56 protein-coding genes (2 of these 56 cut by a window edge) are annotated in these 57671 nt (G+C 43.2%); 36 read left to right on the forward strand and 20 right to left on the reverse strand.

Going from position 1 to position 57671, the window contains the following annotated elements; all coding sequences use genetic code 11:
- On the forward strand, positions 1-594 hold the 3' portion of the coding sequence (locus ACOTYB_RS11675) for a ParB family protein (RefSeq protein ID WP_001278838.1). The gene continues 411 nt to the left of window position 1, outside the view; the window shows 594 of its 1005 coding nt (coding positions 412-1005); its start codon lies beyond the left edge, outside the window; its stop codon occupies positions 592-594.
- A gap of 61 nt (positions 595-655) precedes the next feature.
- Here the strand turns inward: ACOTYB_RS11675 and ACOTYB_RS11680 are convergent, their stop codons facing one another.
- The 4 genes from ACOTYB_RS11680 to ACOTYB_RS11695 are packed head-to-tail and all read right to left on the reverse strand — an operon-like array spanning position 656 to position 3336.
- The gene (locus ACOTYB_RS11680; RefSeq protein WP_000815011.1) at positions 656-1045 is read right to left on the reverse strand and encodes a hypothetical protein; all 390 of its coding nucleotides are present in this window, start codon (positions 1043-1045) and stop codon (positions 656-658) included.
- On the reverse strand, positions 1042-1563 hold the full coding sequence (locus ACOTYB_RS11685) for a hypothetical protein (protein WP_000598517.1): 522 nt from the start codon (positions 1561-1563) through the stop codon (positions 1042-1044). Before ACOTYB_RS11685 ends, ACOTYB_RS11680 begins: the two co-directional genes overlap by 4 nt.
- Complete coding sequence (locus tag ACOTYB_RS11690; RefSeq protein ID WP_000700976.1) at positions 1556-2392, reverse strand: hypothetical protein; 837 nt, start codon at positions 2390-2392, stop codon at positions 1556-1558. Before ACOTYB_RS11690 ends, ACOTYB_RS11685 begins: the two co-directional genes overlap by 8 nt.
- Entirely contained in the window at positions 2389-3336 is a 948-nt protein-coding gene (locus tag ACOTYB_RS11695) for a metallophosphoesterase (RefSeq protein ID WP_000718595.1), read from the reverse strand. Before ACOTYB_RS11695 ends, ACOTYB_RS11690 begins: the two co-directional genes overlap by 4 nt.
- 363 nt (positions 3337-3699) lie before the next feature.
- On the opposite strand from ACOTYB_RS11695, the gene parM reads away from it, so the two are divergent.
- Together parM and ACOTYB_RS11705 are read left to right on the forward strand one after the other, a co-directional pair.
- Positions 3700-4737: a plasmid segregation protein ParM domain-containing protein gene (gene parM / locus ACOTYB_RS11700; protein WP_000818954.1), complete on the forward strand. Its 1038-nt coding sequence runs from the start codon at positions 3700-3702 to the stop codon at positions 4735-4737.
- 11 nt (positions 4738-4748) lie between these two features.
- A complete protein-coding gene (locus ACOTYB_RS11705) occupies positions 4749-5387 on the forward strand; it encodes a hypothetical protein (RefSeq protein ID WP_012695436.1) in 639 nt (212 codons plus the stop codon).
- Positions 5388-5443: 56 nt separating this feature from the next.
- Here the strand turns inward: ACOTYB_RS11705 and ACOTYB_RS11710 are convergent, their stop codons facing one another.
- Positions 5444-6412 carry an IS5-like element IS903B family transposase gene (locus ACOTYB_RS11710; RefSeq protein WP_421765817.1) on the reverse strand — a complete coding sequence of 323 codons (969 nt, stop codon included), beginning with the start codon at positions 6410-6412 and terminating at the stop codon, positions 5444-5446.
- Between the two features lie 443 nt (positions 6413-6855).
- Here ACOTYB_RS11710 and hdtA point away from each other — a divergent pair, with 443 nt between their 5' ends.
- The 8 genes from hdtA to trhN all read left to right on the forward strand — a co-directional run bounded on the left by hdtA (position 6856) and on the right by trhN (position 19405).
- Positions 6856-7308 (forward strand): H transfer determinant A, encoded by a 453-nt coding sequence (gene hdtA / locus ACOTYB_RS11715; protein WP_000952689.1) that lies wholly within the window; start codon positions 6856-6858, stop codon positions 7306-7308.
- A complete protein-coding gene (locus tag ACOTYB_RS11720) occupies positions 7298-7723 on the forward strand; it encodes a hypothetical protein (protein ID WP_000836981.1) in 426 nt (141 codons plus the stop codon). Before hdtA ends, ACOTYB_RS11720 begins: the two co-directional genes overlap by 11 nt.
- Before the next feature lie 8 nt (positions 7724-7731).
- Entirely contained in the window at positions 7732-8286 is a 555-nt protein-coding gene (locus ACOTYB_RS11725; protein WP_000235773.1) for a plasmid transfer protein, read from the forward strand.
- A gap of 119 nt (positions 8287-8405) precedes the next feature.
- Positions 8406-12710: an IncHI-type conjugal transfer protein RSP gene (gene rsp / locus ACOTYB_RS11730; RefSeq protein ID WP_001232109.1), complete on the forward strand. Its 4305-nt coding sequence runs from the start codon at positions 8406-8408 to the stop codon at positions 12708-12710.
- 277 nt (positions 12711-12987) lie between these two features.
- Entirely contained in the window at positions 12988-13500 is a 513-nt protein-coding gene (gene trhF / locus ACOTYB_RS11735; protein ID WP_001286760.1) for an IncHI-type conjugal transfer protein TrhF, read from the forward strand.
- Positions 13487-14998, forward strand: a complete 1512-nt coding sequence (locus ACOTYB_RS11740; protein WP_001256132.1) for a TrbC family F-type conjugative pilus assembly protein — start codon at positions 13487-13489, stop codon at positions 14996-14998. Before trhF ends, ACOTYB_RS11740 begins: the two co-directional genes overlap by 14 nt.
- 144 nt (positions 14999-15142) lie before the next feature.
- A complete protein-coding gene (trhU, locus tag ACOTYB_RS11745) occupies positions 15143-16198 on the forward strand; it encodes an IncHI-type conjugal transfer protein TrhU (protein ID WP_181231580.1) in 1056 nt (351 codons plus the stop codon).
- A gap of 18 nt (positions 16199-16216) precedes the next feature.
- Positions 16217-19405, forward strand: a complete 3189-nt coding sequence (trhN, locus tag ACOTYB_RS11750; protein WP_000776701.1) for an IncHI-type conjugal transfer protein TrhN — start codon at positions 16217-16219, stop codon at positions 19403-19405.
- Between the two features lie 28 nt (positions 19406-19433).
- Here trhN and ACOTYB_RS11755 read toward each other — a convergent pair whose 3' ends face one another.
- Positions 19434-20306, reverse strand: coding sequence for a hypothetical protein (locus ACOTYB_RS11755; RefSeq protein ID WP_000771834.1), 873 nt, complete (start codon positions 20304-20306; stop codon positions 19434-19436).
- A 179-nt stretch (positions 20307-20485) separates the two neighbouring features.
- Here ACOTYB_RS11755 and trhI point away from each other — a divergent pair, with 179 nt between their 5' ends.
- The 23 genes from trhI (at position 20486) to ACOTYB_RS11870 (ending at position 41700) form a co-directional block, all read left to right on the forward strand.
- Entirely contained in the window at positions 20486-22270 is a 1785-nt protein-coding gene (trhI, locus tag ACOTYB_RS11760) for an IncHI-type conjugal transfer helicase TrhI (protein WP_000517885.1), read from the forward strand.
- Between the two features lie 394 nt (positions 22271-22664).
- The gene (locus ACOTYB_RS11765; RefSeq protein WP_000041927.1) at positions 22665-23537 is read left to right on the forward strand and encodes a hypothetical protein; all 873 of its coding nucleotides are present in this window, start codon (positions 22665-22667) and stop codon (positions 23535-23537) included.
- A gap of 57 nt (positions 23538-23594) precedes the next feature.
- Entirely contained in the window at positions 23595-23972 is a 378-nt protein-coding gene (locus tag ACOTYB_RS11770; protein ID WP_000120822.1) for a hypothetical protein, read from the forward strand.
- A 60-nt stretch (positions 23973-24032) separates the two neighbouring features.
- Complete coding sequence (locus tag ACOTYB_RS11775) at positions 24033-25010, forward strand: hypothetical protein (RefSeq protein WP_000810361.1); 978 nt, start codon at positions 24033-24035, stop codon at positions 25008-25010.
- 57 nt (positions 25011-25067) lie between these two features.
- Entirely contained in the window at positions 25068-26126 is a 1059-nt protein-coding gene (locus ACOTYB_RS11780) for an ATP-binding protein (RefSeq protein WP_000063335.1), read from the forward strand.
- 131 nt (positions 26127-26257) lie between these two features.
- Complete coding sequence (locus ACOTYB_RS11785; RefSeq protein WP_001176645.1) at positions 26258-26431, forward strand: hypothetical protein; 174 nt, start codon at positions 26258-26260, stop codon at positions 26429-26431.
- Between the two features lie 63 nt (positions 26432-26494).
- Positions 26495-27622 carry a DUF3150 domain-containing protein gene (locus ACOTYB_RS11790; RefSeq protein ID WP_000174396.1) on the forward strand — a complete coding sequence of 376 codons (1128 nt, stop codon included), beginning with the start codon at positions 26495-26497 and terminating at the stop codon, positions 27620-27622.
- A 76-nt stretch (positions 27623-27698) separates the two neighbouring features.
- Positions 27699-29705, forward strand: coding sequence for a VWA domain-containing protein (locus ACOTYB_RS11795; protein ID WP_000762700.1), 2007 nt, complete (start codon positions 27699-27701; stop codon positions 29703-29705).
- A gap of 72 nt (positions 29706-29777) precedes the next feature.
- Complete coding sequence (locus ACOTYB_RS11800; RefSeq protein WP_000192120.1) at positions 29778-29999, forward strand: hypothetical protein; 222 nt, start codon at positions 29778-29780, stop codon at positions 29997-29999.
- Positions 30000-30112: 113 nt separating this feature from the next.
- Positions 30113-31345: a DUF7146 domain-containing protein gene (locus ACOTYB_RS11805; RefSeq protein WP_000220379.1), complete on the forward strand. Its 1233-nt coding sequence runs from the start codon at positions 30113-30115 to the stop codon at positions 31343-31345.
- Between the two features lie 269 nt (positions 31346-31614).
- On the forward strand, positions 31615-32136 hold the full coding sequence (locus ACOTYB_RS11810; RefSeq protein WP_001011130.1) for a hypothetical protein: 522 nt from the start codon (positions 31615-31617) through the stop codon (positions 32134-32136).
- 78 nt (positions 32137-32214) lie between these two features.
- Positions 32215-33093 carry a hypothetical protein gene (locus tag ACOTYB_RS11815; RefSeq protein ID WP_000762003.1) on the forward strand — a complete coding sequence of 293 codons (879 nt, stop codon included), beginning with the start codon at positions 32215-32217 and terminating at the stop codon, positions 33091-33093.
- 69 nt (positions 33094-33162) lie between these two features.
- Positions 33163-34098 carry a hypothetical protein gene (locus tag ACOTYB_RS11820; protein ID WP_000691119.1) on the forward strand — a complete coding sequence of 312 codons (936 nt, stop codon included), beginning with the start codon at positions 33163-33165 and terminating at the stop codon, positions 34096-34098.
- Positions 34099-34166: 68 nt separating this feature from the next.
- The gene (locus ACOTYB_RS11825) at positions 34167-35087 is read left to right on the forward strand and encodes a hypothetical protein (RefSeq protein WP_000991697.1); all 921 of its coding nucleotides are present in this window, start codon (positions 34167-34169) and stop codon (positions 35085-35087) included.
- Between the two features lie 66 nt (positions 35088-35153).
- Positions 35154-36092, forward strand: a complete 939-nt coding sequence (locus ACOTYB_RS11830; RefSeq protein ID WP_000472041.1) for a hypothetical protein — start codon at positions 35154-35156, stop codon at positions 36090-36092.
- A gap of 171 nt (positions 36093-36263) precedes the next feature.
- A complete protein-coding gene (locus ACOTYB_RS11835) occupies positions 36264-37220 on the forward strand; it encodes a hypothetical protein (RefSeq protein WP_000149830.1) in 957 nt (318 codons plus the stop codon).
- A 263-nt stretch (positions 37221-37483) separates the two neighbouring features.
- Positions 37484-37759, forward strand: a complete 276-nt coding sequence (locus tag ACOTYB_RS11840) for a hypothetical protein (RefSeq protein ID WP_001004200.1) — start codon at positions 37484-37486, stop codon at positions 37757-37759.
- 44 nt (positions 37760-37803) lie between these two features.
- Positions 37804-38394: a hypothetical protein gene (locus tag ACOTYB_RS11845; RefSeq protein ID WP_000578891.1), complete on the forward strand. Its 591-nt coding sequence runs from the start codon at positions 37804-37806 to the stop codon at positions 38392-38394.
- Between the two features lie 7 nt (positions 38395-38401).
- On the forward strand, positions 38402-38659 hold the full coding sequence (locus ACOTYB_RS11850) for a hypothetical protein (protein WP_001371933.1): 258 nt from the start codon (positions 38402-38404) through the stop codon (positions 38657-38659).
- Between the two features lie 73 nt (positions 38660-38732).
- Positions 38733-39269, forward strand: coding sequence for a hypothetical protein (locus tag ACOTYB_RS11855; protein ID WP_000107167.1), 537 nt, complete (start codon positions 38733-38735; stop codon positions 39267-39269).
- A 16-nt stretch (positions 39270-39285) separates the two neighbouring features.
- A complete protein-coding gene (locus ACOTYB_RS11860; RefSeq protein WP_000549069.1) occupies positions 39286-39732 on the forward strand; it encodes a hypothetical protein in 447 nt (148 codons plus the stop codon).
- A 90-nt stretch (positions 39733-39822) separates the two neighbouring features.
- Entirely contained in the window at positions 39823-40785 is a 963-nt protein-coding gene (locus ACOTYB_RS11865) for a DNA replication terminus site-binding protein (protein ID WP_000119428.1), read from the forward strand.
- A gap of 9 nt (positions 40786-40794) precedes the next feature.
- Entirely contained in the window at positions 40795-41700 is a 906-nt protein-coding gene (locus tag ACOTYB_RS11870) for a hypothetical protein (RefSeq protein ID WP_001198595.1), read from the forward strand.
- A gap of 301 nt (positions 41701-42001) precedes the next feature.
- Here ACOTYB_RS11870 and ACOTYB_RS11875 read toward each other — a convergent pair whose 3' ends face one another.
- The gene (locus ACOTYB_RS11875) at positions 42002-43177 is read right to left on the reverse strand and encodes a tyrosine-type recombinase/integrase (RefSeq protein ID WP_000795949.1); all 1176 of its coding nucleotides are present in this window, start codon (positions 43175-43177) and stop codon (positions 42002-42004) included.
- Positions 43178-43346: 169 nt separating this feature from the next.
- Here ACOTYB_RS11875 and ACOTYB_RS11880 point away from each other — a divergent pair, with 169 nt between their 5' ends.
- Both ACOTYB_RS11880 and ACOTYB_RS11885 read left to right on the forward strand, forming a co-directional pair.
- On the forward strand, positions 43347-43559 hold the full coding sequence (locus ACOTYB_RS11880; RefSeq protein WP_001285422.1) for an Hha/YmoA family nucleoid-associated regulatory protein: 213 nt from the start codon (positions 43347-43349) through the stop codon (positions 43557-43559).
- Positions 43560-43919: 360 nt separating this feature from the next.
- Entirely contained in the window at positions 43920-45002 is a 1083-nt protein-coding gene (locus ACOTYB_RS11885; RefSeq protein ID WP_001232447.1) for a hypothetical protein, read from the forward strand.
- Between the two features lie 165 nt (positions 45003-45167).
- On the opposite strand, the gene ACOTYB_RS11890 is transcribed toward ACOTYB_RS11885, so the two are convergent.
- The 13 genes from ACOTYB_RS11890 to ACOTYB_RS11950 form a co-directional block, all read right to left on the reverse strand.
- Positions 45168-46667, reverse strand: a complete 1500-nt coding sequence (locus ACOTYB_RS11890) for a helix-hairpin-helix domain-containing protein (RefSeq protein ID WP_001284318.1) — start codon at positions 46665-46667, stop codon at positions 45168-45170.
- A 25-nt stretch (positions 46668-46692) separates the two neighbouring features.
- Complete coding sequence (locus tag ACOTYB_RS11895; RefSeq protein ID WP_000081059.1) at positions 46693-48330, reverse strand: PP2C family serine/threonine-protein phosphatase; 1638 nt, start codon at positions 48328-48330, stop codon at positions 46693-46695.
- Positions 48330-49370 carry a TerY-C metal binding domain-containing protein gene (locus tag ACOTYB_RS11900; protein WP_001253656.1) on the reverse strand — a complete coding sequence of 347 codons (1041 nt, stop codon included), beginning with the start codon at positions 49368-49370 and terminating at the stop codon, positions 48330-48332. Before ACOTYB_RS11900 ends, ACOTYB_RS11895 begins: the two co-directional genes overlap by 1 nt.
- Positions 49371-49454: 84 nt before the next feature.
- On the reverse strand, positions 49455-50093 hold the full coding sequence (locus ACOTYB_RS11905) for a vWA domain-containing protein (RefSeq protein WP_001253658.1): 639 nt from the start codon (positions 50091-50093) through the stop codon (positions 49455-49457).
- On the reverse strand, positions 50093-50734 hold the full coding sequence (locus ACOTYB_RS11910) for a TerD family protein (protein WP_000116681.1): 642 nt from the start codon (positions 50732-50734) through the stop codon (positions 50093-50095). The genes ACOTYB_RS11905 and ACOTYB_RS11910 overlap by 1 nt, the downstream gene beginning before the upstream one ends.
- Positions 50735-50756: 22 nt before the next feature.
- Positions 50757-51395, reverse strand: coding sequence for a vWA domain-containing protein (locus tag ACOTYB_RS11915; RefSeq protein ID WP_001253657.1), 639 nt, complete (start codon positions 51393-51395; stop codon positions 50757-50759).
- Positions 51396-51857: 462 nt separating this feature from the next.
- Entirely contained in the window at positions 51858-52325 is a 468-nt protein-coding gene (gene terW / locus ACOTYB_RS11920) for a tellurium resistance protein TerW (protein WP_001176767.1), read from the reverse strand.
- Between the two features lie 17 nt (positions 52326-52342).
- Complete coding sequence (locus tag ACOTYB_RS11925; protein ID WP_011152964.1) at positions 52343-53551, reverse strand: DUF4236 domain-containing protein; 1209 nt, start codon at positions 53549-53551, stop codon at positions 52343-52345.
- A gap of 10 nt (positions 53552-53561) precedes the next feature.
- Positions 53562-54518 carry an HpcH/HpaI aldolase/citrate lyase family protein gene (locus ACOTYB_RS11930; RefSeq protein WP_011152965.1) on the reverse strand — a complete coding sequence of 319 codons (957 nt, stop codon included), beginning with the start codon at positions 54516-54518 and terminating at the stop codon, positions 53562-53564.
- The gene (locus ACOTYB_RS11935; protein ID WP_001585166.1) at positions 54518-55597 is read right to left on the reverse strand and encodes a cysteine protease StiP family protein; all 1080 of its coding nucleotides are present in this window, start codon (positions 55595-55597) and stop codon (positions 54518-54520) included. Before ACOTYB_RS11935 ends, ACOTYB_RS11930 begins: the two co-directional genes overlap by 1 nt.
- 1 nt (position 55598) lies before the next feature.
- Positions 55599-56372 carry a hypothetical protein gene (locus ACOTYB_RS11940; RefSeq protein ID WP_001040058.1) on the reverse strand — a complete coding sequence of 258 codons (774 nt, stop codon included), beginning with the start codon at positions 56370-56372 and terminating at the stop codon, positions 55599-55601.
- Complete coding sequence (locus ACOTYB_RS11945; RefSeq protein ID WP_001280115.1) at positions 56365-57507, reverse strand: phosphoribosyltransferase domain-containing protein; 1143 nt, start codon at positions 57505-57507, stop codon at positions 56365-56367. Before ACOTYB_RS11945 ends, ACOTYB_RS11940 begins: the two co-directional genes overlap by 8 nt.
- Positions 57508-57516: 9 nt before the next feature.
- A protein-coding gene (locus tag ACOTYB_RS11950) for an ATP-grasp domain-containing protein (RefSeq protein ID WP_012695441.1) crosses the window boundary here: on the reverse strand, positions 57517-57671 show its 3' portion. 904 nt of this gene lie beyond the right edge of the window; the window shows 155 of its 1059 coding nt (coding positions 905-1059); its start codon lies off the right edge, out of view; it ends in the stop codon at positions 57517-57519.

The raw sequence follows: 57671 nt of genomic DNA on the forward strand, positions 1-57671 counted from the left end.
ACCGAAGATGATATAAATTCAATTATATCCGCAGCACAAACATCTCGAAAATTTTCATATAGAGAAGTTGGGTTTCAATTTATCAAAAAAATGGAAGAAAAAGGATTTTCTACTAATGAAGAACTCGCAGCATATCTTGGGATTAGTCATGTATCGGTAGCCAAAAGAATCCAGGCGGCCCGTATTGACGAAACATTGATCTCTTTATTCCCGGATTATGAAGGAATCCCGAACTCCTATTATAGTCGCTTGTCTCGTTTACAGAAATATGTGCAAAAAAATCTATTTCCTTTAGATGAAGTAATAGATAATGTTAAAGAGGAAACAAAAGATTTAGACATTGGAGATCTCCAGGTTGCTCAAAAAGTTGTAATGGAAAAAATCACACAATCTGTGGAAAGTGTTTGTGAAAAAACTTATTCCACAAAATGGGAAACAAGTGATCTTATTACTTTTGATAACAAAGATAAGTATGCAAGAATCAGTAAAAACAATACTGGTAGAAAAATTCGCTTTGAATTCAATAGGATAAATGCGGGTTTTATTAAGGAACTAGAGGAGTTCATAAAAGAAAAATTAAAAGTATCAGAATAAATATTGAACTGCATCTTTATGATGCAGTTCATATGATTTATATTTTTAATTTCTTGTTATATTAATATGGGGTGTGCGCAGGTTCAGACATATAAGGTCTTAGTTCTATATGAACAGAAGCGCCATTCCCATCATTTACTACGTTTAAAGGTGCTTTTCCCGGCAATGACATAGTTGCAACGTCAGGTCCAGAAACAGCAAAATTATTTTCTGCTGAAGGCATTACTGTAAAAATCTTTATAGCAACATTTTCATGTCTAAATAATGAAATCCCAAAAGTAGAACCAGCTTCGGTATTGCTCACGTCCACAACCACAGGGGTTTTTCCTAGATATTCATTAGTTAGTATGTTTTTTACTAATGCCCCTTCCGGGACAGTATAGATACGGTATGGATATGCTAAAGCCGTGTGACAAAAACATATTAAAATAACAATTAATGTTTGTTTCATAGATTATCCTCATTCAAAAATAAAAGATATAACTCTTGAAAATCGTGGTTAGTAATTAGGTCCGCTTTTCCGGGAAAATCGTAACTAACAGAAAATAAAAGCGAAAGCGAATCTTTTCCTTTTGCTTTGGGAGAGATTCTGCTAAAAGCACGGTTAATAAACATAAGTTGATCTTCATTGTTGAAGCAAAGTCCAAGCATTCCAACCGTAGGAACTACGAATGTGCTTACGCTGCCTGGGGGCAAAAGTTGCTTACTACGGGCATTGTAAGCACAACGACTACCACCTAGCGTTAGGCCTGAAAGCTCAATAAAACTTCTGGTTCCATTCTTGGCGACAAGCCAAACATCAGTTCCTGAACTTTCGACACGTAAAGTAACTTTTCCGTCAGTAAAGGCCTCACTTTTATTGTATAGAATAGGGTCAAAACCAACTGTCGGGAGTTCTTCGATTTTACTTTCTACTGACTGACAACCAGTCAGTAATGCAAACAATAAAAGTGTGATAACTTTAATCATCCCGCTTCCTTAGATTGTTTTTGGCGCTCGTTATAAAAGATAATGATTCACCGGGGTAGAGAATTGTTTCTTTCGTCCAATAACCATAACCACCGAGGATATTTTTTCTTTTCTCAATATAAACGGGTTCAGAAAATACTAAATGTTGATATTTAGGAAGAGATAAGATTTCATATTTTCCTTGTCCAACTAAGAGGTAATTCTTCTCTTTAGGATTGATGGTTACTGGATTACCAACACTTTGAGGTATGTTAAGTTTTTTTATATTTAGGTCAGAATAGTCAGGAACGGACACTTGATCATTAGACGTATTTCCGGGAAGAGTAAACCCTTTACCCTGATCCGGTCCAAAGATGGCAATTATATCTTTGTTGTTTCTTGTGATCGAAACGATAGCCTGAAGGGGCGTATTAGCAAGGTCATTTATAAACGATATAGTTAGACTTGATTTTGGCTCGACCCAAACAATGCTTTTTCCGGATGTGCCTTCGCTTAATGCAATTTTTTCATTTAGTAAGATTTTATTTTTGGCAATGATATTATACTCAAGTTTTGGTATCACAATAAAAAGTGATTCTTTATTTGAAACATTCATGATTTCTAAGAAATTGGTTTTGGTCATGCTGGTCTTTAGAACAGGCCTATATTTACCATTTATAAACCACCTTCCGTTTATAAGCTCCGCTTTAGCAGATATAAGTGAATCACTTTTCTGTGCGGCAGAAGAAAAAGCATCTTTTCTATGCTCTTTCTCTTGATGTGGTGCAGCTGCTGCGTGAAGATGCAAAAGTAATGTTGAAATTGAGATAATCTTCCAATTTATCTTCATCTTGTTACCTCAATGTTGTTTTCAATCGAATCGAGTTCTAAAGGATAGGTTTTAAGTGAATAAAACTTGTTTGTTGTTTGTATTAGCTGATGACACAATAAAACTGGATTGTTCTTCATGATTATTTCTACTAATGTAAGTGCTGGTGAGTCAGTTTGCGGTATACCCGGAGCAACTATTACCTGGTCTTCTAATTTTGACATATAGAGTGATCCAGTATTTATATGCAAACAATTACCGATCAGTACTGGAAGATTGTTTTGAGTACGACCATGGGCTTTTCGAATGCTGTTTACAGGATTCCTACCTAGGACCATAAGGTTGACGTCATTTATCATCATTGGTATTACGGCATGGTCCATACCGAATAGAAACTGGCTCTGAAAAATATTCACATTGGCATAGTTGAATGCTTGAAGCGCATTATAAGTATCAGTGAATGATGTGCGGATAGGGGCGTAATCAGAAGGGCAAACCCCAATTTTTATATCGCCTTTTAGTAAAATCTGCATCATCGTACCAAGCTGGGTATTAAGAAGTTTTTTTACCTCTTCCTCTAAATAGTAACGATTCACAGCTTTATGCCACTTTCCGCCCATTACACACCATCTCTCATTGAGGTATGTGCTGGGGTAAAATGTTCTCCGGTCTTTGTTTAATGGTAACAATTTTTTTAACATTTCTTCTCCGGCTCCGGCAGCTGAGAAATGCCTCACAAAACGTCCATCGAAAAAGCCACTGTTTATCGCCTTCATCAATTCTATGGGTTCCGGCCCATAGTCAAACAAATTTCCAGTAGAGAAAATTACTATCTCTTCTTCTGGCTTTGTAACTGATTGGATCAAGTTGCACAGCGCAGAGTAATGTCCATGAGGATCTGCCAGAAAGAAAATCCTTCCGGAGAAGTTTGTAAGGTCTATAGTTTGGACGTGCTCAGCTGCCATAAATTCCTCTACGTATGTTTACATCGATGATACGGTATTTCGAACTATGATTTTTTTACAAAAAGGCGTCATTTTGGATTCTAAGCCTAAGGACCTTTGTTACTTACAGGTAAAGGCCCCAGTCCTGGCTCTCAAACAGTTCATACTTAGGATGCAAAGTAACTTTCTGATTATAATTGGCTCCTTTATAAACATGGTTAATACATGAATACAGGAAATTTAACGGTAAGGTATTTAAAATGGAAGGATGCTGAAATAACATAGACTTACGTATTTTTTTAATAGTGTTAATGTTGATAATAGGTCACCATTAATGTATAAAGTTAATATCTAATATGGTCCTATTAATAAAAGAGAGTTTTTATGGCTGAACTATTAAAATCTGAAAGTCCTGTTTCACCATCAGTGCAGGATATCACTGAAGCTTTAAAAATCGTTGTCGATGATGGAAGTAAAGCTGCAAAACTGGTTTGTCTTAATGAAAGAAACGAATTAGTTCCCTTGCTTACACAAAATAGTTTTGTTCCAGATTTCCGTGTTCGCCATGAGGGTCTCAATCCTTTTAACTATCTTATTGATGGGCTGGAAAGGTTTTCGCATCACAGCGAATCTAGTAACTCACTGGAATCGACTGATGTATCTCACCAATACGATGAAATTAGCCGGTTAAATGTTCACCATGCACTTCATGCTTCTGGTTTAGTTCCTCAGGATGTTCACCTCTTTGTTACTTTACCACTTAGCCAGTTCTATACTGCTTTAGGGGAAACGAATATTGAAAATATTCAGAGAAAAAAAGATAATCTGATGAAACCAGTAGAGCGTTATCTTGACGGTAAACGCTATTCTTTTAACGTTTTGTCTGTGACTGTTTTCCCTGAATCTTTACCAGCTGTGACCCGGGCAGATGAAATTGAGGATATTGCTTCATTTGAATCAAGTTTGGTAATTGATCTTGGTGGTACTACTCTTGATGTTGCAAGTATTACTGGGCAATTAGAACAGATTTCGAAAGTAAAAGGTTTTGACCGTATTGGTTGTTCTATTGTTTACGATGAGATCAGCAGGTATCTTGAATCTGAGAAACTGAATACGAGTAATGCTTACATTCATCATCTTGTTGATAATCGTCATGATAAATCAGCTTTGAAGGTTGCAGAGGACAAGCGTGACGGTGTTTTTGATGCGGTAAACTCTGCGGTACAGAAGTTGCAAAGTAAAGTAATCAGAGCGGTTACACAAGTCGAAGAGAGGCCTCATAATGTTTTCCTTGTTGGGGGAGGTTCATATCTCATCGAAACAGCTATTCGTAAACATTTTGAAACGGCTAAAGTTATCATGGTAGACAATCCGCAGTTCGCATTATCTTTGGCAATTGCTGATACTATTTATTCAGAATAATGAGCTAGAACATGGCTAAATACCCTATCTCAAATAAGGCAGATAACGACCGGATTCAGATCCGGTCTTTCTGGATATCCGAAAGAAAAGCACCCTATGTTTATAGTTTCTTGAAAAAAACAGAACTTTGTCATAGGGGTGACCAACTGGATTTAATTAGGTCGGCTATTAGTACCGGGTTGGTATTAAATAATTTATTTCCTGACTTGGCAAATTTTATAAATGGTTTAAACGAAAGATTAACACTTGCAGATCTTAATAGGTTTCTGAATGATGGAAATACTATAGATACTGAACCTAAGCCTCCTATTAATGTATTGCTAGAGAATGTCTTAGATCAAAAGTTTAAGGAGTATTTAACACCTCTACAATTAGATAATTCAAAGCAGGATTCTGTTTCTGTAAAAGAAACCTTCCTTGTACAAAAGGAACATGCCTGCTTTGGTGTGAAGATTGAAAATGAGGGAAGCGATACCTCTATACCATCTGAAAGCCCACTTTCTTCAGGTGCATCCAAAATTTCAAAAGAAAAGTCCATTTCCTCTGTGGTGCCAGTGCTAGAAAAAGTATCGGATGAAAATCAAACCGCCTCCATAAGCATAAAATCTAAAGCTAAGGCAAACAAGCGACTAGCGACTTTGGCAAGATAGGGCTTTGTTGAATAAATCAGATTTCGGGTAAGTCTCCCCCGTAGCGGGTTGTGTTTTCAGGCAATACGCACGCTTTCAGGCATACCTGCTTTCGTCATTTTGTTCAGCGCTCGTACCAGGGCCATAGCCTCCGCAACCTGACCATCGTATTCACGCAGCGTCAGTGAACCCCCGAACAGCTGTTTTACCCGGTACATCGCCGTTTCCGCTATCGAGCGACGATTGTAATCTGTTGTCCATTTCCACCGCGCATTACTCCCGGTCATTCGCTGATTAGCCACTGCACGGTTACGGTCTGCATATTCACCGGGCCAGTAACCCGCACCTTTTCGGGGAGGGATAAGCGCGCTGATTTTCTTACGCCGCAGTTCATCGTGACATAGCCGGGTATCGTAAGCGCCATCGGCGGCGGCTGACCTGATTTTCCGGTGGGTTTGCCGGATTAACCCGGGGAAGGCCTCTGAGTCCGTAACGTTGTTCAGCGACAGGTCTGCACAGATGATTTCATGTGTGTTGCTGTCAACTGCCAGATGCAACTTTCGCCATATACGACGGCGTTCCTGGCCATGCTTTTTGACTTTCCACTCGCCTTCACCGAAGACCTTCAGCCCGGTGGAATCAATTACCAGGTGTGCGATTTCACCCCGGGTGGGCGTTTTGAAACTGACATTAACCGACTTTGCCCGCCTGCTGACACAGATGTAATCCGGGCAGCGTAGCGGAACGTTCATCAGAGAAAAAATGGAATCAATAAAGCCCTGCGCAGCGCGCAGGGTCAGCCTGAATACGCGTTTAATGACCAGCACAGTCGTGATGGCAAGGTCAGAATAGCGCTGAGGTCTGCCTCGTGAAGAAGGTGTTGCTGACTCATACCAGGCCTGAATAGCTTCATCATCCAGCCAGAAAGTTATGGAGCCACGGTTGATGAGGGCTTTATTGTAGGTGGGCCAGTTGGTGATTTTGAACTTTTGCTTTGCCACGGAACGGTCTGCGTTGTCGGGAAGATGCGTGATCTGATCCTTCAACTCAGCAAAAGTTCGATTTATTCAACAAAGCCGCAAGATAGGTGAGAGACAGTACAATCGACTTCTGAGTTCAACTTGTCTTACCAGGAAAGCCAGCATACTTGCTGGCCTTTTTTTTGTTATAATAAACTCAGGCTTCAGCTGAATCTGTAAAATTACTGTTAATGAAACGGTATTTTAGGTTAATTTGGATGCTGTTACAGGAAGTGCGGATTTTTCCTAAATTTGTAAAAAACCTAAGAATTATCTTAATAAATCTGGTACTTAATTATTATTTTACGTAAAAAGTCTTTGTGGTTTAATGGTTATGTAAGGATTTTTTGATACCCTTATACCCGATGGACCTAAGGTCACTGACAACGATGTTCATGTAGAATCTTCGTTTCTGTAATCCCTTTTGTCCTTGTCCCAAATGATTGATTATTATAATAAAGGCTGATCGAATGCTATCTCGCAACTCACTAATACATGGTTTACGCCGAGACCAGTTAATCGGAGTTCTGACTATTTCAGAGTTTCCGGTAGTTATGGTAGAAAGCCACTTCATTCAGTCTGAGGTTATGGGAATAAAACCCGTAATTTTTAATATTGATGAGCTTCTTGTTTCTATATCCCCAATTTCCTCTCTTAAGTTCGATTGGGAGTGGGCCCCAGTTGATACAATACTCATTGAAGTTATCATTCCACCTGTAGAGTCAGACCTTGTAAGTGCAGAAAATGACTTCCTCCGTGATTCTGGTATTGGCCATATCCAGTGCGAGCCTGGCGGAGCATCAATACGACGTACAGTTACCTTCGTTGGTGGAATAACCGCTGATAACTTACTGTATCAGTTGAGGCTTATGTGCGTAAGCGCGTTAAAACTTTTAGGAGAGGAACTGGGGGATGAAGTCTAAGATTAGATATGTTTTATCTGGTTTTGTTGTGTTATGTGCATTTGCTGGAGTTTATAAAATCCTAAACAATGTTCCGGTTAAACCTGACCTTTTGGACTTCACTGGAAACACATTTAAAAAGACATCACTCTTCCTGCCATGTGATAAAAGCTCGCCTTCTTTAAACATTAAAATTGCTGATAACGAGAAAATCGTGATCAACGGCATCGCTTCAAAAGTAACTTTTGTTGAAAAGGCTGACCCCGTCAAAAGCCCTGGTTTTTGTGATGATCTTGATCTAAACAATTCTCGCCTTGTACATACGGCATCTTACAGCCTGGTGATTTCTGAAACCAAAACAGGATTTACACTATCAAATTTCAAGCATCTTGCCGATGATGAATCATTAGGCGGTATGTGGTTTTATCAAAAGTGACTTTTTATATGGCAACTTCAGACTTCGCTCTTAAAAACCATAATGTTAAAGCATTTGGTCAGGATGCAGCCCTTGTCATTGAGATGAACAATGAAGATGTTAGCTCATCAAAACCTTCACCTTTTTCAAATGAGATTGATAATTATTATCTTACATTGCACGTCGCTCCAAGGAACGCAAAAAAAGATTATGACTGGGGCTCAAACCGTTCTGTACTTCTAAAATTGTCGACGAATGAAGTTATGCAGATGGCATCTGTATTTCTTAGAATCATGCATACTTTAAAGATTGATAAGAGGAAAACCTCACATCATGGCCACGTCGTATACAAAAATATAAGCGTTACCCCAAACGAGAGGGGCGGTTTGTTGTTATCCGCAGGGATAGTTCCAGTCGATAAAGATGGCTTAAAACCCTTCATGCACATGGTCCCCGTCTCACAAATGGATTGCGTTAAAATTGGCCTCTACATACTTGGATATCTTGCTCAAAAAACGCCCTGGGTAAGCTCCGAGTCTATAATTACCGCGCTTCGCTTATCTGAAGCCAAGAATTCAAAATAGCGCATTAACATACGGAATATACGGAAAAATACAGGTTTTTTTAAATGTTATACGAACGGATATTTCTGTTTTTCATCGTAAAGTGAGTTTAATTTTGCTCAGAAAAACAGGTATTCGTCATGAGAAAATCAGGTTTAGGTTTAGCCCTGTTGTTTTCTTTAATTGCTCCGATTAAAGCGGTCTATGCTGAAGCGATTATGATTTCAGGAAAGCTACAGGCTGATTTGCCAGCCGTATCCTTTGACCCGGGGCCGGGCGACTTTGTTGCATACGTTAATTCTAACACTATCACTGCCTCAGGTGCAGGCACAGCCTGTAATGTAACGGTTGATGATCGAGCGACTTCCTCTGTTGATAACCTCGTTTGTTTTTTCGAGTGGTTACCCAATACCTTGGGATTAACTTCTAACGGCTTCACTCTTTCAGGCGTTCCCAACACCACCGGTGATTTAAAACTACCTTACAAGATTTCTTACTTCTCTGGTTCTGAACGGAAAAAAGTTGAAATAGTAAAAGGTGAATATTCAATCAAAAGTGTGGCACCGGTAAAACCAACTATCACCGGTCTTAAATCATCCCTGAACGGATTAGTCTATGACGGCTTTTCTTTCAAATCGTATTTAAAGGATGAAGCGATCAAAGATATCGCTGTTTCTGTTGAACCCCGCAATTATATTCAATACATCTCAATAGGTTCAGGCTCCGCCTGTGAAGTACCTATTGGCGGAACTTCCTGTACCATTGAAGTTGGAAGCATTAAGGCCAGTGATACAGATGAACTTTTGGGTTCACGTGATATCACAATTACAGCAAACTCTAAGAATAATTATTTCGCACCTCCTGAATCCAAAAAGCTTGTTGTTAACTGGGATTATCGGCCTCCTGTAGTAGACCATACACTTTGGAATTTTACCGATGAGGCTAAAACAATCAAAGTAGGTGGCCAGGACATCTATACCGGAGCCAAAACCGTTGCTGTGGCCGTTAAGGTACCCCAGCAAGAAACAGAAGGTGAATGGTGGCTCCCAACAGCTATGTCGCTCACTATGACTCCGGATGGCGTGTTTAAGCCGACGACTAAAGTGACTTTAGATGATGGCACTGAGATTGATTTCAAACAGTCCTGGGCAACCCCTTTACGTAGAACTTTACAGCCGGTAAGTGGACCTCAAAAAGTCGGTGATGAGTACCTCTATATCTTTGACTTAACGGATCTTATAAACGGGTCCTACGCAGCGACTTTTACAGTAGAAAATACGAGCAAAAACTCTTCTACGTACACTGAGCCTGAAAGCAAACTGATGCTGTCTGATAACCCAACGCTTATGGTTCTCAAAGATGGGCAGGTATTAACTAAACGAGCACCCGTATACTTCCTGAACGAGATTATCGTTGCAGCTTTCCAGGGGCAGGCTGGGGTTGCTGACATAAAATCAGTAACAATAGACAACAAAGTAGTTTCGTTAACACCTACAAATTATAAAGGTATTTACTACCTGCCGGTTGGAGACGATTTAGCAGTTAATTCGGATCACGAGATTACTGTGGTGGCTGAAAACCTTTATGGAAAAAACGTAAATTTCAGTACCGTGTTCACTTATCAACCTACTGGATTCACTCTTAAGAATCTGGAAAAAAACGTAACTCTTTACTCGCGCGTACGTCAGTATACGGACCTGCTTAGTCAAACAGCTGGTGATAAATGCACTCTGTTTACCACAGAGGAAAATGCGAATGCTTACCTCGCCTGGTATGGGGAAAAATCAGATGTTACAGCATGCTACCCTCAGTGGAACAATGTCCCTGATGGGTTGGAGTTCTATTTTAAAGGACGTACCCCGGGTCTAACTGGATTCTTTAATAAAACAGGTGAGAATCTGCTCGACTATCAAGTCTATATGATTAACGGGAAGGGCTCTAAAGCGGTTTCCGCAAGGAATCGCCGTACTCTGACCACACAATTACCATACAACCCGATCATCTCTTACAAAAAGAATAAAGTCATAGCAGGCATCAATCCGAACACTGCTCTGGCTTATACGACCGGGGGGGAGGCCGCTCGAATATTAGCGAAGGTGGTACCAGCTGACGTTACGATGATCGTCTCTCAAAACGGCTCTGAGGCTGTCAAAACGTCATTTAAAAATCGTTCCTCAAACAACGATGCAACGACCTTTGTACAAAGGGTCAAGGTTGCTGCTGCACCATTGTGGACAAAGAACGTCTTTGACATAGCTGTAGAATACTCAAAGGATCCAGAATTAAGAACTACAGACACCCTCAACGTATATACGGTGCCTGATTTCAATATTCGAGCATCGATGGAAGTGGATGACAAAAAAACAGCCACATCTCTTGAAGTGCCCTTAAAGGTAACAGTGGGGCGTTATAACAACTCCACACGTAAAAGTGCATTTGACCGTAAAACAATGGGAGAATGGGACGTCACGATATACTCTCAAAAAAGTGTATACGGCAAAGATCCAGAAACAGGCCGTTATAAAACTACATACGAAAGAACTGCGCTGACTGAAGCATTGCCGGTCAATGATGCGGGCATTGTCGAAACCAAGATTAAAATTGAAAATATGGATCTGGGTAATATGCGTCTGGTTGGTGTGGCTAAGGTCAGATCGCCATTCTCTGATTTTGAAATGAAACGTGAGACCAGTGCTGTAGGCATTCGAATCTATAAAGGTGAGGAACTGGAGGGTAACCTGTCGAAAAGCCTTATTATCGGAAGGATCCCACTTAGTACTCTGGTAAGCTTCAAATCTGCCAGTACGGCTAACTCTGATGCACTCGCCCCCACCGAATGGCAGCAGTCCTCTGATAATGGTCAAACCTGGACCATGCTTTCCGACATGACCGGAAAGAGAAGTGTAAGTATCAAAAAGACAGAAGTAGGAAAGTGGCTTTATAGGGCAAAAATGACTAATAAATTCACATCCAAGATTTCCTACACAGATGCCTTAACGGTAGTTACCTACAAGCAGCCTAAGCTCAGTATAGATGTTACAGACATTCTTCAGGGCTCAGATATACCTGTAACCCTGCTTGATAACGATGAACCTATACCAGCAGGCACCGCTGAGGTTCTCTGGTCAGAGGATAAAGTCAACTGGGTGCAGGGAGATACAACTTACACTGTGGCTTCAGCTGATACCCTACCGTCTACGATTTATGCCCGGATGCGTTACCTTGATTCCGATGAACTGGCAGAGGAGTCTTCATGGAAGGAAACGTCTGCTCGGTTGGCAGCCGCAAAACCCAAGCGCCTTTCTGTCTCGGTAACGGGGGTTTCAAAGGTAGAGGTTGGTCAAAAAGTTACTTTGGAAGGTAAGTTCACGAACCCTAACAGTAAGTACCAGAATGGTAATAACGTAGTTGAAGAATGGAAAACACCGGATGGCCAGACATTTAAGGGCTCTTCACTGTCTGTTACCCTTACTGAGCAAATGTTGGATAAACAGGGATATGCTGCTTTTGAATACAGTGCATGGTTAGCGGACAATAAGGAGAATACGGTTTCTACCCGTAGAGTTTCTGTCAAATCGTGGGTTTATAAATTTCCCGAGATGAAAATAAGCTCCAAACTTAAATACGACATGGCACCGACCACCCTACGCGTTGCGTTGAGCGGTATTAAGGATGGAGACTATCCTGGTGTTACTTATTCCCGTGAATGGATCTACGACAAAGAGAATCTGGTAATCACTAAAGATGAAGGTGACACCAAAGAATTTACAATTGAAAATCCTGGCAAATATACATTGATGGTTGTTTTCAAAGATAACCGAAACAATGAACAGCGTATCGAAAATACCTTTGTTGTCGATGAACAAACGCCAATGAACGTTGAGATGACACCCAAGTTCTCTAACAAATATATGAGAGCTCCACTCGATGTAACCTTAAGGTCAAACATCAAGCTATCTCATTCGGCGGACTCGATAGATACGGTCACATACAAGGTGAACGGTGAAGTAATACCCAGCGGCAAAAATTATTGGGCTCAACTGATCTCGGGTTTAAAAGAAAAGAAATACGAGATTACAATTGATGTTGTTAGTAAACTTGGACAGAGAGGTTCAGCATCTGTTGAGTTTGATGTCGTTAAAAACGCAGTGCCTAATTGTACATTGAGCTACACGGAAACCAACCTAAGCTGGAGCTTTACCAATAAATGTGATGATACTGATGGAAAAATGGTTAGATATGAATGGTTCATCAACGGCGAATTAAGGAACGTTTTCGGTAGTACGGCTACACTTTCTAAAAACCTTAACCGTGGTAAGCAGGACATAAAAGTAATTGCTTATGATGATAGTGGAGACTTTGCAACACAGCACGTGACAGTTTTCGGACCGGCTGAAGAGGCAAGTAAGTCTGAAAACACTGTATCAATACCAAGCAGTGAGTAGTTAATTTTTAAATATAAAGCCGGGACATTATGTCCCGGCTTTTTTATACCCAATAATTGGACCTTTGAAAAATTAATGTCGGAAAGTAACTTTGCTCCAAAGGCATCTTTCATGGCCGCTAACAAAGCTGCGTATACATGCTGAGGAATTAACATTCTTATAGGTGAATATTAGGTTGGTTTGCAGACTTCCGAGCGTTGAAAAACATGGATAATAATTACTTGGATAGAGGTGCATCTGCCTAGTAAAAATATTCTTCAGTGCCAGTGAGAAAAATATGAGCGACTACATACCTAAAAAGAGAGGGCTGCTTATACTGGATTGGTATGTCCCCCTTAATATTTTATTGCTGATTCTCGTTATGTGTGTCTTTTTCACCCGTTATACATTTGGATACGGTTTATTGAATGGGTGCCTGCCTGCTGATTTTTATATGATTGATCATTCGGATAAAAGTATTAAAACTGGTGAACTCATAGCATTTAACATGCCGAAATCGGTACGTTTTATCCCAGAAAATGAACGAGTCATAAAAATTGTTGCCGGTGTGGGCGGTGACAAACTTAAAGTAACAATGGATGGGGTTTATAACGGGGACAAATTTTTTGAAGCTAATGCACGTCGTATTTCGAAGAAATACAATATTCCGTCCATTTTGATTGAAAAAGAATTGATAATTCCTGAAGGCGAAGTTTTCCTAATTGGGCAAACCGATCACTCATGGGATTCCCGTTTTTGGGGAACAGTAAAGCTGAATTCAGTAATTGGGAAAACATATGCGATCTTTTAATGTAAATAAAAAATATTTACCAATACTTCCTGGACTTGCGTTATGTGCAGTTTTAAGTAATACAAATGCAAGCACTGAGTATCAACATGATGCTGACCTAATCGCTCAGCAAGCAAAAGGGCTTGGGGCACAGGCTAAAGGTGCACAGCAGCCAGATGGGGCTCTTAGCCTTGATGCTACGCTAAAATCACCAGATGTGCAGAAGTACATAGCGCAAGCTGAAGCACTCCAAAAAAACCAGGACCTGAGCAAGCAAATAAACCGTGGTTACGTCCCCGGTATGAATGCGGATAGTGTTCAAGCAGTTATAGACCATACCCAGGCTATCAGGGCCCAAAGTAATAACTCTGAAGCTGTCAACGATATAATTAGAAGACGTGATGAAATTCAAGAAAACGCCAGCCTTAATGAAGCGGCTCTGAAAGCTGTGGAAAATAAGCCGGAAGTCATGCGAGGACAATCTAAAAATATCGAAAAATTGTTTGGTTCCTCGGGCATCACAGCTGCTGACTTCGAAAGAAAAATGGATAGCACACGTGAAGAAGCACTATCAACTGAAAATGGAATAACGATCTTTGCTTCATTTAGCTTGCCGGATTATGTACTGGAAGACCTTCTACGTACGGCCTCAGAGCATAAAGCTCGTGTAGTTTTCAATGGTCTAAAGAAAGGAACTACTCGGCTACCAGAGACACAGGCAGCAATAAACCAAATGATTGTCAAAGGAAAATTTGAATCTCCTTTGATTACAATTGATCCTGATAGCTTCAGTCAGTATCAAGTAACTCAAGTACCGACAATTATTTCTAGGGAGCAAGCTCGTTTTGCAAAAATGGTAGGCTCCTTCAACGTTGAGTTTTTTCAGCGAGAACTTGCTAAAAAACCCGATCAGGATATTTTCCCGGTTGCTGGTACCACTTATCCCGTTGAAGAAAAGAGCATCATTAAAGAACTGGAAGAACGTGCACAAAAATATGACTGGGAAGGTGCAAAAAAAAGGGCCGTTTCTGACACATGGAAAAATCAATGGATGGTCGACCTCCCTCCTGCCCAGGAACACAAAGAATTTTTAATTGACCCTACAGTGAGGGTCACTCAGGACGTAAAAGATAAGCAGGGCCGTGTAATAGCTTCCGCCGGTGAGTTGATTAATCCACTTTCGAGATTTCCTCAAAACCTGACGATGATAATTTTCGATCCACTCAATCCGGGCCAGCTGGTATGGGCTGAGCAGCAGTATCGACAACGTCTGGGTAGTGGAAAAGTAATGCCAATGTTTACCCGTATCCAAAAAGATAATGGATGGGATCACCTAAATGATTTACGTGAAAAATTTAACGGTAAGGTGTTTAAAGTTAACGAACAGATCATCTCACGCTTTCAGATTAAAAACACACCTGCGCTTATAACTACTGACCAAGATAAATTCCGGATCACCCTGTTTAGCGAGGCAGAAGTCCGTGGTATCGGAGCCCCAAATCTTTCAGAGGAAAAATAAGATGAAACTCGGATTTATTATAGGCGCTCTCTTTGCAACATGGCTGACGCTAAATTATCCGGACCAGATGAGAAGTTATTTTACCAAAGCCGTCGACTATATCGAAAGTGTTGCAACATTTATTACATCCAAGTGAGCATGATGGTGAAAAAATTCAAAAAGTTACTTTTAGAGTTCATTGTAGCAGTTATGCTTTCGCTTTCTATACCGGGTATGGCTATGGCAGCAGATGCTGGAGTCCCTGGGGCTATGTGTCAGTCAGCTGGAGTGTGGCAGGGCTTGATTAAGAATATCTGTTGGAGCTGCATTTTTCCCATGAGGATAATGGGCATAGGGGCAGCTCCAGAAGGCGCTGCTCCTTCACGTCCGGGTTGCTACTGCACAGATCAGAACGGCGTACCGGAAATAGGTTGGCAATTGAGCTTCTTTCAGCCGGTGAAGATTGTAGAAGTTGTAAAGAGCCCCTGGTGCAGCCCCTTTCTTGAAGGCACGATGCTTCAAAAATCGCAGTTTGATATTGGTAAAAGCAACACAAATCAGCCAATGACAGCAACTGAAGCCGGATTTTACGATGTTCATCTTTGGGAGTTCCCAATCATGACAATGCTCAAATTACTGATTATTGGCGAGTGCACTGCTGAACCCTATATAGATGCCAGCCTGACCTATATAAGCGAAGTGGACCCTATGTGGGAAAGTGATCTGCTTACACTCGTCCTGAATCCAGAGGCAGTAGTTTTTGCAAACCCAATTGCCTCAATGGTGTGCGCTGCTGACTGTGTAGCAGTAACAGCAGGAAAGGATAATCTCGCTGCATACTTTTGTGCCGGATGCGATGGCAACCTTTATCCATTAACCGGCCACATTTACGCAAATGATGACGCTGTAAGGACGAGTTCACTGATAACCCAGCGTCTTCTGACTAAACTACATCGCCAGGGAATGCTGATGCGAACGATGGGAGCAGACGCAATGTGTGAGAAAACGTGGGAATACTTTACACCTCGTTCCCAGTATCGGCTTTCAATGCTTTTCCCAACTCCTGAGGCGAAAGGGCCGGATTGCTGTCATCGTCTTGGTGATTCGGTACATGACTGGTCAACCCTTAAAGGTGGGCGCAAAAAAATAGGCAATGATAATTATGTCTATATGTTGTGGCGTTACAATGACTGTTGCGTCAGATATATACCAGGCGCTTGATTTCTAAGGGTAAAAATAATGAAACTTAGAAAAACGATAGCTTCAACTATTATTGCATCAATGATTGCCAATACTATGAGTTGGGCTTTTTATATCTCTCTCATAAATATGGTAATGACTCCTCGTATTTATGCGGCAGACGCTATATTTGACCAGCTCGAAAGTAACTTTAATCTTGCTAATCCTAACGCAAATCGCAATGCGACAACCAGTGCTCAGGACATTGTTGAGAAGTACAAGAATGCGGATTCAGGCGAGAATGTCAGTGGGAAGATCACCGAGAAATACGTGGGTAAAGCCGAATCCGCTAATCTTAATCTCGGAAAGTATGGGGCAGGGAACTCAAATGAAAGTGTCATGAAAAATGCCGCATCCGATGGAAAGTCCATTGGTAGCGCCGTACAACTGCCGAGTATGTCTGGAGGGACAATCAATTCAAACTATACCAAGGAAGGGGCAAAGCTGCTCTCTCGGGATGCTAATGGCAACATTGGTATAAGCAGTAATCCCAATACTACTCCTGGAACCAAAACAAATACCGGAGAGATTTTCAGCTCAGAGCAAAAGCACAGCGATATTAAGTTCAATGCCGCAGATCGTTATGGGGATGAGGATGGCTTTGTAAACGATATAAAGAATCGGAAAAGCCAGTTATTTGATGCTCAAAGTTATGATGGCGTTGCCTACCGCACCCTCGTAAATGCTAACAAGGACAACCCGGCATCATCTATAAAGCCTAACGATCCCATGTTTACTGCGGGGAGAAATGAGATAACAAATGCTGTTGCTGGTACTGGAAACTGGCTTCAGAACTGTAATGTTGAGACCTCTAAAAAAACAGTAACCACACACTATCCTGATTACAAAGAGTTCTACTGTAACTCGCCTAAGCAAGATAACTTCAGCAGCTGCACGATAACCCGTGATTTTTCAGTCCCTGTTTACATTTCAGGCGGAAACGGAGACATGTCGATGTGCGGCGATAATTGTGTGCGTATATGGTTTGGTCGCCGTGATGACAACTACTGGAGTGACGGGGTATATGATAACGAACTGACATTAAAATTCCATCCGGATGCAAAATTGGCCTCAGCAAAGATTGTTAACGCGGAGTGGGATGACCACATGCGGGTAACACTTGATGGCACGCAGATTTTTGCTCACATAGATGGTGCATATCGAGAAAGTGACTATCCGGCTCCTAAGGGATCTTGGGAGTTAAAAAAATCGTGGAAACTCGACAAGGTTTACGATGTGACTGATAAGGTCAGAAAATCGGTGTATGAGGAGCCTGATCGAGAAGTGACAATGGCATCCAGAGTATGGGTTGGTGGGAAGGGTGAAGGGTATTTTGAGGTTGAGCTGACTTTTGAAAATATGAAGCTCGAAGATAAGCACGTCCAGGAACCAGCTGGTTGTTACGATGCTGTACAAGCTCCGAATACATTCTGCCGTTTCGATCGGTTTAAAGATATGGATGTTGGCACAAAACGGCTTCCGGAAAGCGTGCTTTCATTGGCAAAGCCTCTGTATGAAGGTGATAAAGGATTTCTTACCTGGAAGACAAACCTTGAAGGCTACTTTTGTGATCCATTGGCCAAAGACAAAATTTGCTCTTATGACGCTAGTGGAAAAATTATGAAAGACGCTAATGGAAAGGACCTCTGTTACAACTATGAAGAAATAAAGAGTATGCCTGATGCATGTAGTGCTTATAAAAATGATGCAGCATGTGTACTCGATAAACAAACATGTGCAGAGGGTTGGTTCGATGAGGGCACTAACAGTTGCTACATGTATGAACAGAAATACACCTGTGACAGAGGGAAGGATGTAGTTCGGGAGGTTGAATCTTCTACAAATGCCTGTGTTGGCATGATCCCATGTTCAGGTGGAACATGCGAAACTGGGCCAAAGGAAGAGAACAACGATTTTGGAAAAGTTGCGGCTTATTCAAACATGGTTCAGTACATGCAGGGCGAAGCCAAATGCGAAGACCCTAACGATGCCAATTCATGTTCCGTCTTTGAAGGAAAACCTGAATGGTGTGGTCGTTCAGTAGGCTTTGTAAATGGCCTGGCAAAGACGGACTGCTGCGAAGCACCACAGGGAACCGCAGGAGCACTTGAAGGTATCATGCTTGCCGGATCTATGATCAGAAACACAAACTGGACCAGAGTTAATGCTCAGCTAATAAAATGGACCGGCGGTGATACAGGTACATGGGCTTCTATGTCTAATGCGGTCGGAGAGTGGACTGCATCAGCTGGTAAAACAGTAGGGCAAATGTGGAACAACGTCACGAGCTCCTTAACGAGCGTATATGAAAACGTCGCTGGTAATCTAAGCAGGGCAGTTGGGTCTTCCGCAACTTCTGGAGGGGCAGGAGGTGCTGGCCAGTTGGCACAGGAAACAATGTCCAGCTTCGGTATAGGTCAGCTTAAGCAGATGGCAATGAAGAAAGCCTACGAATTGCTACCAGATACAGTTCGTGACTTTGTCTTTAAGAACGTTGCTACTACCGGAGGAGAGGTTGTCTTCTCGGCTGCGGTTCAAAACTTTATGCTTGCATTAAACGTGATCGGTTGGATTTATACAGCCTATCAGGTCACTAAAATGCTTTTAGAAATGTTGGTAGCATGCGACCAGAAAGAGATGGAAGCTTCTATTCATAAGAATCAAAAATCCTGTTTTACATTAGATACGGAACGATGCGTCAAATATCTGAATGTTGGTTTCACAAAGAAATGCGTTAAAAAAGCAACAGACATGTGCTGTTATAATTCCATGTTGTCACGCGTTATTATGCAACAAGCTTATCCGCAATTAGGAATAGACCCTGTCGCCTCTAATTGCGTGGGGCTATCAATAAAGCAAATACAGCAACTGGATTTCGATAAAATTGATCTGACGGAGTGGATTAATGATGCAGTTCAGGTAGGAGAAGTTCCTGATCAATATTCAAAATTCTCCGAAGAATCAATTGTGGAAAACTTACCATTCCAGAATGAGAACTATCAACTTCCATCAGAACGTACCAAGGAAGCAATGGGCGGTGAAGAAAATATGATAAAGGCCAGACAAGAAAATGCTCAGGCTATAAAAGAGGAAAATGTAGATTGTAGCTATTTACCTCGACCGGCCATATGTGAGGTAGGTTCAACTACGCTGGATCCGGTTACGGGCAAGCAGTTGCCGAAATATTGAAGAAGGGGCCGTTAGGCCCCTTTTTTAATTACTTGGCTTTCAATGTTTTTTCTGGGAAGCCTTTTTTACCGTATTCACCGGTAAAGAGGTAATAATCTTTTCCGTTGATGGAGGCTGCAACACCCCCTGGAGTTGTTGTATTTGGGCTATCAGAACGGAAAATGATACCCGAAAAATCAGCGCTTGTTTCGTTTCCTTTAAATGGGATGAACACATAACGAATTACAGCGTAATCACCAGCGGGAAGGTTTAGCTCAGGAATTTCGGTTCCTGTTGCGGGGCGAATCGCCTGAAAGCTGTACATTGAATCTGTAGGGAAAACATCAGCATCAGGCTTAGAGGGCAGATCACAGGTACTCCATTTATTGACGACTGCCATATCAATTTTACATGTGGCCAGAGCTGCTTTCTGTTTTTCAGGGTTGTATCCAAATGAGGCCTGAGTTGCTTTTGTATGCTCAAAAACATACTTAGCTCCCTCACGTACCAAACTTTCATCATTGTAAGGCAATTTTTTTGGATTGGGGACGAACACTAGGTATTGATTGACCTGGATGTATTCGGCGTCAGAAGAACTGTACAAAGAGCTGAGGCTCATGATCCCAAAACCTTTTAGACCGCCTGTTACGTAGCCCATCGAACTATTGATGAGATACTTAGAAAGAAAGTTGTCGGCATCCCCTCCAGGAGTAACCTCTTGCTCCTTAAAATTAACGTCGAAACCAGCAAACGAATAGGCATTCTTGGCGACAGAATCATTTGCATTAGCATGCCAGTACTGGCCGTGACTGTACGCATTCAGAGCGGTGCCTGGCGTAGTGCCGGTGTCACCGGCACAACCCGATAGGGAAAAACCAATGACGACAGAAGAGACCAGAGATACTAAACGTAAAAGTTTCATTTAAAGCCCTTTTTGTAATGTCTTTTGGAGATGGAACCATTATTCCATAGTCACGCGTTTCACAAACAACCTGATTGCATAAAAAAGGAAAAAAAGTGATTTCCAGTAGAACCAGCAGTACACAAGAAAAGCGCTTTTATAAAAATGTATAATTATTAAAACGAAGTAATGAGGTTGAAATGGGTAAGCCAACAGAAGAGCAAAGACCTGTTATCGAGAATGCTAGCGCAAACAATATGGTGATAGCAGCGCCTGGATCAGGCAAATCGTTCACCATGATAGAAGCGGTTATATCGATTCTCAAAAAGTATCCATATGCAAGAATCGGGATGGTGACCTTTACTCGCGCTGCAACAAACGCACTTGCAGCAAAGTTACAAAAGCGATTGAGCAAGAAGGATCTTGACCGGGTGCTGGTGGATACTTTTCACGGACTCGTTAAGAAGCAACTGGACATGATTCGCTGGCCGGGAAAGATGTTGATAGGGCCAGCACAGAGATCTGTCATTCACCGGGCTTTGAAAGAATCCGGTGTAACGATGAAGTTTGCTGAAGCTGAATTCGTTATTGATGCTATCGGCAGAGAAATGGATACGGATGTGATTTCAGTTCGGCATAACAGACAACAGATCCATTTGTTTAATACCTATCAGGCGTTATGCCAGAAAGACCATGTGGCGGACCTCAATGCTCTTTCAAAATTTGTTGTCGGTCAAATGCATTCGGGAAAAATGCGCACGTTAGATTTGACACATTTGATAGTAGACGAAGTTCAGGATACTGACTCTATACAATTCTCATGGATAGCATTGCATACAAGAGCTGGAGTCTATACGAGTATAGTTGGAGACGATGATCAGGCCATCTACTCCTTCAGATCCTCAGGAGGAGTCAAAATATTTCAACAGTTTGAAAAACACTTCAGACCTAACATATTTTACTTAAACACATGCTTTAGGTGTGAACCTGAAATTTTAGAGGTGGCCGGAGCACTGATAGGAAAGAATGTTTACCGTTATGCCAAAGAGTTACGCTCGGCAAAAAAGGGAGGGGGAAAGGTCACTTTTCGTTCATATGTAGATATGGAGGAACAGATACAGGGTATTTTAAGCCTTATAAATCAGGATCCACATGGATGGGCAATTCTAAGCCGCAATAATGCTCACTTGGATGAGCTAGAAAGTTTGATCGAACAGCCAGTAATTCGTTACGGAGGTAAATCATTCTGGGATGAAAAAGAAACAAGCGATGTGTTAAGCCTTATGGCCTTTTTCCGACAATCAAATGATCCTCGCTTAATGAAGAGAGTATTGGCATTGTTTGGAGAACAGGAATCAGTTTTGGATGAAGTGGCATTGAGTATGAGAGGAAGAAAAGTTACTTTTGGCGACCTTGCCATCCCGGAGGACAGTTCTCTCGAAACAAAAACATTACATTCAAACTTCGTGCGCTTTACCCAGGAAAGTTCTGATAAAGTTGAGATAGCAAAACGTTTCGCCAACCTTACGAAATGGATGGAATCGTCGTCAATCAAGATGAGGAGTAATAAAGGTACAGCAACCTTAACAAAAATTGCTTTAGACACTTGTAAACAGTGGGCAGAAAAGACTGGTTGGATGAATATGATAAATCGTGCTGCTGCAATGTCATTAGGCCCTAGGAAGAAGGACGAGGAATACAGCCCAGAGAAAGTAGTCCTATCAACCTTGCATGGTTCAAAGGGTCTTGAGTGGAATAAAGTAATAATAATGAGTTGTAATGCGGATCAGATACCAAGTAAAAGATCAGTTGGGGAGGAGGCAATAGAAGAAGAAAGACGTTTGCTTTATGTTGGATTTACGCGTGCAGAAAAGCAACTTTTTGTAATGTGGTATGGTGATCCTTCTTTCTTTTTAAGAGAATGCAGTGAAGAAAAGATAAAAGAAGCAGCTAATATTCGAATTTCTCCACTTTATACAGAATAATTCGATATGGGCATTTACTTATGCTTAAAGCTATAGTATAAAAACAATGAGCTTAAATATCAGCTCCCAAATTTGAGTAACTTTGCTTAAAGTTACTTTCGCGTTAAGCGTTGATTTAGCCGTGAAAAGCGGCCAGCTTAAACAAGCTGTAAGACACCACCGGCAAAATGTCACCTTTGTCGCTGGTGCACTTCCCATGCCTGCAAAAGGCAATCTGAATTTACCAAACCGTAACTAATTTAGCTCCTCCTGGGGCTATTTTTGTTGCGTACTTCTAATGCCAGATAGTATAAATCAGGCGGTTCATAGCTTACGGGAGATGAATGACAGGCTTTGCCTTCGTGTTGAAACAAAAATTTGTTTCTTCCTTCTTACTATATATAGGTGACCCCAAATGTCTAAAAATAAAGCTCGCAGTAAAGCCCTTCATCAAACCTTTAGTGAAATTATTCCAGAGATGGATAAGGCGCTAAACAAACAGCTCTTAGAAGTTCTGATGAAATATACAGAACGTGATAATGAACTGATTGTTATTTTGAATGAGGACGGCCCAAATATCATTGAACTTAAGTCTCTTAAGCCTGTGTCTTTGTTGGCCGAAAAGCTTTCTGCTTATTCAAGCTATTATCATGTGGATGTTGTGGAGCTCGTGGTCAAGAAAATTGATTTCGAAGGAGCTTATAAGCTTCTTAAAGCTTCCCCAGATGTACCACTTTTTAAAAGCTTAACTGAACTGGATAAATATCTTGTTGAGGAGTTTGAAAAATACGGATTAAATTCATTTCTTGACGTGGATAATCTGGATTACTCACTTGAAAAAGCCAGTGAACTCAAAAATGAGCAGTTAATAAATTGGGTTTCGGACATCATTTGCAAACGTGAAAAATTAACTTTACGTAAGCGTTTTGATGTCGCAGTAAAGGCCCACTACGAAAATGTAGAAAAAATGTATGATACCATTCGTCCGTTAATGAAAAAACTGGGTTTCCCAGAAGATCTCATGACGCACACCTTTAGTGAGTTAAGCGTTTTTGAAACTAAAGGATGGGACCATGCAATAAAATCGAAAATTGAGACTCTCGCTAAGCGTGAAACTCAATATTTAGATGATGCGGCTAAAGCAGAGAATCGACGTCTTGTAACAGAGAAGTTGGAGAACTCTTTAGCGATTGCACCAACTAAACCAACAAGAAATTGGTTACATATTGCCGGAATTGCCTGTTTGGTAGTCTGCACGTTCATGTATGTAACTAATAAATTTATTTAATCCTGTTAAGGGGGAACCCTAACGGGGCTTCTCTTTGAACAAATCGAGGAGCGGAAAATGTCATATCTTGAATATATCAATGAAGTAAAAGTGTCCGGGATAGTTATCAGTGCTGTGGAGAAAAAAATGACTGACCAGAGTATAGGTTTGTTAATAAAGCTCAAAAATAGGATGAAGACAGAAGTTGATGGTGAAATCACTGAGAGAGAATTTTCAGTTCAAATCAAGGTGTCGCCTGAAATGTATTCAACCTGTTTCACTGGTATAAATCAGGGTGATGAGTTGATGGTCTCCGGTTATATTGTTGTCGATACTATTATGATTGAAGGGAGAGAACATCCTCTTGACTACATGAGAGTGGTAGCAACAAGTAAGTTGGCTCACATACCTAAACCTCTAAAAGGTTTTGGACAAAGTAGCTTTAATCAGATCTGACATTAAACCCACCCTAAAGGGGAGAAATCCCTTCATGGGATTTCTCCTTTTGGAGTCCCCATGAAACAAAAATTTAGGGCTACTGCAATAAGTAGTAATCAACTTAGTTTTTTTTCTATATTCGATATAGATGAAGATGAAATAACGCAAATAGTTGATTCACCCAAAGAGCATTTAAATGATGCATACACGTCCGGATTAAACTTTAAATCAGATGAAAGTAACATTTCTGAGATAAATTATGATTCTGAAAGGCGTGAAAATCACCTTTATGAAAAATCCAAATTACTTAAAAATCAGATTTTGCATACAATTAATTTTGCAGCAGAAACAGATTATCTATATTCGGTTGAAGAATATAACCCAGATTTGGGTGGTCTGGTAATAGAATGGACCCCTGAGGATGTGTATGTTGTTTTTCTATCCGCTATGGAAGAGTCTTTGGAAATCATTAAAGAACTAGTGTTGAGGAGAAAGTTATTCTTCAAAGATGACAATGGTAATATCACAGTGAATCCACTTTTAGAAGCTGAAACACGGTGGTATATGTCAAAATCATTTGAATACACTTGTTTATCTCATGGACTTGATGCATGTGAATTTAGAGCGGAATTAAAATCATGGCTCTATTATCATTCGCATCGTTCGATTAGTGAAAACACGAAATTAGCTGAATGCAGGAATGATGATGAAATCATTTTGCATGATTGCAATGACGATATGGGCTGGGACATCTTCTTTGATCAGGATTATTTAATGTCAGAAAAAAAACTGGCTGTTAAATGGACTGACAGGGAAATTATGGATGTTTACATAAAAGCTTTTAAATCCACATTAGAGTTGTTTGACGAGCTTGTTTCATGTGATCTGTTAACTAAACGAAACGCTTTTGGCAAGTTAGAAATAAATCCAATATTCGAAAATCATTTTGAATGGATCATGTCTGAAGCTTTTGAAATAGTGGGAAATCATCTTGGTTATAATGTGCCTCAAATCAGGAAACTGATGGCAACTATTTGCCAAATGAATCTCAAATAAAATGCCACTGGCAAACATCTGCCAGAGGGCGGTGTTTGCATTTTACCGGAGTTAAAAATGTCTAATGCCGCTATGAAGTTAAATGAAACATCTTCTGATGCTTATGAAAAATTAGAAGCTCTTCTTTCCCCGGATGTTATAAAGTTAAAACATTATGTGGATAAAGGTGAGTATCTTTTAGTTCTAGCAAAGGACCTTTTTGGTATTCCAGAAATGGATCCAAAGATGGCTGTGCCTGTTTTCAAAACTAAAACCTCGTATCGAGCTCCGCTGAACAAAGACTACATACCAAATCCCCGAATACTTGAACAAGTGGTTAAACTGCTTATCAGTCCGGATATAGATTTAAGTGTGTGTCTTAAAGGTGAGTCCGGTTCTGGCAAGACTGAAATGGTAATGTACATTAGCCACATGATGAATTGGCCGCTGACAATTAAGCAGATCAACAGCAATATTCGAGTTGATGAGCTTGAAGGTGAGCGCAGTCTTAATGGTGGTAATACAGGTTTTGTACACAGCGATTTGGTAACGGGATTTCGTAATGGTCACCTCATTCTTCTGGATGAAGTGGACAAAATCGATCCTGATACGGCAGCAAAACTTCACATGCCCATTGAACGTAAGCCCTGGTCACTCAGTGCTAATGGTGGTGAGGTTATAACTGCTAATGGCTACACGCGATTTATTGGTACTGCAAACACAAACATGAGTGGAGGCGCTCGCCGGTTCGTTTCTTCTCAACGTCAAGATGCAGCTTTTATAAAGCGGTTCTTGATAGTTGAAATGGAGAAGCCCGACAAAGTTGCTTTAACCAATGTGCTTACTAAACGATATAGCTCTTTGCCTTTTCAGGTCATTGAGAAGTTCGTAAGAGTAGCGATTGCAGTAAATGACTCTGGTACAGAAGACAGTGTGATGGATATTCGTCAATTAGTAGCTTGGGTTGGCACGTCGATGACGTTAAAAACCTTTAGTCTTCTTGACACTTTCAAAATAGCTTTTGCTTCTGCTTTACCTTTACATGTGGTCGATCTTGTTCTTCAAGCTATAGATCTTTCTCTTGGCGAAGACAAGGATAAATCGCTGGAGTATTTCACAGCAAAAAAGTCGAGTTAGATGGGATTTGTTATGAAACCTCTGATATTTGTATCTCAGAGTTATCCCATCTTGAATTTAGTGCGTTTTTAAGTACGGATGGTGCTGCTACCATTGCTATAGCAAAAAACGGAACTAATTTTACTGGACTTATGCAACTGAATAACGACTATTCTTTATTGTTTTATCATGATGGTAAAATAAATATGGAAGGTCTAATTAAAGAAATGGAATTAAAAGGTTATATGTATCAGGGAGCAATGGGCAATGATGATGTTGCCGCTGAGTTTCCCGGTATTCTTTTAATTGCACCAGAGAAGCTTTAATATCAACCCTATCGGGAAATCTTTCCCGTTGGGGAGGGTTTCCCCTTTTTTTTGGAGAAACCCATGACTTTAAATACTTCAATGCTTAACAAAGTATCTGCAAAACAAATCTCTGAGAATTTTGCAAAATCATATCCAGATTTACTGGAAGGTGCAGTTATAACAAAAATTGAAATAAGTGGCTGTCAAGGATCGCGTCGAACCGATAAAATCGATTTGTCTTATGATGGAGATGATATTACGGATCAAAAAAGCGTATCTAAAAGCGAAGTACGTTGGATTGACATAAAAGCCCTTAGCTTCAAAAGTACGATTACCAGCAGAATATCAACCCTTTGCTCACGCTTGTGCATCCGCTATAGCAATATGTGGATTTTACCAGTTTCCAGTATGGAAGAGTTTCTGGAAGGGGCCCAAGAGATTGAACGAGAGTTTCAGGCAGGTATTCAAAACGTTGTAGACAATTATGAGATGCATATTGAGGCTGAAAAAAATAGAAGCCCAAGAATGTCTTCTTTGATTGATCAGTTGAAATTAACTAAAGATGATTTCATAAAATCCTTTAGATTTAATATTGCTCACTTTATTCCTTTTACGCCTATTAGCGTTGAAGGTGATGAAACCCAGGACTACTATCAGGAACAATTGATAACAGATCTGGCAGAAGAAGCAATGAGGGTTTATGAAAAAATTAGTAAAAATAATAATTTGCGCTCAAGTACTATTGACCGACTGAAGCAAATGCAAAATAAGATCATTAGCTTCATGTTTATACATAAAGAGGCGGCAGTACTTGCAGAAGCTATAAAACACATAATGAATAATTTACCTAAAGGTGCCATTTCTGAACCTCGCGACGTTGCGGTGTTACAGCAGTGGTTTTATTTCATGAGTGATGCTTCAATGTTAAAGCGTATTATTTCAGGAGAGCAAAAGGTTACTGACTGGTTGGAATCTATTACCAGATCATTTAATCAAAGCTCACAAACAGAACCGAACGCGCTACAGAACACAGGTATTGAAGCTATTTTAGATTCAACAAATGTGTTTCAGGTTGAACCTGTCGTAGAGAACGATATAAAAAACAGCACGTTTTCAAACACTGATTCTGTAGCTGAACCTGAGAAATCAGTTTCGCAACAGGAAGACAATGCTGAAAATGGTTTTGATATCGAGCTCAAAGGCTGGTAACTGTTTGCTTTATTAAAAACCCCAGATGGGTACTTCACCATCTGGGTGAGTACCCCTTTTTATAAAGAGGTATTCTATGAAATTAGATCTTAAATCATCGCCGCGCCATATTAAGCGTTTACAGAATATAGCAAAAGTCATTAGCGGCTTAGGCGATGTAAGAGTTGTAATAGACGACAATACCAAAGGACCGTATTTTGATCCTGTCAATAAAGTTTGTGTTTTACCAAACGGCGATTATAGCGATGATGACTTTGTCAGTCTGATTGAAGGTTTTACCTGTCATGAAGCTGGTCATGGTCGCTATACCGTCAGTGAGGTTTACAGTGACGCCTTTAATAGTGTTCTCATGTCATCTGAAGGGTTTACACGCTTCGATGACGGAATGAATGCAGAGTTTGAGAGCCTCGCTGAGAAACGTAAAGCTTATAGCAGGGCAAAACGTCTTACCGGGCTTATAAATCTGTTCGATGATGTACAGATGGAAGAGAAGGTTGGTAACGATTATCCGGATGCAAAGCGGCGGCTTGCAGCCACTTACGCACTGATGGTTAAAGCCGGAAGGATGACTCCTGATATATCTTCTCGTCCGGAAAATCCTGTCCTATTTATTGAGTGGTATCTGCTTAACTCATTGCGAGTAAAAGTCCTTCAGCAGGTAGGTCACAAAGAAACCCTCGATCCGTTTTTTGACTATGCCCAAAAGATACTTTCTCCAGTAATTTCTGATGTTGAGGAAATTTTTCATGATGCTCTTGGTTGTGAAAATACTCAGGGCTGTGAATCCCTTGCTCGTAAGACCCTGGCTCTTTTAGAGAGACTGCGGGATGAGGCAAAGGAACAACAGCAGCAGACAGAGCAGGAGGAGCAGGAGGCATATGATGAATCCGAGACCGATACCGATACCGAATCAGAAGATAAATCGCTTACGTCGACTGATAGTCGTGAGGATGATTCTGAGGACGATAGTGAAGGTCAGGCAGATACTTCCGATAACGCTGATCTTGCTCAAGAGGGATGTTCTGAGCCTTCAGAACTTGCTGAAGATAACGAGGGAAATAATGAACCCACCGGTGGCAATCCCACGGGTGATAACATTATTGAAGACGATACTGATGCGATTAACCCTTCCGAGAGTGAATCAGATGAAGCCAGTTCGACTAACGTTGAAGATGAAAGTAACTTTTCATCGGCTCAATGGGAGATACTGGCAGATTTGTTGGATGCCTTTCTTAGCAGTGATGAGGATAGCGAAGATTATCACGATGCTTTGGCTAAAGAGATTGAAGGTATTGCATCAAAAGTATCCGATGACGTGAAAGCCGAATTCGGTGCTTCTGAATGGGATATCCCTGATCTCCTTATCGATTTGAATGTTTACAATGAGGCTTTGTCTCTGAGTCATTCAATCGGTAGCGACTTGTCTGTTTTACAGCAGGTTAAAATGCGTGGCCGAAACAAAACTCATGAGCGTGGAATTACCTTCGATGGAAATCGATTAATTCTGTCACAAATGGGAGTTCGTGATGTCTTCAGAGCTCAAAGCGAATCTAAAAATAGAGGGCATGTTGGCCTCGTATTAGTTCGTGATATTTCAGCGTCAATGGCTAATGATGAAAGATATATTCATGCCATTAAGTCAGATCTTGCTTTATCGATGGCCGCTGAAAGTTTGTCAAAAATGCATGTCTCCAATATAGTTTTTCCCTTCAAGGAAAGTGAATTTGAGATTATCAAAACGTTTGATCAAAGCGTTGAGGAATCTCTATCGAAATTCACTCTTGGATGTAAGGGTTATTATACCCCTACGGGATCTGCTTTAATGGCAGCTGTTGATCTGTTACTTGACAGCCAATTCGATAGGAAAATAATTTTTCTTATAACTGATGGTTATCCGAATAAATCGGAATTTACTATCGTCGAAGTTATGGAAAAGGCTAAATGTAATGGAATAGAAATCGTTGGTGTTGGTATTAAGACTGATGAAATAATTGGTTTTGAAACGGACACTTTCGTAACAGTTGATGATACTTCTTTATTGTCTATTGAAGTCAGTAAGCTAGTTCATCAAATACTTTCTTAATAAACTCTACCCAATCGGGGCAAAAAGGCCCCGGTGGGTCTTTTTGCTCCATGAAGGAATAAGGAGCAAAATATGACTCAGATAAAAACTTACCGTGTAGAACATGAAAAAGTCGGTGCGATGCATAAAGTCCGTATTTTCGGACGTGTTGGTGAAGTTATAAGCAATGATAGCCCTCAGGAAAGAATCTTCCGCGAAGTCACTATAGCGGAGGGTAATAGCCAGCAGGCTGCGTTACTTGTAGATAACTACATACAGCGTCTTGAGAATAATGGCTTCACGACTGAAGCATAAATGTTGAGGGCCCCCGGGCCCTCTTTCTTAAATTCTGCGTTGTGGGTTTCTCCCTGTCTTCTGCACCGCAGAAGGCATTGAGAAACTCACAATGCCAGATAAGAGAGATCATCATGACTTATGCATCCCCGGCTCTTCGTCGTAAACCACAGGAAGTATCTGAACACTTTATTAAACTCGTTCATGCTCGAATTGCTGAAGTGTCTGGCTGGAAGTATATATTCGAAAGAATACCTGCTTTCAAAGACGCTTGTGCAAAAGCCCCGAGCCAGGTTCCTTGCCCGTTTACTGGCGCAGGGAAATCGAAGTTTCGTTTCCGACAAAAAGACCTTTATACCGGATGTGCGATCCATAATGACTTTCCGGTAAATGAGTTTTGCGACGGAATTGATGTTCTGGCGAAATATTATGAATTAAGTAAAACGCAGACTTGCAAAAAGATTCTCTCAGATTTTTTCGGGATGGATCTGCATGCTCCGTTAACTGACGCCGACATTGAAAATGAACGACGCTATAAATCAGCAGTTCGTGCCACAGAAACTCTTGACCGAGAGGAAGTGGCAAAGCGAATGCGAAAACTTGATGTGATGTATCACTATACCGGTGAAATAAAGCCTAATACTCCTGTTGCTTTGTACCTCCGTAATCGTGGGATCTCCCGCTTACTGAGTCACTTACCAAAGGATTTAGGCTTTAATAACCGGATCTACTATTGGGATAAAGATAAGCAGAAATCGATTATCTATCCGGGAATGATTGCAATCTATCGTGACACCCGAGGTCGGCCTCTGACTATCCATAGAACATACGTAGACAAAAACGGTGATAAGGCACCTGTAGAAAATCCAAAGCTGATGATGAAGCCTCCTGCCGATATGACAGGTGGCTCAATTCAGTTGTTTGACCCTCACTATGATTCAGGTAGTTCGACCTGGACACTGGGAGTGGCTGAAGGGATCGAGAATGCGCTTTCTGTTGTAGAAGCGACTTCAACACCATGCTGGGCAGCCAGCTCCGCATGGTGCCTTGAAAACGTTACTGTTCCTGATTTTTTACTGCCTCCGCCGGATGTAAAATATATAAACTTTTATATCTGGGCGGATAAGGATATTGCTAACTCACAAGGCACTCGTGCCGGTATCGAAGCTGCTCAGCGACTTCAAAGCCGCATGGTTGAGTTTTTGGCTAAACGATATCCCGCATCAAAGCTGACAATTGAAGTCTTCGAACCAGCACAAGATATTCCTGATGGGAAAAAGGGTATCGACTGGAACGATGTTCTCCAGTTAACAGGGCAGGATGGATTCCCGATTCACTGGGCTCCTGAATGTCTTAATCAGCTGTAACAACGATAACTCCCCCGCATTTTGCGGGGGGGGTTATCTTATCAATATTATTTTTTAAATTGTATTGATAAGATAACCGCTTTCCTTCGTGATAATTACCTGCCTTTAAGGTCTTTTCACGGCTGAGATGCTTGCTCAGTTAAATAAATGTGCGGTACTACTGGCTATGGTCGGTTGTATGACATGGTTATTCCATAAACTATTAAAACCCATAACGGGAGTATTACCGTTATGGTGATGCTCGTCGTTTTACATCGGAGAGCATTTTAATGAATTTTCAAACTAACGAAGTTTTTAATAAATTTGCTGCTGTTATAAAATCGCGCATCGTCAATGAACCATCGTCATGCTATTTGCTGCATGATAATGAGATAGATATAACGATTTTGAAACATGGCATATTAGAAAATGACAGAAACCTGTTGTACGTAGTTCGTCCTTCAGGAACGTGTTTGTTGCGTTGTGACAAATATTTCTATCCGAAATATTATCTTCGTTGCCGTGGAGATTATAAGTCATTCATATATGTCCATCTTGATCTACATAGTGGTGAAGCTAAAGAAATCACATGGGAGCAAGCAGACGATATGCTGTCTAGTCCAGGAAAACCCCCATTAAAAGGAAATCTTGGACGATTTGAGTATATAAAAGTTGTGGTTGAGGACCTTCGTATTCGAGGTTACGCTGATTATCTTCCTGCGTATAATCTTGATGACCTTCGCCGTTTTGCCTTACAGGACGACCGCCCATCCCTTGTCAGATACATTGACAATGTAATGGCAACGGTCTGATTGGTTGCTAATTGATTTACATATTTTCCCTGATGGCCAACCTGCATCAGGGAGGCCTCAATAACGACTGGAGGCTGTATGAAGTTAGCTACGGACCTGGTAAAAGCTATTTTGATTAGAAATGGTGTTGAACCAGTAAATATAAGCGAATCATCTAAATTATCTTTGAAACAACCACTGACAGAACTTAAATTCAGTTTATATTTGCGAACTGAGCATTTATCTCACTTCCTACCCGGTTATGTTTATTCTATAAAAGAATGTCCACTGTCATATGACATCGGGATCGAAATTCAGAAAATCTTCGAAAGTTTACATTTGTTAAACGAAGAATTTGAATCCCTCGGTTTTGTTTCTGTATGGATAGAAATGCATCAAAGCATTTTTGAACAAAGTCGGTTTAAGAAAAGTAACTTTACTTTTCGGGAGGAAGAGGTCGAGCTTGCTAAAGGGCTTGTTTGTTCTCACAATTCACAAATAAGTAATGCGGCTTATTTCTGGCTTCAGCACTTTGAGGAGTTTATGATTTATGTTCGTAATAAGCTTATCGACCTCTTTCGAGAGGCCTATGACCTGATCCTTGGAATGCAGCAAGTATTTTTCATTCGGGAAAAGGAAGAGCTGTTGAAAACTATAAGTTATGGGGATGACCTGTATGAGGTGAAATTAATGGCGGCTGAGCTTTACTCTATCGAACAGAACTTAAAGTGTTCTGAATCGATAAGTACAAAATCTCAAGCTTCGGCATATATTAACCGCATCCGTGAGTTTGTGCGTTCGGGGTGGAGGCAGGGCTATATAGTCTGCCATCATAAGCGAAGTAATCAAATCTCATCATTGTCATTACCGATGTACTTGAAAGATACGTCAGGCCGAAGTGCTCGAAAGCGAGTAAAACGTCTTATATCTTCTACAGTTTGTGGTAGAAATAAAGATTTAGGTCTTACAGATTTTTAATTAAATTATACCCATGTGGGGATCACACCCCATATGGGAGTGATCCCTTTTTTATTGAGAGAGGATCACATGAAAATTATCGAAAAAATCATTAATGCCTTTTTGGTTGTTCAACATAAAAAAATACAGGTTAAAAACATTACATTTTTAGACAATGGGCAGGGCATGTTCTCTGGTATGTCTTTTGATGCTGATGTTTCACTGGAGTTTATGTATGAATCAGCAAAAGCATATAGTTCTTGTTTCTGTGATATTCCCTTTCCAGGTTTTGAAGATGCAAATCTGGAGGAAATTACGAAATTTCAATTAGATGCTTTGAAGCAAAGAAAGAATCATTCTTTCATTGTTAACCATTTGAGGTTTCCTATAGTTTTAAGGGAAGGGTGCAAAATCGAAAGAGGAGAAGTCTATTCAATTTCGAATTGCACTTATAATAAAGAAAGATTGCAGTATCTTTTTTCTCAGGATATTTACGGTAAGTTGTATAATTCCTTAGAGAAAGAATTAAGCTCGTTTTTCTCATTTATCAATGTTGAGGTGCACGAGTTGTTAAAAGATGCTGTATGCTTTGCATTAAAAATCCTGAATAAGATATCTTTGGATACACCTGAAAGACTTATTAAAGCTTTTAATTATCGTGACTGGTATTGTAGTTACGATGTTGAGCTTTTTAGGAAAGGCTTACCTGGTCATATTCTGGAAGAGCTCATTGCTCCAGATATCTTACTTTCAGACCTTAACGGTTGTAGAAAAATACTTAGAAATGCAAAACGATTTCTAAATGGACATACAAAAACCAATTGTGTTTATATTAAATATGAATGGTGGTTGGGGCCTGTGGATACCTCACACTCAGCTAAGTTGATGTCTGACAAAGAAATTAACAACCGAAGTGACTTGAAGAATTTTTCAAAGGTCTTTTTCAAAGAGTGTTTAAGTTCTGGTAAGTCGGAATATGAAAACCATCTTAGTGAAAAAGAACATGCGCTTCGCTACAATTATTAATTAAAATTATTTTCTCCCATAGGGATTTCTCCCTTTGGGAGAAATCCCTCTATTAAGAGGGTATTTAAATGAATGCGATACAAAAGTTAGTTGAATCTATTCTTGTTAAAATGGGTTTTGTTGGCGCTGTAGTGGAAAATATATATTTGGATTCAAAACCATTTCGGCATATTCGATTTGTGGCTGATATTCCAGTAATATCTTTTCTACCTCATTTGGTGAAATATCTTAAGGGCGCAGACCATCTTTACTGTGGTAACGATGATTTGCATCCTCTTTTCATTTATTTTTCCGAAGCGGCTACATTAAAAGCAGGCCCTGTAAATCTCGCGAACTTTCGTTTTGAAGTTTCTATAGCTTCAACTCATTTACGACTGGTCTCAGAGCAGCCTGATTTGCTTATCAAAGGATTTAACCGGGATAATCTAGAATACGTTTATTACCGCTCAGATTTGGCCTCTAAGGATCTTATACTAGGCCTTGTTGAACACGGTTCTCCTTTCATAAAACATCTACATGGACTTATACAAAAGCGAATTTTAAACGAGTTCTCTCTGATTTTTTCTGTTCTTGAAAAGATTTTAGAAAGCGCGAAGCCACAAATTCTTGCTTGCTTCCATAGTGTTGATTATGAAATGAACGTAAAAATAATAGCCGAAGCTATACCTGAAACTGTATCTAATCAGATAGTCACATCTGATTATATAGTTAATTCTATATCAGATGCGGACAAGTTTATAAATCATGTTCGTCGCTATTTAGCAGGCAGGGTAATGAAGAGGCGGATATACGCTGAATTAGATGTTTGTGAAGAAACATCAAATATTTCACTAGTGAACTTAGGATGCTTTACGTCTCCTCTGCTCGTTACGGAATATCAAATGTTTAAGCCACACTCTTCAGGGTTATATCGAAAAGCTATAAACAACTCCTTAAAACAGTTCAAACCAGAAATGCATGTACCTTCTGAAGAACTCTTTTATAATTAATCTAACCCATCCGGGAACTTGCTTCCCGGTGGGAAGCACTTCCTTTTTAGTCATGAGGTAGTGTAAATGTTTAAAGAATCTGACCACGTGGAATTTGTTAGTGCCTTTCTTTATCAAAATTTAGGCCTTAATGTTCCCGCTGACGATATAACCGTTCAATTATCTGATACTTCGTTCGACAAAGTAACCTTTGATTACGATGTAGATATCGATAATTTAAATTGTATGTTGGATCTCTACATATCTGAACTAATAAAGCACAACGCATCTTACTCCGATTCTATTCTTTTGAAACAAAAAATAATTTATTTTCTTGGAGTATTTAAGAATTTCGGATTTTTTACGTTTGATATTCGCGGATATAGTAATACTTTAAGCCCAGTTAAAGTTATTGATATTGTTTCAATGATTATTAATGACTGTGAAGAGTTATCTAAAGCTAATTCTTCTACTGATGCTATAAGAAATCTTTATCTCGATAAAATGAAGGTGGATGGGAAAGTGTTAGTTGCGAAATTTGCACTTAAACAGTTTTTTCATTCCGACTTTGGTGACTTTATCTCATTTGTCGAGAAAAGAATTACAGATTGTCTTAATGAAACTTTAAGGATTATCAAAGCTGTTGAACATGGCTTTGTACGTGTTGGGCAGCATAAGATTAATCGCCGTATTAATGATGACTTAAAGTTATGCATTGATTTCAATACTGATGATTATCCGGCAAATATGCCAGATATATATATTAAGTTTAACGATACATTTGATGGGAACGGGGCGTTATATTGTGACAATGATGCCCTCATATCCCTCTATACCGATGTTGCTTCAATTATCAATGTGCCGGTGATGATGGAAGTAAGATTGATCAATAAAAGAGGGCGTGTTGTCTGTGATTCTTCGCATTCAACTTACGTATCTCTCGAAAGTAATGACCGATACAGAGTAACTGATCGCACATTACTAATAACTGAAGCTTTTGACGATTTTCGTAACGCGTCTCAATGATCCTTTTGCTTCAGTCCAAAAAAGTAACTTTGGTTGGCTGAAGACACTTGTCTATGACAATGTAAAATCTGTCGCTGGCATCTTCTTTTAGCTTAACCAAACTTTTATCTAACCCAGTGGGGAAGTCGCTTCCCTTCTGGGGCACTTCCTCTCAAATTTGAGGTAGTGTATATGACACATTCATCTGATGATAAAAACTATGTCCGAGCAGTTCTGAGCTATCTTGGCATAGATTTTGATGAGGCGGATATAGTATTAAGTGTTTGCCATTGTCAAAGTGACGAGCTTTCTTTTACCTGTAATATCAAAGCTATTGAACTCAAGAATGCTGTTGATTTATATGTCGATAGTATCTCTGAGAATGAAATAGAAGCTTTAAACAGAGAATCTTTAAAATCTCGACTCTGTTACTTTCTTGAGGTGTTTGACGCAGTCTCTGGTCAGTACCTTGAGATTTCAGGAAAACACTTTGCAACTAGCCGTTTTGAATATGATGATGTTTGTAGTGAAGTTCTTAGCATGTCTAATGATGTTTCTCAGTCGAAAGGTTATGACCGGGATGAATATAACAGACTGATGCAGGTTGATGGTCAGGTTATGATTGCCCGTTTTGCTTTGCAACAGTTCTGGGATACTCATTTTATTGGACTAATAACATTTGTATCTGAGTCTATAACATCGAGCCTCTATAAAGCTTATGAAACTTTTAGTGATATAAGTTTGGCTTGCTATAAACTGAGTGAATATTCTTATTCACGCTCTATCAACAGTGAATTGACCCTTAATATTTCACTTAAAGAAAATGACTTCTGTGAGGACCTATCTGATTGCTATATGGAAGATGAGGCTTTACCTTCTGGTAGGGTAATTTCTCGACGCAACAATGACTCCATAATAAGTATTTATGAGAGCTATGCTGCGGCTTCTTATATTCCGATGATTGCATCTTTGGAAGTCGTTGATGAATACGGCGAAGTGGTTACTGACCTCTGCCATACCGTTTATGTTTCAGAGTTAACCGGTGGGCGGATTAAAATCCACGACCGTAATGACTTAGTATCTGAAGTTTTCGATAACCTAAGAAATTTAAATCTTGCAGTTGGAGATTCAGTTTCACAAGCTGCTTGATTCTTTCCCTGATTTTGATTTTTTCTCACATACTCTTATGGCACGGTTTCCGTGCCTTTTTTTTGCCTCGCTTACAAGCGTCTACTCCTCTTCTACCTATCCCACCTTACATCACCACTTAAAATCTATCTTTCTAATTCCATTATCCTTTTCGTAGCCTCTAATGCTCTGGTATGAACATACTCTTTAAACTCAAAAAAGTGCTATTAACGAAAAAAAATCCCTAAAGAGATTTGTATACTGTTCTCAACCAAGGAGAGCTCATGAATGAACTAAAATCCAAAAACGAGAACAGTACCAAAAGCAACTTTCCCCCGGTTGATAATCAGTTTTGCTTTTACCATGTTGATTTCAGCATAGAACGACTACTTTCAACGGCCGAGGATCTCCAGTTTGAGTACATCTTCCAGAAACCTGGAAGTGAAGTAAGAAAGGATTTGGTTGAGCGATTCGAACGTGGAGAGCGCTTTGTTACAGCTTCACACTGTGACAATTTCTGTGAAATCCTTGGTTGTCAAGGCCATCAGGAAAATGCATAAACCCATAAACCTACATTTCCACTTTTAAGGATGTTCACTAAAGAATGATTGGAGAAAGTATTTTTGACTGGGTAATTTACGGAATATCCATTTTGATATTTGCCTCAGCACTAATTGAAGGAAAGACAACTCGCTACCCAGCACTTTTTTTCTATGGGAGTTTAATTTTAATGTTAATCCTGATAGTTGCTGGAGGCCTTAACTGGTGGTTCTACAGGTCAAAATATGGCGCAGTAATCGTTATCTTCACAGTGGTCTCTTTACTGATGACTCGATTCCGCCTGGTCATATATAAATTAAGATTAAGAAAGTTAGTTTCAGAAATCAGATTTCGTATAAAAACGGGTTTTCGTATAATTCTTGTTTTGTCGGATAATGAGGATGAGCGTAATGTTCTGCTGTCTATGCTTAGCAACGTATTGCCAGAGCAAACGCTTATTCACACGCGTGATGCTCTCGGACCTCATTCAGAGCCTATCCTAAAAGCTCTTGAGCTACATCATCAACAGGGAACAGGTTACATACTCGTCTGTGAACAACAAATCTCAGCGCGTACGTGGTTGAGTATCGTAGAAAATGGGAAACCTGATACATCTATAGCTGTTAATTTTCATTCGATCCCAGAAATGGAGTGATTTTTCAATGAGTAGAACCGTTTCACAAAGTGTCACAGAAGATTGTCTTTTTGATACCCGCACACAAGTCAGATTACAACTAAGTCGAAGCGTTCATAAAACGCTGGCATCTGCTAAAGAAATTTTACAGGGAAGGGGGGTTGATTCGGTCTCTATTGAAGATCTTGTGCGAGCCTGTCTTGAAGAGAACCAGCCAATTGATCTAGCCTCACTTTACCTTGAAAATCTCTTAAAACAGAAAGGTACCAGCATTTGCGATTTTTAGTGTTTTCAAACCTATTAGATAAAATGCCGGTTGTGTTTATATAACATCAATAATTTCATGCAACAGGTAAAACATGAGTACTCAAAAGCAACTTTCCAGAACTACCGGCACTGAACGTATGTTTAAGGAAGAGCTGGCGTTATCCTTAATTTGTTGGGTTTTCACCAGTCCTTTTACCAACTGGACCGATAAAGTCTTCAGTGGTATTGAAGTTCCGTCTGAAGGACCGTCATCATTACGGGGTGAGACAGAAAAATTCTTTCGTTTTGTCGTTAATGAAGAAGGCTACGACGCAGGAAGGGCTGCTATTGGTCTTGACCTATGTTGTTTTTCACTTCCGTTGTGTTTGTTCCCGGACGCTGCCCTGTCTGAGGAAGAGGTTATGAGTAAGTTAACCGGAGAAGTTATCCATGGAATTCTTCTTTCCTTACCTGAGTTTATTGATATGCCAGAAGTGCTCGCTTACCAGGTCAGGGATGAAATTCTTGCTTTTAACACTCGCTGTGGAGACGGGATCTTTCATGGTTGGAACACGGCTTCAGAATTGTGGAAGTTTGAAATCTTTCCCCGCACCACCATCATGATGCAGCATACTTCGGCAATACATTAAAATTAGGCGGGGCAGAATGCATAAAAAACTTTTTCTTCTCGAATGGAAACCCTGTCAGAGCCGCGTATGGGCCGGTTGGATGGCCCTGTGGTTGACTATCAGTTTTCTGATGTTATCTGCCTTGCTTATGACAGATCATCTCCTGAACAAAGTCATCCTGCCGCCAACATGGTTGTTGATCTGGTTTTCGCCAATGCTGGGGTTTTTGATAAAAGTTCGCGTCGTCGAAACTCAACATTTCCTGGAGCATGACCTCTGTGTTGCAGGTTTCTCTTTTTACCGCTGGAAGAGGTTAGTTTCTCCCGGGCTTTGGTCAGTTGACTGTATAAATGGTCGTTTTCGCCTCAATCGGATCACCCAGGTGGGTAAGACTATCCACTATCCATGGCGTCTCCATTATCATCCTTTGTTCATGAGCCCTATCGAACATAAATCGCATGCTGTGAAAGCTGTTTCAAAATGACTTCTTTAGAGGTTTACATGACATTTATGTTCTGCAAGGTCAGCCTGGGCAGCAAAATTGATTGGAAATAACATGAGCCTGGAGAAACGTATGAGTTATGACGATTTGCCCTATTTTCGTGACCAGATTCTGGAACGCATCGACTCGCTCAAGTGTTTTCTTTCGAACACCCCCCCGATGATGGCAAACCTGATGACTGTCTCCACCGTATCTAGAACAGAAGAGCGCTTGAAGCAGGTTAAACCCATCAGGGTTAGTATTAAAGACGATGCTTCGGTTGAGGAAATTATTCAGGCACTTACTGACATCTGTGTGGATGACATAGAGTCATTAAGTCATGATTCCACCAAAGTAACCACTAAATACCCGGGTCTAATCATTGTCCCCGAAAGAGCAGATCTTCTCGAAAGCTTGATCACTTCTATAAACGAAGCAAAAAATGATTTTGCTGCGGCAATGAGGCGTATCGATAATAAAAAGAATGTCCGTTTTGATAAAGTGCACAAGAAGCTCCCGGGCCTTGTCGCTATGCACTCAACAAGAAATATCCTTTTCATCAAGTCCCAGCTTAAAAAAGTTACTTTTTCATGGCGGCTAAACCGAAACCAGGAAGTTAAAACAGCAGAGCAACTTGTGAGTTTGTTGGAGCGCAGGAGAGCCTCAGAAGTAAAAAATGTAGCAACTACCAATTTGAATGTCGTGTCTAATATCGATAAGGCTTTACACCGTCTTGAATTTCACCCACTGAAGCAGGGCGAATCTTATCGCCTTTGTCGAACTAACTCTTTCCCTGTTCCGATTGCTCACATTTTTGCATTTAGGCCTGAAGGGCAGGAACGAAACGGGAATAAATATGCTGAGACTGATTATTCAGTAGTAAAAGCATCCTTGCCCATTTTCGCAGCAGGCAACATACCTCAATTAAAAACGCTCTCTGACTGGGCTCCTGAAAACAGCCAGGGTCCGTCCAACCAACGGAAGCTGAGCCTGAAATATACAGAACTCGTGCCGGGGGCTGAGCTGGGCATTTTCATTGTCAGCCCCGAAAATTAAGGAACAACAATGCAATGGATTTCCACAGCCAGCCAGAAAATCGATGAGCGTCTCTATCGTGTCTGCGTCTGGGTAAAAAAATATCACGCTGATGCGATTAACCGCGTTGTGCTAACCGTTGATCTAAGTAAAGCCCGACATGACCCTGACGAGGACCAGGTAAGAGCAGAGCTGCTGTGCGGCCATTATTTTTTGCTTCGTAAGGAAAACGCTTCGAACTCTGCGCCTGACGATCAAAAGTTTGCTTTCCTGCCTGACGGGCGCAATCTGTGTTGGCAGACCGCAACCCCGGTGCTTCAGCATCTCCTACTCAATAAAAACGTTCCTGAGTCGCTGAGGTTGCTTACGGACTACATACATATGCGTCTGGCCAGGCTGACAATGGTACCTATGTCCGGAACCATCATGAACGAGGCTCTGCTGGACAGCATCAGCTGGGTTAAGGTGGATTTGACCTACTTCTGGCAGTACGAACAGCTCAGCTCTCATCTGGGACCCATCCAGATAACCCACAAGGCACTTGTACGCTTCGGGCACCTGGCAAAGAATGATGAAAACTCCAGTGCCATAAGAATTCTGCGTCAGCGTCTGTCTTCAGAATTCTTACAAGAATTTCAGATGGCTGAGGATGAGCTAAAGCGCAAACAGTCGTTGATGGGCACCATGGACGTGAAAATGCTGTTTCATGCTCATTACCCCAGCCAGAAGATGCTGGTGGCTCGATATAAAAATGGTTGGGTAATGGTGGATTGTTTTCTGTTTCACCATACCAAACCTAAGAAAAAAGCAAAAAACAAAACTACTGTGGCTAAGCCTCAACTTAAACAGACTAAAAGAGAAGGGAGTGAAAATGGAACTGGGCATTATGGTGTGCATCGTGTTGTTACTCTCAGTGGCGGCGGCGTGGATCAGTAATAAGACAGTTGATTTGCTCGAAAGATTCTATTTCAAGCGTCCGCTGAGCATGGAGTACGCGGCATGGCTACGTGTAATGTGTGCAGGCTTGTTATTAGTTTTTATTCAGGTTGCTCCCCAATTTACACTCCTGTATACCCTTAAACTTGTCACGCTTATTAATCTTGGAATCCAGACAATGAAATTAAATGGCGTGTACAAATATAAAAGGACGGGAATTTTGCCTCCGGGAGGGGCACTCTCTAATCTCACCAGACTTAACCCGTTCAAGAAAAAATAAAGTTATGCGCCCGTGAGGGCGCTATTCATCAAAGGCATTTCGCATAAGCTTGATCATGGCTTTTTTACCAGCTTCAATATTGCGAATGTAGCGCATAACCATTTCTTCATTCGACCAGTTCCCCATTTCCATAATCTGTGGTAGCGAGTAACCTTCAATATCCAGCTGTATCGCACCGCCTACACGAACGCTGTGCCCTGTCCAGTAACGGGTTTTAGTCTCATTTGGATAAAGCTCATTCCACATTTCTTTAAATGCCCGTAAAAGGGAATTTTTGCTGAGCATACCGGCATCGTCCACAGTGTCTTCCTCATCTTCATCGTTCAGAAGACTTTGTTTAGCACGGTAGGGCAGGTTATGCCGTTTAAGAAGCTCAGATAGCTCATTCCCTTTACTCCGAAGCTTCCAGCCGGGTGGCATATAGCCTGTATCATGGAAATTTACGGCCTGGAAAAGGTATTCATCCGGATGACTGTGCTGATCCATTTTCACAAGGTTCATCAATCTCAAGAGGCAGTTAGTTAACTGACGTGTCAGCCGGTAGGTAAGAAGTGTACTGATGTTCGTTTTTGTACGGTATACCGTCAGGTTAAATTCACCGGTCATACTATCCAGAGACAGATCTTTCAGACGTATACGGCGAATTTCGGATGAACGGAGCAGTGTTTCAAAGCCTGTCCAGATCAGGCACAGGTCACGAAGCTTACGAACTGAGTTTGTAGTACTGCGTAACTTTATCAGAGCCTTGAGATCGCCAATAAGAAAGGGAGTTGCCTGTTTAGTCGTCTTTCGCTTCCGGGCTTCCGATTGTTTTAAGGCTTCCAGCATGTACCATGCTTCAGACGTAATAATCCCGGGCAGGTTAAGCCCTTTTTTATGGATACTGTTTAAGGCCTGAAGACAGCTGTTTATGCTGCTTCGTGACAATTTGCCTTCAAGATGCCCCATAAACGCCAGCAGAGCTTCCTCAGACACGGGGAGCGAACTTACTGGCCAGTCTGTATGCAACCGGGCATTCGCCTGATACCATTCGTTCCATACTCGTAGCCAGTGCAGATAGGTTTTAGCTGTGTTGTATCTCAGATGGGAAAAGTAACGGATCAAGCGTGAAAGCTGTTTATCATGGTTGCCGAACGTTTCCAGCTGCTGATGCAATTCGCTTTCCGAAAACTGTCTGATCACTGATTGATTCTTCATCCTGCTCACCGGGATACACTGGTTTTATTTACAGTCATTTTAGCACTCATGTACCTGGTTATGAACAGGGTGGAAACAACGAAAAAGGTTGTGAAATCGTTAGGCTTAAGTGAAAAATGATATTAAGATTATCCCTGGCCAGTTGAGGCCTGTCTAAAGAAGGTTGATTATGTCTGACACAAAGCAGTCTTATTTAATGAAATTCCGTAAGTGTAGTTCGTTCGAAACGCTCGAAAAAGTATTTGAAAGGTTATGTGAAAAAAACTCGGGTGTCGCCTCTCTTGAAATTTCTGGTGCTTATGATCATCGTAAAGCTGAACTGACAATGAAAAAGTTATATGACAAAGTTCCTGCGAGTGTGTGGACCTTTGTTCGCGAGTAATTATTGATATTGGCACAACAAAAAGACTGTGTCTGGATTTGAAAATAGTTTATGCCCCTTTCGGGGCTAAAGGCACTGTAATAGCCTGTCTTTTTAACTTTCTTATTAAGTTCGGAGAAAGACTTTAATCATAAGCCAAGCCCACTGCTAAATACATCCGATATTCTCCTTAATTTTAGAAGTTGTGATAAAAGTTACTTTACCTAAACTTCTCTCTCCATATTTGTAAGGCTCTCATTTGATTCTTGTCAAACATTAATCTGGAAAACTAAAAAATCATTTCTTTTAATTCGTTTTACAGAAATCCTCCTCCGTTATTTCGGATATAGTTTGAATAATTATCAAAAACGGGGTGCAGCCATGCGTAAGAGTTACACATTTGGTATTCCATTTGGACTCCAGAGAGAATCAGGACTCTTTTTAGATATTACAGAGGTCAGCCGGGGTATCGACTGTAACTGCATCTGCCCCGCTTGCAAAACTGATCTGTTAGCAAAGCAGGGGGAGGTCAAGCTTTGGCATTTCTCACACAGTACTGCTGTAGCCGGTGACTGTGATGGTCTGATGGAAGCCATCCGGGGAAAAATTATTGAAGTCATCAACGAGCACCAGGTTCTTGGTTTCCCAAATCTTCTCGCTGGCGACGATGGTGGGCCGGTTTCACTGAATGAGGTTATTGGAAGCGGCAGTATGTTCGGAGGCACAGCTGATCTGTTCGTAAAGGTTAATGATTTATGTGTGGCCGTCTTTCTGGACAGGGATCGTAGCATTTCTGCGAAGTTAACCTTTGACCACCTTCATCCTTCCGAAAGAGTTGCCGCATTGCGTATCGATCTTCCAGATATTGAATATGAAATCAGTCAGGTGCAGCTCGGGCGACGTAAAACAACATACAGTGAGTGCATTGAAAGCCTGATCATTGATGAGACCAGTTCCCGGGAATGGCTATATCATCCATTAATGCATGAACTTGAATCTGAACCTCTTCAGGAGTATCGGGGACGGGAGCCTTCAGAGGAAGGGCCTCTTCTTCAGCGCCTTGCTGACTGTAAGATGAAATTGCCTGATATCCTTCCGGGCAGTCATAACGCGTTAGTCAGGTTACAGCAGGATACGATTGTATGTCTGTGTAGGTTAACGGTTCGGGCTTATGACATCGCTCAGACCGATGAATTTCCTTTGTTCCTTCGCTATTTCAGGTTGCACTGCCTGGAAAACAGCGAACATGTCAGTTACGAAAGACTGATCTGCTGGCAGGAAATGATTTCAAAAACCCAGGAAGGCCAGTCCTTGACACAAAACGAACTTGAATATCTTCATGAGATTGTCCGCATCGCCTTATACAATCACCGGCTTAACAATGTCAGTATTTCAGATGTTAAAAACCATGACACAGGAAAGGAGAGCGGCAGGGTAGAGCCACAAAACTATTCACTCTTATAAATAAATTGGGCTTTGCGCATTAAACCCTTGCCGCAGGAGGTGTACCGCATATCCGGCACAGACAGTCAGTTTTTCTGGCAGCTTAAATTTGACACAGCTTAATATAGTGATTCATTAAACAGGTTCAGTATGCTGCCAGAACGTTTTAGTCGTTATGGGCGTCCGTTAGTTTTCTACTAACTGAACGACGACCAGCCTGCCGCCTTCCTCCTTTGACAGAACAAACTGAGCGTTATTCGTCAGTTCAATTTTTTCCCCAATGGCAATCTGTCGTTTATCCGGTAATGACATAAGCCCATTTATGCCTTCATTTACTAACCACCACTGATCGTTATGGAAAACAAAATACCCAACTCGTTTCCTTTGCAAATCGGTTGTACGCTCATTTGGCGCAATGAGGCGATTCACATGCCACGCATAGATTGACTGCCCGCTCCACACCATCAACCGGTGGTCGTCAGGACGATAACTGCCTTCCTTTCGGGAAGAATATAAATTTAGAACCGGTAATTTACCCTTGTATGGCGTACCGCAGTAGGGACAAACCGGCTTTGTCTTACCCGAGAAAACGTACCATTTCTGTTCACACGCCTTGTTCTGGCAGGGCTGTATCAGATCGACTGTTTTAACCAGGGCGCTTTCCCACTCATCGGCGGTCGGGCGTTTAGTGGCATCGTGTAAGCCATCTATAAAGGCGCGCTCAAACAAAGGTGTCAGATAAGGGCCCATGATGGTGTAAGGAATTTTCTCCGGGTCAGCCCAGGGCAGTGAAAAGGACGATAGCTGACTGACTTTGACTGCATTGCTTTTGTCTGTCGGATGTTCAATGAAGAGTGCCTTCTCACCCATAGATAAGGTCTCATCACGTACTTCATCCGACATGTCATGTATTTTTCCGCCACGTAGCGGATGACGGAAGAACAGATACATGTAGATAAGCACCGACAGCGCATGACGGTCAGTAGTAATGCTTGGCAATACGCGGTTCGGATCCTCTTTGGAAAGATGACTGGTTTTCACCACTTCCGGAGCGATAAAATCCGGGGTGCCCACCACGTCGGGAGGATACTTTCCAGGGACAACCAGGCCGTCTACGTCAATGATGCAGGCATGTCCCATTTCTGGATCGATAAGCACGTTTTTATAGCTTAGATCGCTGTGACAGAGACCTGCCGCATGCATCCTTCTGACGGCTCTTGTCAGCAGCAGACAGACCTTGAGATAGGTAAGCGTATTGCCTCGTTCACGTGGGTCGAGAAATTTGTTCTGGTTGCTGGCGCTGGCAAACCATTTGCCTTCCTTTTCACGACCTTTTATGCCAAGAAAATCATCGTTTTTAGAGCCGTATTTAAAGAAAAAGTAGCTTTTGTAGGTTGGAACCACGATGCCGATTTTATGCCCATGCTCAACAACATGGGTCGGCCAGCAAAACAGGTCCTTCCAGTATTCACCTCCGGACTGGCCAAAAATGTTTTGCCTGTAGCGTCCGGTGATCATATCAATCCGATCCCGGGCCTGCTCGTTCTGCGGTTTATGATAAAAAGCGACGACGTATGATTTATCAGGCGAAAAGTAAACATCCTTCATCGAGCCCGAACCAATTACCTCGTCAACATACTGGACTGTTTCGCCGTCCTTTGTTTTGCACGTAACGATATTTGCCATATTGATCACCGAAAAAGCGTATCCCTTACCACAACACCGCAATAGTGCGGTCATCATGGTTCCCTGTGGAGAAAAAGTTAAGCCAGTCGCCTAACCTCTCAGGCGCAATACTGGCGTCTGTAAGGACAGGGTTGAGCTCATCAACGAGACGGGTCCATTTTTCGTCACTGCGAAGCCCATTATCCGTCTCAAACAGAGGGTCTGAGACGCCGTCTGTCATGAGGATCAAGTGAGATACATCATTCCATTTACCCACGCTGATGCGGCCGCTAAACGAGGGGTCTGCGATAATGCTCTGGTCAAGGAAACGGGTTTGTCCTGCGTATTCTCCGCTATCGGGATTTCCCAGTATCCTGACTTTACCGGAAGGGCTGTATGCACCTATCGCACCATCACCAAGCCAGAATGCAGCCGCAAACAGCTCGTTATCAGTTCGTAGCGCTACAGTTGCCAGAAGGGTTGTTGAATAGGATTTCACAGGTTGTTCTGCACAAATGGCTTCGTTCTGGATACTGTTGACCGCGAGCGTAGCTGCCTGTTTAAAATGATGAAGCATGGCGTTTATTGTTGCCTGCTGATCGCTCCCTTCCCACGCCGTGATGTGCTGCTTTAAATGGACGCCTTTCACACCACTGAGCTGATTTAAAAGGTAATCGCCAGCCGTTTTGACTGCAATCCGGGAGCCTTCCCGGGAATTTACCGCACTACCGGCTCCGTCTGCGACCAGCATGACAGACCATCCTGTTTCCTGGCAGTGGTTGATGTAGAAGTCGTCATCTCTGAAGCTTCCGGCATGCTCATGAGAGCGTCCCCGGCGACTGGCGGCAGCAATACGTATATCACCCCTGACCAGGCCAGCAGCGTCCAGATGGGACTTAGGGTAGGGAGCGTCTGCTGGTGGCTCTACCACCTTCCACAGGCTTCTCGGATCGGGATTGATTATAAATAGCTGTTTTGTTTCACATTCGTCGTGCGACGTGCATGACCAGATTACTGAAAGCTCTATATCGCCGCTTTCGGTGGGAGTACCTGTCAGCAACTCCTGTTCTTTGTCAAAAGACAGGCCAATGTTCCGGGGAAAGACAACGTCCCTGACAGTAGCCTGCTGGCCCTCACCCAGAACGATAGCAACCGGCGAAGAGAAACGTTCGCCTGCGCGGGCGTTGGGGATCGTTATTTTAGCTCTCGGGGGAACGGCAGGTGGCACAGCTAAGCTGGCCCGCTGCTGGCCTGTCGGTATCTGCCCGGGTTTTAATACCAGGGAAGACAGGTTTTCGTCTTCCCTCTGTGCTGGTTTATCAAATTCGTAATAAGGCATCAGCTTCCAGAACGGAGGATGAGGCTCATTTTCTGGCAGGGGTTGCAGTGCTGATGTATCGGTAGCGTCAATGCCCGGGTTATCAGCAACACTTACGACCGTTTGTTGCTGATCGGAAAGACTGGATGCTGACGAGGCGGCAATCTCTGCGTCGTTATCACCTTCGCTAACCCGCGCAGATAAACCCTGTGCAAGGCTCTCAATCCGCTCTTTAAGCCGCATAATTTCTTCGGTAAGGGATGGGTCCTGCGATAGAAGTAAAAGCCGCTCACCTTCAACAGGGTGGCCCAGCTCAGACAGAACTAAGCGGATAATCTTCTCTTCAAGTAAAGCATTTTGCGACATCAACCTCTCCCTCTGTTTACGTCGAAGTTAGTGTTTCCGCCATCATTGCTGAATGACAGGCCTGTTTCACACCACGGGCAGATCACGTCATCCGGGCCGTCAATACACAGCAACTTTCCGCATGAGCACAGGGCAAACGCACTGGCATTACCGCAGTGGGGGCAACCCGGTACGCCATGCAGTTCGCTGGTATTTACCTGCAAACCGGTAGCGGTGGCATCTGACCACGCAAAATAGTCCTCATCGATGGGATAGCATCCGGCAATATTAAAGCTGTTCAGGTTCAGACTGAAATCGAGCCCGGAAACCCTTGCTGGTGGCCGTTCATACTTCATCAGGTACGGACGACGGGTCTTGCTGCAACGGCCGGTAAGCGTAACGCAGTTTTCGTCGTACGCTTTTACTGGCTCGTCCTTGGCCAGCCGGACTATGTATTCAGTCTGGCTGAGCTCAGGTTGTTTGTCGTCCCCGACGCTGCGGCTGTGCGCCGTAACCGAGGCCGTGATCCATTTGATGAAGCGGGTAAAGTCCCCTTCCTGAGATTCGGTGAACAGCATGACATTCTCTGTCAGTTGCCGCAGGATATTCAGGTCCGCTGACGGCCCCAGGCCAACGGCAATGAGATTCACTTTACTCGCGTAGTGATCCTTCCAGCGCTTCACTTCTGCGGTTGTGTCGTCAGTCGGACGTCCGTCGGTAAGGAGATACACGACGGGTTTCCAGTCGCCTTTAGCCTCATGAGTGGTTTTTCTGACCTGGGTATCAATTTGCACGGTCAGCTCACGCAATGCAGCTCCAAGGCTCGTACCGCCGCCAACGGGAAGGCGGGGAGGGTAGAACGAGGCAATTTCGTGAAGAGGTACAATCGTACGGGCTACACCGGCAAATGCGATTACCGAGACCCAGGCTGTTTCAAGTGCGTGTGGATCCTTTCTTAAATCTCCGACGATCATTTGCAGACCATCAGTCATTTTTTTCAGGTTTTCACCAATCATGGACTCTGAACAGTCCAGGACAAAAAACACGGGAAGGCGTCTCATAATTTTCCTCGTACGGCTGGTACGGCCAGCAGAAAACGTTGCTGTACAGAAAGGTGCTGCCCGGAAACAGCACCTTTCTGTCTGTCAGAGCACCAGCTGGATTTCTGGTGGAGGAGGGGGAAGGGTATCAGTTCCGTTATTAATCCCCGCGCTTGTGCTGCCGGAAGACACGCTGGCCGATACCCATTTAAAGAAACCTGCAAACGCGGTTGAATCTAGCGTCTCCAGAGACACAACCTTATCGGTGAGCTGTTTTAAGTGCTCATGGCCTGCTTTAGGACCAACGGCGCAGGCAATGATGGATCCGAATCCCCGGCCGCGAATCGCTTTTACCGCTTCACCGTACGCCAGGGCATCAGAAGGGGTTCCATCAGTCATCAGGAATACCAGAGGACGCCAGTCTCCTTTGGTATCACCATCTGAGCGACGTACATCCCGTTCAACACACTGCATCAGACATTCAAGGGCAGCACCGGTGAACGTCCCGCCTGCGCTTGGCACAACGATGTCAGAAAACTGGAAGTCTTCCAGCGGCGTGAGAGGAATGAACTCACGCGCCTCATTGTCATAGGTGATAATGGAGATATGAACGCTTTCGAGGGCGTAGGGATCCTGGCGAAGAGCGCTAAGCATCGCCTGAATTCCAACGTTAACGGAATGGATTGACTCACCGCGCATCGAGCCGGATGTGTCGATAACAAGGTAAACAGGCAGGCGGCGCATCACATGTAATTCCTCAGGTGCGAGACAAACGAATCTGATTCTGAAGGCTCACCAATTGCCCTGAGTTTCCAGCCTGTAGCCTCGCGTATCAGCTCGGCAAAGACCATGGAGCGCTGGCTGGCGAAGGCGGGTCCGCCAGAAAGATCGAATCGTGCCATTTCAATATTACGGGCATCTACTGCCCGGATGAAGGCATTCTGAACTTTACCAAAGTGCTGCTGGAGCTTTTCACCATTGTAGATCTGAACGATGAACACAATTTTCTCGTACTGAGCGTCAAGGGAATTCAGGCGCACAATAATTTGCTCATCGTCACCGTCACCGGCTCCGGTTCGGTTATCGCCCGTCAGCCAGATATTGCCTGACTTATGGCGAAGGCTGTTGAAAAAGATGATATCGCCATTCACAAGCGTTGGTTTACCATTTTCCACATTGCCGAGATCGGTCACCTTTCCGGCTGAATTACACAGGAAAGCGATCACATCAAGGTCGTATTCTTCTTCTTTTTTACCAAAGATCCCGCCGAGAAAACCTTTCTTTTCCTCATTAATATCCCAACCGAGGCCGATAGTAACGGACGAGAGATCGTATTCATTTTTTTTCAGGCTTACGCCCTGGCCTTTGCTCAGACTGACAGACATGATATCCCCTTAATCAATAAAATTATAAGACCACATTTACTTCTGGCGGCGGCGGTGGCAGGTCTTCAAGACCGATCACTTCTTTTTTGCTGGACTCCACTTTCTGACTGCCTACCGAAATGCTCGCACTGACCCATTTAAAGAAAGCTTTAATCGTCGAACTGTCAGCTGTATCGAGCTGAACCACGATTTCAGTGATTTCTTTGAGGACGCTGGTATCGGCATCATGCCCGGCTGCACATGCCACAACAACGCCGGTTCTGGCCGCTTTAAAGTCATTCAGGCCTTTACGCCAGTCATCATTCGGACTTCCATCCGTCATCAGGAATACAAGGGGACGCCAGTCACCTTTAGTGTCAGCCGTCGTTTTCTGTACTTCTTTGGCAATGGAGCTGGCCGTGAGGGAAAGCGCTTCGCCAAGAGACGTGGTGCCGCTGGCTGTTAGTGCTGGCATCTGGAAACTCAGGAGGTCTGTCAGGGGGACTGCCTGTCGGGCTGAAGAATCAAAGGTGATCACTGACACGTGAGCCGTTTCGAGTGCATACGGATCCTGTTTCAGCGTGGTAAGCAGCGTCTGAACGCCATTTTTAACCGCTTCGATAGGCTCTCCGTGCATAGAGCCGGACGTGTCGAGTAGCAGATATACGGGTAAGCGTCTCAAATGTAATTCCTTCTTAAGAGATCGGAAGAGGAGAGTAGTTTCAGGAAGAGGCCAGGGTTTGTTGATTTGATAAAACGGCACGACATCTGTCGGGTGGAGATTAAATACTCAGAAGCGGCATTAAAGAAATAAGTTAACCACCATAGAATTACCGACATGTGAATGGCCTCTTATCAACAGAAAAATAATTCAGACCGGACTGGAATATAAGATTTCTGAAAAAACTCGGACAAATAAACTGTCTTATGTATGAAATTCATCATACATCACAGATCTGCATGAATGGAGTGTAAAACGCCCAAAGATTGATGTGTAGCACAAGAGGATGTCAAGACACCAGGTTTTGTAGTCAGTAAGGCGCTGCTGGCATTGCGGGAGGAGAATAGATCAAAACTACGTCACGCCAATACAGAGGTAAAATATGACAAAACCGGGGTTTTCACCCCGGTCTGAGATTTAGCGTCAGGACTTTTTAGCGCTGTATTCTTTTATCAGTTCGTCAACGGAGTGCAGAGCCAGCTTCTCTACCGCTTCACTTCGGGTCGAGCCACTCAGCGCAGCCAGACGGTCAATTTTTCTTAAGATCCGCATGCGTAGCGATAAGGACACGGCTGTTTTTTTATCCTTATCGAGTACGACCTTCCCTGTAGACTCACCGGTTTTCAGTTCAGCATTCTGTGCGAGCGCTTCATTCATCCGGCGAAGGGTCTTTTTATCCAGCTGGCCCGGATTAACGAGATGGTAGGAATGACCTGCCTTGCTGTATTTGATCTCCGCAGAATATGACTCGCGTAGCTCTTTGAGGGCCCGGGTTAATGTCGGCTCTGAGCATTCCAGACTGGTTATAATGTCGGCAGCGGAAACGGGCTTGCCGGTGCCCAGTAAGTTGGCAAGCTTAAAAATCCGGGCCTGTCTGGTATTTAATTGCATCGTAAGATTTAGCCTGCTTAAAGGGTTAGTGGTTCAATAGGCTGAAAAATGAAGGTACTGCTCATCTTTCGAATAACCGGGTGATCGCCTAACGCTTCAACCGGATCAATGTGTTCTATGCCTGCAAAATTTACTGACGACATCTGGCTGCGAGTGCATTTGCAGGACAGGATATACTCATCCTCCAGATAGCCGGTCCGCTTACTGACCCGTTGCGTAAAGCCTGACACAATCACGTTGTCGAAAGGTAGCGTATGTAAAACGATACCGACCAGGCGGAACAAGCAGCCATGGACGTGGCGGGCATAGTTTTCGCGTACGGCTTTTTGCGTCATGGCTTTTTCCGTCAGCTCCGTGCCCCGGGCATTAACGCCGTAAATCTTATCAGGGAAATCTTCAATCTCAGCTAAATCAACGTCCAGCAGGACTGCTGATAGCTCCGGCTTTACTTCAAATGCAACAATCGTTTCACGCGGCCATTCAGTTTCTGCCAGCACACCCGCCAGGTATGATTCGAAAAACGCGGCGTCTGTCCGGAACTGCTGCCGGGCATCTGCCTGAGCCGTGGCGAGCCGTTTTTCATGTTCTTCTGCTTCAAACTTCCAGTTTGCATACTGTTCGGCCCAGGCCGTCCGTTGTTGCTGGTACCGGTGCTGTCGAAGGGTATTCTCACGCTCCACATCAATCAGCTCCTGCTGCCACCGGCGAAGATTTTCGGCGTGGCGCTCAGCTTTAGCTGATTCCGATTCAAACCATTTACCCAGAAAACTAATGCCTTCGCTCTCGGCAGGCTTTTCCGGCAATGCAAGGTAGTCTGGCTTTTCTGGACGCACCGGTGCCGGAACCTGAAAAGGCGACGTTCTGTTATGCAGGTATACTGCTTCCAGCTCTGCCCAGCTGATGCCTGTTTTTGGATCCGGCGTCAGCTCGTGAATATTACGGATTGCGGTTACCGCTGACATGAGTTCAGCGGCTTCCTGCTCAAGCGCCTGTCTGAGCCCCGGGTCGGTTGCCGTCCGGTTTCCACCTCCGGAACGCGCGGCCCGGTCAAGCCGGGTACGGTAACTCAGCCCGGTACCGGGCAAGCCCAGATTGGCATAGGTCCCCCGGCTACCAAAAGAAACGGAAGCACCTCTCGGCCCGACACTCAGGCTCGGTGCACCGTTACTCAGGTTGAGGCGAACGCCAGGAATAATGTTGATCGACTTTCTGAACCTGAACCCCATTATGATTTCCTTAATGATGCTGGGTCACGGTAAGTAATCTGATTCCATCAGCGCTTTGCTCGTTCTGTAACCCATAAAAACGAGCTCTGTCCAGAATGCCAGCCGCCCAGCGGCGATGTGTGGCGGGTTCACACATTGCTCCCTGCGACTTAAACACGGCCTGGGTAGAGTTCAGGATCCGCAGAGCGTCAGAATACTCACCCTGAGTGACCATCAGCGCGTTTTGAATGACCTCTATCTGACCCGGGTGAATGGCCGTTTTCCCAACAAGCCCATGTGCCATATCAAGAGCCAGCTCTCTGGCCATAACGGCATGATCGTCAATATGCTCACATACGGGCGCGGTCAGGGCAAAATCACGCGGGCCGAAGACTGAAACGAGCATTTTGATGACGTAGCCCATCGGGCTGTCATACAGCGTCAGGTCCCGGGGGCGGCGAAGCGACACAACGTTCATAAGATCGTTGCCGCCGATTCGAAGCGCAATAATGCGGTCGTGGCAGGGATGTTCCACCAGGCGAGTGGCCAGCTCGCGCATCTGAACCACGTCAAAGACGTCTTCTGTTTCCAGCGTTGGCATCATGCACAGGTGAGTCCCGCCCATGATATCCCACCATTCAGCTAACGAACTGAGGGTAAATTTCGGCAACACAAACCCATCGACAGCGGAAAGATCATAATGCGCTTTTAACCATCTGCCCATTTCGGCATGCCGAGGGCGAATGAACACCAGAGGCCAGTCATTTTTACCCAGGCTACGCATGCTGTTACTGAGCTCGTGCAGCAGGTGCTCCAGATTTTTGAGGGCGATGGGGATGTCTGCTTCACTGACAGCATCCTCCAGGCAAATCACCAGAGAGCGCAAACCCGGGATTTTCCCGTGCAGGACGGCATCAGCAATATCTTCCCGTGTTGCAGGCATGTATAGCGTGGCTCCCAGATTCCAGGGAGAAAGACGATTTTTCATCAGAGTACCTTCTTGATAATGGTTACAGCCCGATACTGGCCGAGGGTTCCCCCCATTTCTGTAACAACTATTCCCTTTTCACGAGCAAGCCCTACAAGCAAGGCAACGTCCGGGTCGTCAATAGAACGCACAAATACATGGTCCGGTACCCGACGTAATACAGCCCGGGTTGCTTCAGCAATACCGGGTTTAATACGATTGACGCTGTCCACTTTAAATTCATCGGCCAGGAACGCGATAACGTCGCGACTTGTCTGCCATAAGACCCGGGCTGACTCCATATTCCAGCTCAGGGTAGCGAGGGATGACGGGGTTAACTTCTTACGGAAATGGGCGACGGTATCGACAAGCATCCGGCTGCATTCGAATTCACTGAGATGCTCGCAAACCATGCACCCATGTAATCCTTCAGAGGACCATACTGACCGGGAGATCAGGCCTGATACCGGCGCACCCATGATGCCAAAAGGAATGAGCCAGTCATCATCACTGGCTGCAAGCCAGGAGCAGCCACAGGGATCGGCCAGGACAACCAGTCGCGGCTGCTCAGGATAGCCCGGGCGATCTTTCAGTGCGCGTACAAGCTCTCCGGTAATTGCGCCTTTACCTGTCCATCCGTCAACAAAGACAATACCGCTGGTACCATGGCGCTCTTCAATGACGTCGAGGGCTGCACCGTCAATTCCACGATCCCGGATAATGCTGATACCGTAATGCCATGAGGTTTTCCCCATGTCACGCAGGGCCTGGTGCAGCATAACGCCGAGCGGCACGCCAGCTCTGACGAGACTGGCCAGTACAATGGGCTCATCACCGAAGCGTTCGGCCAGAGCAATAGCGAGCTGTGTGACTTCTTTTGCAAGTCTCTCTGCGCCCCGATCCAGCGCCCGGTGAAACAAATCAAGATGCCATTGTGTTGGCGCTGGCTCCTGACTGAGCATGTCCGAATAATGTTTCTTCCCTGACTGAATCAGCTCTTCTTTTTGCTCAACCGGCGTCATCTCAATGACTACCGGCTTTAGCAGAAATTCCACGTCACCGGGCTGGTATGAGCCGGTAAATGTGTCATGTGGCTGCATTTTAATTTTCTCCAAAAATTCGCTGTGAAATGGCATCTGCAAACTGACTCTGACGCGGGATGCCAAACCAGCTGCACAGTTTCATAAAACGATGATCGCTCAGGCTGTCGCCCAGACCAATTACGGGGAAGACTCCGCGTTCAGCCCGAAGTTTTTCAAGAAGCCATCTGACTGCCAGCCCTTTCTCAACCGCGGTGGGAAGCCAGGCCACGTTATTACTGTTGCGGTGGATGTAGAAGCCCTCGGTCGGAAACACCGTTTCTATCTCATCTGCAATGGCATTGAGCTCGTCAAGGCGGGTGCTGTCGCGGTGCTTCATCACCATATAAACCGCCGTTTCACCGTATTCGAAGTTCAGCCTTGCCCAGGCATTGATCCCTTTTGCGTCCATCATTTCAGTGATCAGACGCTGCATCGATGTCAGCTTTTCCTGATAGGGAGCCAGCTGGCCGAGCATATGGGCCTTCCACTCCTCGTCGGGTTTGCCTTCTGGCGTGAGAATGACGGCCCCGTGAGTGGTGATTGCCCAGGAGTGGAAAGGGATCCGTACGCGGCTGATTTCTTCAGTTCCCCGTGCGGTAACGGGTATGAGTTCAGCCTGCTCCAGGAGCCAGTCCACCAACATGGACTGTTCTTCCGTCATAAAGCTTCGTGGATTCAGGGTGCGATCAACGGCACCGGTACGGAATGGCTCCAGGGCCAGCTCGTCCACCATTTTACGACGGGTCTGAAAGAGCGTGTCGTCAAGGTCGCTCAGAACAACGGGTTTATTCATAGGTAACAATCTCCACGACGGCCGCAACCTCAGCCAGCGCTTTAAGAAGCTGCGTGTCAATACTTTCTGCGGGTGTCTCAGTACACACAAGAATGCGGTCAAACTGCTGGTGGGCGACGTTATAGACAAAATTGGGGATGCCCAGCCCGTAGTTATCCGTAAAGGAAATGGCGGACTCAATGGCATAACCAACGGCGATAGGGGAGCGGGTGGTCGATCCATAAAATGCCTGTGCTCCGGCAGCTTCGAGCCGTTCAGCAAGCAGGAACGGCTCCCAGACGAATTCCCCGGTCCCGAGAACCAGAATACGTTCCCCCTTGTGGACGGAGACCTCATGGCCGAGATCGGCCGCAGGTGCGAGCATCCCCAGTCGGCCCCAGGACTGTTTTCCCTGGATGTCCCATTCTCCTCGTGAAGTTACGTTGACTTTCGGCATGTCCGGGACAGGTGCATCAGGTAATGGGGTCCATCCCCACTTACCGCTTACAAGAGAAACCGAAGTGACTGGTAAGGTGCTGCGCTCGGACAAGGCTTTGCCACTCCAGTCGGTAAGCGTAACGGCTATAACCTGTTCAATATGTTGAAGCTTGCCGGTATTACGCAGGGCTGAAAGCAGGTTAATAAAGGTATTACCGGTGGTTGCCTCGTCATCAATCAAAACCAGCGTTCGTGCGTTGGTAACACGACGTCTTTTCTCTTCATCATCTGGCAGATAGATCAGATGATCGGTGGCGTGGCTGTGTTCTTCCTTGAACTCGCAAAGCAACGTGCCATCAACCGGGTGACGGGTAGAGGTCAGATAGACAGATTCAGGATGCTGGTGGCGCACTTCATCAAATACACCGGCCCCAAGCCCAACGGCGGTTTCAGCCATACCGATAAACAGTACGGGTCCTGTCAGTGTCGAGGGGAACTGGCTGGCAAGCTGTCTGTAGGCCTGCCGCATGACTGAGGGTGGCACGGGAATGTGCCTGCCGAGTACTTTGCTGACAAACAGAAAGGCGCGTTTCGGGTTACGTCTTTCAGCGATGTCAAACAGGTCATCGAGCGAAACTTCACCCTGGTCGCGGGTTACCTGAATCGTACCGCATGAGAGGGTACGGCGATAAATCATATCTTCGAGGATATCAGACATAAATACGCCTTAATTCAGAAGGTTAGAGAGTGATTCCGGGTATGCAATTACATCCGTAATGGATCTCACCGCAACCGGAGAAAAGGTGTTTTTAGCGCTCTGGCGCACCATATCTTCAGACATCAGACCGAGCTTAAAGGCAGCAAATAACCCAGGAAGGTTCA

It is taken from the genome of Enterobacter cloacae complex sp. IR5450 (assembly GCF_049238665.1).
In the GTDB taxonomy this organism is placed as follows: domain Bacteria; phylum Pseudomonadota; class Gammaproteobacteria; order Enterobacterales; family Enterobacteriaceae; genus Enterobacter; species Enterobacter hormaechei_C.

What these genes read in the sequence shown, in the direction of transcription:
- ACOTYB_RS11940 (WP_001040058.1), bottom strand. Translation starts at nt 56,372, where the DNA reads ATGAATAAACCCGTTGTTCTGAGCGACCTTGACGACACGCTCTTTCAG.
- ACOTYB_RS11820 (WP_000691119.1), top strand. Translation starts at nt 33,163, where the DNA reads ATGAAAATTATCGAAAAAATCATTAATGCCTTTTTGGTTGTTCAACAT.
- ACOTYB_RS11785 (WP_001176645.1), top strand. Translation starts at nt 26,258, where the DNA reads ATGCAACTGAATAACGACTATTCTTTATTGTTTTATCATGATGGTAAA.
- ACOTYB_RS11835 (WP_000149830.1), top strand. Translation starts at nt 36,264, where the DNA reads ATGACACATTCATCTGATGATAAAAACTATGTCCGAGCAGTTCTGAGC.
- ACOTYB_RS11805 (WP_000220379.1), top strand. Translation starts at nt 30,113, where the DNA reads ATGACTTATGCATCCCCGGCTCTTCGTCGTAAACCACAGGAAGTATCT.
- terW (WP_001176767.1), bottom strand. Translation starts at nt 52,325, where the DNA reads ATGCAATTAAATACCAGACAGGCCCGGATTTTTAAGCTTGCCAACTTA.
- ACOTYB_RS11850 (WP_001371933.1), top strand. Translation starts at nt 38,402, where the DNA reads ATGAGTAGAACCGTTTCACAAAGTGTCACAGAAGATTGTCTTTTTGAT.
- ACOTYB_RS11685 (WP_000598517.1), bottom strand. Translation starts at nt 1,563, where the DNA reads ATGATTAAAGTTATCACACTTTTATTGTTTGCATTACTGACTGGTTGT.
- ACOTYB_RS11690 (WP_000700976.1), bottom strand. Translation starts at nt 2,392, where the DNA reads ATGAAGATAAATTGGAAGATTATCTCAATTTCAACATTACTTTTGCAT.
- ACOTYB_RS11865 (WP_000119428.1), top strand. Translation starts at nt 39,823, where the DNA reads ATGAGTTATGACGATTTGCCCTATTTTCGTGACCAGATTCTGGAACGC.
- ACOTYB_RS11695 (WP_000718595.1), bottom strand. Translation starts at nt 3,336, where the DNA reads ATGGCAGCTGAGCACGTCCAAACTATAGACCTTACAAACTTCTCCGGA.
- trhI (WP_000517885.1), top strand. Translation starts at nt 20,486, where the DNA reads ATGGGTAAGCCAACAGAAGAGCAAAGACCTGTTATCGAGAATGCTAGC.
- ACOTYB_RS11905 (WP_001253658.1), bottom strand. Translation starts at nt 50,093, where the DNA reads ATGCGCCGCCTGCCTGTTTACCTTGTTATCGACACATCCGGCTCGATG.
- ACOTYB_RS11845 (WP_000578891.1), top strand. Translation starts at nt 37,804, where the DNA reads ATGATTGGAGAAAGTATTTTTGACTGGGTAATTTACGGAATATCCATT.
- ACOTYB_RS11890 (WP_001284318.1), bottom strand. Translation starts at nt 46,667, where the DNA reads ATGGCAAATATCGTTACGTGCAAAACAAAGGACGGCGAAACAGTCCAG.
- ACOTYB_RS11725 (WP_000235773.1), top strand. Translation starts at nt 7,732, where the DNA reads ATGGCAACTTCAGACTTCGCTCTTAAAAACCATAATGTTAAAGCATTT.
- ACOTYB_RS11885 (WP_001232447.1), top strand. Translation starts at nt 43,920, where the DNA reads ATGCGTAAGAGTTACACATTTGGTATTCCATTTGGACTCCAGAGAGAA.
- rsp (WP_001232109.1), top strand. Translation starts at nt 8,406, where the DNA reads ATGAGAAAATCAGGTTTAGGTTTAGCCCTGTTGTTTTCTTTAATTGCT.
- ACOTYB_RS11870 (WP_001198595.1), top strand. Translation starts at nt 40,795, where the DNA reads ATGCAATGGATTTCCACAGCCAGCCAGAAAATCGATGAGCGTCTCTAT.
- ACOTYB_RS11790 (WP_000174396.1), top strand. Translation starts at nt 26,495, where the DNA reads ATGACTTTAAATACTTCAATGCTTAACAAAGTATCTGCAAAACAAATC.
- ACOTYB_RS11800 (WP_000192120.1), top strand. Translation starts at nt 29,778, where the DNA reads ATGACTCAGATAAAAACTTACCGTGTAGAACATGAAAAAGTCGGTGCG.
- ACOTYB_RS11860 (WP_000549069.1), top strand. Translation starts at nt 39,286, where the DNA reads ATGCATAAAAAACTTTTTCTTCTCGAATGGAAACCCTGTCAGAGCCGC.
- ACOTYB_RS11875 (WP_000795949.1), bottom strand. Translation starts at nt 43,177, where the DNA reads ATGAAGAATCAATCAGTGATCAGACAGTTTTCGGAAAGCGAATTGCAT.
- ACOTYB_RS11945 (WP_001280115.1), bottom strand. Translation starts at nt 57,507, where the DNA reads ATGTCTGATATCCTCGAAGATATGATTTATCGCCGTACCCTCTCATGC.
- ACOTYB_RS11840 (WP_001004200.1), top strand. Translation starts at nt 37,484, where the DNA reads ATGAATGAACTAAAATCCAAAAACGAGAACAGTACCAAAAGCAACTTT.
- ACOTYB_RS11815 (WP_000762003.1), top strand. Translation starts at nt 32,215, where the DNA reads ATGAAGTTAGCTACGGACCTGGTAAAAGCTATTTTGATTAGAAATGGT.
- ACOTYB_RS11830 (WP_000472041.1), top strand. Translation starts at nt 35,154, where the DNA reads ATGTTTAAAGAATCTGACCACGTGGAATTTGTTAGTGCCTTTCTTTAT.
- ACOTYB_RS11825 (WP_000991697.1), top strand. Translation starts at nt 34,167, where the DNA reads ATGAATGCGATACAAAAGTTAGTTGAATCTATTCTTGTTAAAATGGGT.
- ACOTYB_RS11930 (WP_011152965.1), bottom strand. Translation starts at nt 54,518, where the DNA reads ATGAAAAATCGTCTTTCTCCCTGGAATCTGGGAGCCACGCTATACATG.
- ACOTYB_RS11900 (WP_001253656.1), bottom strand. Translation starts at nt 49,370, where the DNA reads ATGAGACGCCTTCCCGTGTTTTTTGTCCTGGACTGTTCAGAGTCCATG.
- ACOTYB_RS11880 (WP_001285422.1), top strand. Translation starts at nt 43,347, where the DNA reads ATGTCTGACACAAAGCAGTCTTATTTAATGAAATTCCGTAAGTGTAGT.
- ACOTYB_RS11895 (WP_000081059.1), bottom strand. Translation starts at nt 48,330, where the DNA reads ATGTCGCAAAATGCTTTACTTGAAGAGAAGATTATCCGCTTAGTTCTG.
- ACOTYB_RS11755 (WP_000771834.1), bottom strand. Translation starts at nt 20,306, where the DNA reads ATGAAACTTTTACGTTTAGTATCTCTGGTCTCTTCTGTCGTCATTGGT.
- ACOTYB_RS11910 (WP_000116681.1), bottom strand. Translation starts at nt 50,734, where the DNA reads ATGTCTGTCAGTCTGAGCAAAGGCCAGGGCGTAAGCCTGAAAAAAAAT.
- ACOTYB_RS11720 (WP_000836981.1), top strand. Translation starts at nt 7,298, where the DNA reads ATGAAGTCTAAGATTAGATATGTTTTATCTGGTTTTGTTGTGTTATGT.
- ACOTYB_RS11770 (WP_000120822.1), top strand. Translation starts at nt 23,595, where the DNA reads ATGTCATATCTTGAATATATCAATGAAGTAAAAGTGTCCGGGATAGTT.
- ACOTYB_RS11795 (WP_000762700.1), top strand. Translation starts at nt 27,699, where the DNA reads ATGAAATTAGATCTTAAATCATCGCCGCGCCATATTAAGCGTTTACAG.
- ACOTYB_RS11780 (WP_000063335.1), top strand. Translation starts at nt 25,068, where the DNA reads ATGTCTAATGCCGCTATGAAGTTAAATGAAACATCTTCTGATGCTTAT.
- trhF (WP_001286760.1), top strand. Translation starts at nt 12,988, where the DNA reads ATGAGCGACTACATACCTAAAAAGAGAGGGCTGCTTATACTGGATTGG.
- ACOTYB_RS11855 (WP_000107167.1), top strand. Translation starts at nt 38,733, where the DNA reads ATGAGTACTCAAAAGCAACTTTCCAGAACTACCGGCACTGAACGTATG.
- parM (WP_000818954.1), top strand. Translation starts at nt 3,700, where the DNA reads ATGGCTGAACTATTAAAATCTGAAAGTCCTGTTTCACCATCAGTGCAG.
- ACOTYB_RS11765 (WP_000041927.1), top strand. Translation starts at nt 22,665, where the DNA reads ATGTCTAAAAATAAAGCTCGCAGTAAAGCCCTTCATCAAACCTTTAGT.
- ACOTYB_RS11775 (WP_000810361.1), top strand. Translation starts at nt 24,033, where the DNA reads ATGAAACAAAAATTTAGGGCTACTGCAATAAGTAGTAATCAACTTAGT.
- ACOTYB_RS11935 (WP_001585166.1), bottom strand. Translation starts at nt 55,597, where the DNA reads ATGCAGCCACATGACACATTTACCGGCTCATACCAGCCCGGTGACGTG.
- ACOTYB_RS11680 (WP_000815011.1), bottom strand. Translation starts at nt 1,045, where the DNA reads ATGAAACAAACATTAATTGTTATTTTAATATGTTTTTGTCACACGGCT.
- trhN (WP_000776701.1), top strand. Translation starts at nt 16,217, where the DNA reads ATGAAACTTAGAAAAACGATAGCTTCAACTATTATTGCATCAATGATT.
- ACOTYB_RS11705 (WP_012695436.1), top strand. Translation starts at nt 4,749, where the DNA reads ATGGCTAAATACCCTATCTCAAATAAGGCAGATAACGACCGGATTCAG.
- hdtA (WP_000952689.1), top strand. Translation starts at nt 6,856, where the DNA reads ATGCTATCTCGCAACTCACTAATACATGGTTTACGCCGAGACCAGTTA.
- ACOTYB_RS11810 (WP_001011130.1), top strand. Translation starts at nt 31,615, where the DNA reads ATGAATTTTCAAACTAACGAAGTTTTTAATAAATTTGCTGCTGTTATA.
- ACOTYB_RS11740 (WP_001256132.1), top strand. Translation starts at nt 13,487, where the DNA reads ATGCGATCTTTTAATGTAAATAAAAAATATTTACCAATACTTCCTGGA.
- ACOTYB_RS11925 (WP_011152964.1), bottom strand. Translation starts at nt 53,551, where the DNA reads ATGGGGTTCAGGTTCAGAAAGTCGATCAACATTATTCCTGGCGTTCGC.